This is a genomic window from Streptomyces sp. NPDC003036 (genome assembly GCF_040611175.1).
Classification (GTDB): domain Bacteria; phylum Actinomycetota; class Actinomycetes; order Streptomycetales; family Streptomycetaceae; genus Streptomyces.
Window position 1 is genome coordinate 1 of record NZ_JBEXNO010000051.1, and the last position, 49,284, is coordinate 49,284.

45 protein-coding genes, 2 pseudogenes and 1 riboswitch are annotated in these 49,284 nt (G+C 72.8%); of the genes and pseudogenes, 21 read left to right on the top strand and 26 right to left on the bottom strand.

All coding sequences use genetic code 11. From position 1 onward, the window contains the following. Positions 1-6 precede the first annotated feature (6 nt). The 8 genes from ABZX67_RS29125 (at position 7) to ABZX67_RS29160 (ending at position 7,637) form a co-directional block, all read left to right on the top strand. A complete protein-coding gene (locus tag ABZX67_RS29125) occupies positions 7-126 on the top strand; it encodes an RICIN domain-containing protein (protein ID WP_355366366.1) in 120 nt (39 codons plus the stop codon). Between the two features lie 29 nt (positions 127-155). Further along, positions 156-1,925 (top strand): ThuA domain-containing protein, encoded by a 1,770-nt coding sequence (locus ABZX67_RS29130; RefSeq protein ID WP_355366249.1) that lies wholly within the window; start codon positions 156-158, stop codon positions 1,923-1,925. 131 nt (positions 1,926-2,056) lie between these two features. Continuing rightward, positions 2,057-2,221: a hypothetical protein gene (locus tag ABZX67_RS29135; protein WP_355366252.1), complete on the top strand. Its 165-nt coding sequence runs from the start codon at positions 2,057-2,059 to the stop codon at positions 2,219-2,221. A 148-nt stretch (positions 2,222-2,369) separates the two neighbouring features. Continuing rightward, complete coding sequence (locus ABZX67_RS29140; protein ID WP_355366255.1) at positions 2,370-3,881, top strand: Y4yA family PLP-dependent enzyme; 1,512 nt, start codon at positions 2,370-2,372, stop codon at positions 3,879-3,881. After that, complete coding sequence (locus ABZX67_RS29145) at positions 3,878-5,200, top strand: pyridoxal-phosphate dependent enzyme (RefSeq protein ID WP_355366258.1); 1,323 nt, start codon at positions 3,878-3,880, stop codon at positions 5,198-5,200. The genes ABZX67_RS29140 and ABZX67_RS29145 overlap by 4 nt, the downstream gene beginning before the upstream one ends. Before the next feature lie 13 nt (positions 5,201-5,213). Further along, positions 5,214-6,416: an aminotransferase class V-fold PLP-dependent enzyme gene (locus ABZX67_RS29150; protein ID WP_355366261.1), complete on the top strand. Its 1,203-nt coding sequence runs from the start codon at positions 5,214-5,216 to the stop codon at positions 6,414-6,416. Positions 6,417-6,467: 51 nt separating this feature from the next. Further along, positions 6,468-7,223, top strand: a complete 756-nt coding sequence (locus ABZX67_RS29155; RefSeq protein WP_355366264.1) for a class I SAM-dependent methyltransferase — start codon at positions 6,468-6,470, stop codon at positions 7,221-7,223. Between the two features lie 138 nt (positions 7,224-7,361). Continuing rightward, on the top strand, positions 7,362-7,637 hold the full coding sequence (locus ABZX67_RS29160; RefSeq protein ID WP_355366268.1) for a hypothetical protein: 276 nt from the start codon (positions 7,362-7,364) through the stop codon (positions 7,635-7,637). A 10-nt stretch (positions 7,638-7,647) separates the two neighbouring features. Here the strand turns inward: ABZX67_RS29160 and ABZX67_RS29165 are convergent, their stop codons facing one another. Then, the gene (locus ABZX67_RS29165) at positions 7,648-8,409 is read right to left on the bottom strand and encodes a LysM peptidoglycan-binding domain-containing protein (RefSeq protein WP_355366271.1); all 762 of its coding nucleotides are present in this window, start codon (positions 8,407-8,409) and stop codon (positions 7,648-7,650) included. Between the two features lie 4 nt (positions 8,410-8,413). After that, positions 8,414-8,583, bottom strand: a riboswitch (cyclic di-AMP (ydaO/yuaA leader). Between the two features lie 612 nt (positions 8,584-9,195). Here ABZX67_RS29165 and ABZX67_RS29170 point away from each other — a divergent pair. Continuing rightward, a complete protein-coding gene (locus ABZX67_RS29170; protein WP_355366274.1) occupies positions 9,196-10,668 on the top strand; it encodes a nucleobase:cation symporter-2 family protein in 1,473 nt (490 codons plus the stop codon). 82 nt (positions 10,669-10,750) lie between these two features. On the opposite strand, the gene ABZX67_RS29175 is transcribed toward ABZX67_RS29170, so the two are convergent. After that, positions 10,751-11,467 (bottom strand): transcriptional regulator, encoded by a 717-nt coding sequence (locus ABZX67_RS29175; RefSeq protein ID WP_355366277.1) that lies wholly within the window; start codon positions 11,465-11,467, stop codon positions 10,751-10,753. A 207-nt stretch (positions 11,468-11,674) separates the two neighbouring features. Between ABZX67_RS29175 and ABZX67_RS29180 the strand changes: the two genes are divergently transcribed. Further along, a complete protein-coding gene (locus ABZX67_RS29180) occupies positions 11,675-12,931 on the top strand; it encodes a Tm-1-like ATP-binding domain-containing protein (RefSeq protein WP_355366280.1) in 1,257 nt (418 codons plus the stop codon). Here ABZX67_RS29180 and ABZX67_RS29185 read toward each other — a convergent pair. From ABZX67_RS29185 to ABZX67_RS29200, 4 genes are read right to left on the bottom strand one after another with little or no spacing between them, the layout of a single operon-like run. Further along, a complete protein-coding gene (locus ABZX67_RS29185; RefSeq protein WP_355366283.1) occupies positions 12,903-13,508 on the bottom strand; it encodes an ATP/GTP-binding protein in 606 nt (201 codons plus the stop codon). The two genes, ABZX67_RS29180 and ABZX67_RS29185, sit on opposite strands and share 29 nt — an antisense overlap. Continuing rightward, entirely contained in the window at positions 13,495-13,860 is a 366-nt protein-coding gene (locus ABZX67_RS29190) for a DUF742 domain-containing protein (RefSeq protein WP_355366286.1), read from the bottom strand. Before ABZX67_RS29190 ends, ABZX67_RS29185 begins: the two co-directional genes overlap by 14 nt. Beyond that, a complete protein-coding gene (locus ABZX67_RS29195) occupies positions 13,860-14,264 on the bottom strand; it encodes a roadblock/LC7 domain-containing protein (RefSeq protein ID WP_355366289.1) in 405 nt (134 codons plus the stop codon). The genes ABZX67_RS29190 and ABZX67_RS29195 overlap by 1 nt, the downstream gene beginning before the upstream one ends. After that, positions 14,261-16,585 (bottom strand): sensor histidine kinase, encoded by a 2,325-nt coding sequence (locus tag ABZX67_RS29200; RefSeq protein WP_355366292.1) that lies wholly within the window; start codon positions 16,583-16,585, stop codon positions 14,261-14,263. The genes ABZX67_RS29195 and ABZX67_RS29200 overlap by 4 nt, the downstream gene beginning before the upstream one ends. 347 nt (positions 16,586-16,932) lie before the next feature. On the opposite strand from ABZX67_RS29200, the gene ABZX67_RS29205 reads away from it, so the two are divergent. Beyond that, positions 16,933-19,152, top strand: a complete 2,220-nt coding sequence (locus tag ABZX67_RS29205; protein WP_355366295.1) for an NADP-dependent isocitrate dehydrogenase — start codon at positions 16,933-16,935, stop codon at positions 19,150-19,152. Between the two features lie 74 nt (positions 19,153-19,226). On the opposite strand, the gene grpE is transcribed toward ABZX67_RS29205, so the two are convergent. Both grpE and dnaK read right to left on the bottom strand, forming a co-directional pair. Further along, positions 19,227-19,817, bottom strand: a complete 591-nt coding sequence (gene grpE / locus ABZX67_RS29210; RefSeq protein ID WP_355366298.1) for a nucleotide exchange factor GrpE — start codon at positions 19,815-19,817, stop codon at positions 19,227-19,229. Further along, the gene (gene dnaK, locus ABZX67_RS29215) at positions 19,814-21,685 is read right to left on the bottom strand and encodes a molecular chaperone DnaK (protein ID WP_355366301.1); all 1,872 of its coding nucleotides are present in this window, start codon (positions 21,683-21,685) and stop codon (positions 19,814-19,816) included. The genes grpE and dnaK overlap by 4 nt, the downstream gene beginning before the upstream one ends. A gap of 155 nt (positions 21,686-21,840) precedes the next feature. Here dnaK and ABZX67_RS29220 point away from each other — a divergent pair, with 155 nt between their 5' ends. From ABZX67_RS29220 to ABZX67_RS29245, 6 genes and pseudogenes are all read left to right on the top strand, one after another. After that, the gene (locus ABZX67_RS29220) at positions 21,841-22,443 is read left to right on the top strand and encodes a Type-2Aa cytolytic delta-endotoxin (RefSeq protein WP_355366304.1); all 603 of its coding nucleotides are present in this window, start codon (positions 21,841-21,843) and stop codon (positions 22,441-22,443) included. A 119-nt stretch (positions 22,444-22,562) separates the two neighbouring features. Then, a pseudogene (locus tag ABZX67_RS29225) lies at positions 22,563-22,638 on the top strand. A 113-nt stretch (positions 22,639-22,751) separates the two neighbouring features. Next, the gene (locus ABZX67_RS29230; RefSeq protein ID WP_355366307.1) at positions 22,752-23,891 is read left to right on the top strand and encodes a gala protein; all 1,140 of its coding nucleotides are present in this window, start codon (positions 22,752-22,754) and stop codon (positions 23,889-23,891) included. Further along, a complete protein-coding gene (locus ABZX67_RS29235) occupies positions 23,888-25,600 on the top strand; it encodes an ankyrin repeat domain-containing protein (RefSeq protein WP_355366310.1) in 1,713 nt (570 codons plus the stop codon). Before ABZX67_RS29230 ends, ABZX67_RS29235 begins: the two co-directional genes overlap by 4 nt. A 98-nt stretch (positions 25,601-25,698) precedes the next feature. Further along, positions 25,699-26,835: an AAA family ATPase gene (locus ABZX67_RS29240; RefSeq protein ID WP_355366369.1), complete on the top strand. Its 1,137-nt coding sequence runs from the start codon at positions 25,699-25,701 to the stop codon at positions 26,833-26,835. A gap of 34 nt (positions 26,836-26,869) precedes the next feature. Further along, complete coding sequence (locus ABZX67_RS29245; RefSeq protein ID WP_355366372.1) at positions 26,870-28,030, top strand: VWA-like domain-containing protein; 1,161 nt, start codon at positions 26,870-26,872, stop codon at positions 28,028-28,030. 18 nt (positions 28,031-28,048) lie between these two features. On the opposite strand, the gene ABZX67_RS29250 is transcribed toward ABZX67_RS29245, so the two are convergent. Together ABZX67_RS29250 and ABZX67_RS29255 are read right to left on the bottom strand one after the other, a co-directional pair. Continuing rightward, positions 28,049-29,530 carry an MFS transporter gene (locus tag ABZX67_RS29250; RefSeq protein ID WP_355366375.1) on the bottom strand — a complete coding sequence of 494 codons (1,482 nt, stop codon included), beginning with the start codon at positions 29,528-29,530 and terminating at the stop codon, positions 28,049-28,051. 136 nt (positions 29,531-29,666) lie between these two features. Beyond that, positions 29,667-30,857, bottom strand: a complete 1,191-nt coding sequence (locus tag ABZX67_RS29255; protein ID WP_355366378.1) for a PHB depolymerase family esterase — start codon at positions 30,855-30,857, stop codon at positions 29,667-29,669. A gap of 553 nt (positions 30,858-31,410) precedes the next feature. On the opposite strand from ABZX67_RS29255, the gene ABZX67_RS29260 reads away from it, so the two are divergent. Next, complete coding sequence (locus ABZX67_RS29260; RefSeq protein ID WP_355366313.1) at positions 31,411-31,548, top strand: hypothetical protein; 138 nt, start codon at positions 31,411-31,413, stop codon at positions 31,546-31,548. Between the two features lie 64 nt (positions 31,549-31,612). On the opposite strand, the gene ABZX67_RS29265 is transcribed toward ABZX67_RS29260, so the two are convergent. The 3 genes from ABZX67_RS29265 to ABZX67_RS29275 form a co-directional block, all read right to left on the bottom strand. After that, positions 31,613-32,284: a lysophospholipid acyltransferase family protein gene (locus ABZX67_RS29265; RefSeq protein WP_355366381.1), complete on the bottom strand. Its 672-nt coding sequence runs from the start codon at positions 32,282-32,284 to the stop codon at positions 31,613-31,615. 113 nt (positions 32,285-32,397) lie between these two features. Continuing rightward, positions 32,398-33,735, bottom strand: coding sequence for a cytochrome P450 (locus ABZX67_RS29270; protein WP_355366316.1), 1,338 nt, complete (start codon positions 33,733-33,735; stop codon positions 32,398-32,400). A gap of 92 nt (positions 33,736-33,827) precedes the next feature. Beyond that, on the bottom strand, positions 33,828-34,325 hold the full coding sequence (locus ABZX67_RS29275; protein WP_355366319.1) for a MarR family transcriptional regulator: 498 nt from the start codon (positions 34,323-34,325) through the stop codon (positions 33,828-33,830). 86 nt (positions 34,326-34,411) lie between these two features. On the opposite strand from ABZX67_RS29275, the gene ABZX67_RS29280 reads away from it, so the two are divergent. After that, complete coding sequence (locus ABZX67_RS29280) at positions 34,412-36,490, top strand: MMPL family transporter (protein WP_355366322.1); 2,079 nt, start codon at positions 34,412-34,414, stop codon at positions 36,488-36,490. A gap of 17 nt (positions 36,491-36,507) precedes the next feature. Here ABZX67_RS29280 and ABZX67_RS29285 read toward each other — a convergent pair whose 3' ends face one another. The 12 genes from ABZX67_RS29285 to ABZX67_RS29340 all read right to left on the bottom strand — a co-directional run bounded on the left by ABZX67_RS29285 (position 36,508) and on the right by ABZX67_RS29340 (position 46,798). Then, positions 36,508-36,984: an NUDIX domain-containing protein gene (locus tag ABZX67_RS29285; RefSeq protein WP_355366325.1), complete on the bottom strand. Its 477-nt coding sequence runs from the start codon at positions 36,982-36,984 to the stop codon at positions 36,508-36,510. 33 nt (positions 36,985-37,017) lie between these two features. Then, positions 37,018-37,446 (bottom strand): lasso peptide biosynthesis B2 protein, encoded by a 429-nt coding sequence (locus tag ABZX67_RS29290; protein ID WP_355366328.1) that lies wholly within the window; start codon positions 37,444-37,446, stop codon positions 37,018-37,020. Further along, entirely contained in the window at positions 37,443-37,712 is a 270-nt protein-coding gene (locus tag ABZX67_RS29295; RefSeq protein ID WP_355366331.1) for a lasso peptide biosynthesis PqqD family chaperone, read from the bottom strand. The genes ABZX67_RS29290 and ABZX67_RS29295 overlap by 4 nt, the downstream gene beginning before the upstream one ends. Next, the gene (locus tag ABZX67_RS29300; protein ID WP_355366334.1) at positions 37,690-39,546 is read right to left on the bottom strand and encodes an asparagine synthase-related protein; all 1,857 of its coding nucleotides are present in this window, start codon (positions 39,544-39,546) and stop codon (positions 37,690-37,692) included. The genes ABZX67_RS29295 and ABZX67_RS29300 overlap by 23 nt, the downstream gene beginning before the upstream one ends. Then, on the bottom strand, positions 39,543-39,683 hold the full coding sequence (locus ABZX67_RS29305) for a lasso RiPP family leader peptide-containing protein (protein ID WP_355366337.1): 141 nt from the start codon (positions 39,681-39,683) through the stop codon (positions 39,543-39,545). The genes ABZX67_RS29300 and ABZX67_RS29305 overlap by 4 nt, the downstream gene beginning before the upstream one ends. 107 nt (positions 39,684-39,790) lie before the next feature. Further along, on the bottom strand, positions 39,791-41,128 hold the full coding sequence (locus ABZX67_RS29310; RefSeq protein ID WP_355366340.1) for a cytochrome P450: 1,338 nt from the start codon (positions 41,126-41,128) through the stop codon (positions 39,791-39,793). Next, the gene (locus ABZX67_RS29315; RefSeq protein WP_355366343.1) at positions 41,125-42,207 is read right to left on the bottom strand and encodes a selina-4(15),7(11)-diene synthase; all 1,083 of its coding nucleotides are present in this window, start codon (positions 42,205-42,207) and stop codon (positions 41,125-41,127) included. Before ABZX67_RS29315 ends, ABZX67_RS29310 begins: the two co-directional genes overlap by 4 nt. A gap of 201 nt (positions 42,208-42,408) precedes the next feature. Continuing rightward, entirely contained in the window at positions 42,409-43,854 is a 1,446-nt protein-coding gene (locus ABZX67_RS29320) for a cytochrome P450 (protein ID WP_355366346.1), read from the bottom strand. Beyond that, complete coding sequence (locus ABZX67_RS29325; protein WP_355366349.1) at positions 43,851-44,513, bottom strand: ATP/GTP-binding protein; 663 nt, start codon at positions 44,511-44,513, stop codon at positions 43,851-43,853. Before ABZX67_RS29325 ends, ABZX67_RS29320 begins: the two co-directional genes overlap by 4 nt. Further along, a complete protein-coding gene (locus ABZX67_RS29330; protein WP_355366352.1) occupies positions 44,494-44,886 on the bottom strand; it encodes a DUF742 domain-containing protein in 393 nt (130 codons plus the stop codon). Before ABZX67_RS29330 ends, ABZX67_RS29325 begins: the two co-directional genes overlap by 20 nt. Then, complete coding sequence (locus tag ABZX67_RS29335) at positions 44,883-45,284, bottom strand: roadblock/LC7 domain-containing protein (protein ID WP_355366355.1); 402 nt, start codon at positions 45,282-45,284, stop codon at positions 44,883-44,885. The genes ABZX67_RS29330 and ABZX67_RS29335 overlap by 4 nt, the downstream gene beginning before the upstream one ends. Continuing rightward, positions 45,281-46,798 carry an ATP-binding protein gene (locus tag ABZX67_RS29340; protein WP_355366358.1) on the bottom strand — a complete coding sequence of 506 codons (1,518 nt, stop codon included), beginning with the start codon at positions 46,796-46,798 and terminating at the stop codon, positions 45,281-45,283. Before ABZX67_RS29340 ends, ABZX67_RS29335 begins: the two co-directional genes overlap by 4 nt. A 194-nt stretch (positions 46,799-46,992) precedes the next feature. Here ABZX67_RS29340 and ABZX67_RS29345 point away from each other — a divergent pair. Then, positions 46,993-47,115 (top strand): annotated as a pseudogene (locus ABZX67_RS29345) (cation transporter); the annotation flags it as partial. Here ABZX67_RS29345 and ABZX67_RS29350 read toward each other — a convergent pair. Next, positions 47,103-47,807: an ester cyclase gene (locus tag ABZX67_RS29350; RefSeq protein ID WP_355366361.1), complete on the bottom strand. Its 705-nt coding sequence runs from the start codon at positions 47,805-47,807 to the stop codon at positions 47,103-47,105. The pseudogene ABZX67_RS29345 and the gene ABZX67_RS29350 overlap by 13 nt on opposite strands. A 207-nt stretch (positions 47,808-48,014) precedes the next feature. Between ABZX67_RS29350 and ABZX67_RS29355 the strand changes: the two genes are divergently transcribed. Further along, positions 48,015-49,124, top strand: a complete 1,110-nt coding sequence (locus ABZX67_RS29355; protein ID WP_355366363.1) for a S1 family peptidase — start codon at positions 48,015-48,017, stop codon at positions 49,122-49,124. The last annotated feature ends 160 nt before the right edge of the window (positions 49,125-49,284 follow it).

Below are 49,284 nucleotides of genomic sequence, written 5' to 3' on the forward strand. Positions count from 1 at the left end.
GGGACGGTGCTGAACACGCAGTCCGGCAAGTGCCTGGACGCCGAGGGCGCGACCTGGAACGACGGCACCAAGGTCCACCTGTGGACCTGCCACACCGGAGCCAACCAGAAGTGGACGCTGCCGTAACCCCGTCACAGAGAAGGAGGTGTCACACCATGCGACGTAACACGTTCCTCAAGGCAGGCTCCTGGCTCGCCGGAGCACTGCTGTGCACGGCGGGCGCGCTCGCGGCCCCGGTGGCTTCCGCCGCCCCCGCGGCGGTTCCTCACGCGGCGGCTCCCCGGGAAGCCGCCGCCGACCCCGCGTACAAGGTCCTCGTCTTCTCGAAGACGGCGGGCTTCCGCCACTCCTCCATCGACGAGGGGATCGGCGCGCTGCGCGAGCTCGGCGGCGCCCACAACTTCACCGTGGACGCGACCGAGGACGCCCAGGCCTTCACCACCGGCAACCTCGCCCAGTACAAGGCCGTGGTCTTCCTCTCCACCACCGGCGACGTGCTGAACGCCACGCAGCAGACGGCGTTCGAGGGGTACGTCCAGGGCGGAGGCGGCTACGTCGGCGTCCACGCGGCCGCCGACACCGAGTACGACTGGCCCTTCTACGCGGGCCTCGCCGGGGCGCTGTTCCACTCCCACCCGCACAACCAGACCGCGACCCTCAAGGTCGAGGACCGCGCGCACGACGCCACCGCCCACCTGGGCGCGAGCTGGCAGCGGTTCGACGAGTGGTACAACTACCGCACCAACCCGCGCACCACCGCCCACGTCCTCGCCTCGCTCGACGAGACGAGCTACACCGGCGGCACCATGGCCGGCGACCATCCGATCTCCTGGTGCAAGGACTACCAAGGCGGCCGCGCCTTCTACACCGGCGGCGGCCACACCGAGGCGTCCTACACCGAGCCGGCCTTCCGCCGGCACCTGCTGGGCGGCATCCGCTGGGCCGCGGGCATGACCGAGGCCGACTGCCGTCCCGAGTCCGGCTACACGGCGCTCTTCGACGGCTCCGGCACGGCGGGCTGGCAACAGGCCGGCCCGGGCTCCTTCACCCTCGCCGACGGGACGCTCACCTCGCAGGGCGGCCTCGGCATGCTGTGGTACTCCGCGAAGGAGTTCACCGGCGACTACTCCCTCAAGCTCGACTGGCGCATGACCGACGACGACAACTCCGGCGTCTTCGTCGGGTTCCCGGCGTCCGGCGACCCCTGGTCGGCGGTGAACAACGGCTACGAGATCCAGATCGACGCCACCGACACCCCCGACCGCACCACCGGATCCGTCTACGGCTTCAAGTCGGCCGACACCGCCGCCCGCGACGCCGCGCTGAACCCGCCGGGGGAGTGGAACACGTACGAGATCCGCGTCACGGGCGAACGCCTGGAGGTCTTCCTCAACGGCCGCAAGATCAACGACTTCACCAACACCGACCCGGCCCGCAGCCTCCGCCAAGGCCACATCGGCCTCCAGAACCACGGCGACGGCGACCAGGTCTCGTTCCGCAACGTCCGGATCAAACCGGCGGCCACCACACCTCCGCCCACCACCCGGACGGGTGAGGTGAAGGGCGTCAACGGCAAGTGCCTGGACGTGGCGGGCGGTTCGTCGGCCGACGGTACGCAGGCGCAGCTGTGGTCCTGCAACGGTGCGGCGGGCCAGAAGTGGACGCTGCCCGGCGACGGCACGGTGCGGGCGCTGTCCAAGTGCCTGGACGTGAGCGGCGGCGGCTCGGCGGACGGTACGAAGATCCAGCTGTGGACGTGCAACGGCACCGGCGCCCAGAAGTGGCAGGCGCGCGCCGACGGGACGGTGCTGAACACGCAGTCCGGCAAGTGCCTGGACGCCGAGGGCGCGACCTGGAACGACGGCACCAAGGTCCACCTGTGGACCTGCCACACGGGCCCCAACCAGAAGTGGACCCTGCCCTAGGAGCGGGACCGGCCTCGGGAGCCGTTCGACTCCCGGGGCCGCCTCCGGGCCGCTGCTTACGTGTTCGAACCCGCTGGTACAGTCCTGGGGCTTCCTCCACCCCCGAGCGCCCACAGGAAGAACAGGACAACGTGAGCCAGGTCAGCACTCCCACGCAGCCGATCCCATGGGAGGCGCAGCCGCCGAGCGTCACCCCGGCCAAGGCCGCGGCAGTGCTCCTCCACTGGTGTGCCGAGAAGCCCCTCGCCCGCCGGGTCCGTCGTGCCGTGGACCGCGTGGGCACGCGCCACGGCTGACGCGGCGGCCCCCGGCGGCCGCTTCCGGCAACAGCGCCGCCGAGCTCCATCCCCGACCCCGCCGCGCGGCATAACCGGCGCCGACGTGGATAGGACCATATGGCCGACGTGACGGCCGTCGGCTTTCCTCGTCGGGAGGACTGCTGCCATGGGGGACGCCCCCTTGTTGTCGGACGTGTTGCCGGACGGCCCGCCCCTGTACCTGGAGCCGCGGCTGGCGCCGCTCGCCGCGGCGTTGCTGGAGGGCGGGGCGTTCCTCCACGCGCTCGTGGACGCGCTCGGGTCACCGCTCAACGTGGTGCTGCCCGACCAGATCGCCGAGAACGCCGAGCGCTTCCGCGCCGTCTACCGGCGGCACAGCCTGGGCGGGCGGATCTTCTTCGCGCACAAGACGAACCGTTCCAGCGCGCTGCTCCGGCGGCTCGCCGCGACCGGCCCCGGTGTGGGGGTCGACGTCGCCTCGCTCGGCGAGCTGCAGCACGCCCTCGGCGCCGGGTTCGGGCCGGACAGGATCGTGGCGACCGGGCCCAAGGATCCGGACTTCCTCTGGCTCGCCGTCCTCACGGGGGTCACCGTCAACGCCGACGGCGCCGAGGAGCTCGACCGGGCCGCCGCCCTGGTCCGCGACCACGGATTACCCCGCGTCCGCGTGCTGCTGCGCCTGTCGGACTTCGACACCGGCACCGGCGTCAGGCGCCTGTCCCGCCGCAGCCGCTTCGGCACGCCTACCGCCGCGCTGGCCCGGCTGCTGGACACGGCCGAGCGCCACCGGGACCAGCTGGAGCCCGTGGGCGTCGCGTACCACCTCGACACCACCAGCCCCGACGAGAAGGCAACCGCCCTCGCCGGCTGCCTGCGCGCGATGGAGGAGTTGCAGAAGCGGGGGTTCGGCCCGCGCGTCATCGACATCGGCGGCGGCTTCGGCGTCGGCTACCTCGCGCACGCCGACCAGTGGGAGCGGTACACCTCGGCGCTCACCGACGCCGTCATGGGCCGCCGCCCGCCCCTCACCTGGGGCGGCCACGGCTACGGCCTCCACGCCGAGAACGGCACCCTGCGCGGCTCGCTCGGCCTCTACCCCGCCCATCGCGAGGTCACCGGCGCCGCCTACCTCGACGAGCTGCTCTCCCGCCCGGCCCCCGGCCTCGACCGCCCGCTCGGCACGCTGCTCCTGGAGAGCCTCCACGACCTGTACACCGAGCCCGGCAGAGCACTGGCCGACCAGTGCGGGCTGTCGCTCGCCCGCGTGCTCGAGGTGCGGCGTACGGACGCGGGGGAGACGTTCGTACGCCTCGCGATGAACGCGGGCGACGTCAGCCTGGAGGACCACGGCGTCCTCATGGACCCGGTCCTGCTGCCCAGGGACCCCACGCCTGCGGACACGCGAGGGCCCGTGGGCGTCCACCTCATGGGCAACCTGTGCCTGGAGGCGGACCTGATCACCCGCAGGACCGTCTTCCTGCCCCGGCTGCCGCGCCCCGGCGACCTGCTCGCCTTCGCCAACACCGCCGGCTACTGCATGGACTTCGGCGCCACCCGGGCGCAACAGCAGCCCGTGGCCCGCAAGGTCGCCGTCCACCGCGCCGACGACGGCTCCTGGCACTGGTGCCTCGACGAACAGTACTGGCCGCACACACCCCCTGGGGGACCACAGGCATGAGGTACGAGAGCATCACCGACGCCATCGGCGACACCCCGCTGGTCCGCATCGACCCGGCCGTGCACGGTCTGCGCAGCATCGACCTCTACGCGAAGCTGGAGATGATGAACCCCTTCGGGTCGGTCAAGGACCGGGCCGCCTGGAACATGGTCCGCGACGGCCTGCCCGGCGCCCGCGAGCGCGGCGAGACCATCGTCGAACTGTCCAGCGGCAACACCGCCAAGGCGCTCGCCCTCATCGCGGGCATGCACGGCATCGCGTTCAAGAGCGTCACCAACCGGATGCGCATACCCGAGATCAAGGACCTGCTCCTGCTGCTGGGCGCCGAGATCGAGGAGCTGCCCGGCCAGAGCGAGTGCCTCGACCCGACCGCCACCGACGACCCGCTCACCCTCTTCCACCAGCGGCTGGGCGCGCCCGGCAGCGCCCACCTCCACACCGACCAGTACTTCAACGCCCGCAACACCGAGGCGCACGCCCAGGGCACCGGCCCGGAGATCGTGGCCGACCTCGACGGCCGCGCCCCCGACTGGTTCGTCGCCTGCGTGGGCACCGCCGGTTCCTCCACGGGCGTCGCCCGGGCGCTGCGCGCCCACGCCCCGGGGGTCGGGGTCGTCGGGCTCGTCGCGGAGAAGTCCGACTTCATCCCCGGCATCCGCACCATCGACGAGGTGCAGGAGGTCGGCCTGTTCGACCCGGCGACGTACGACACCATCGACACGGTGAGCGCGGACGACGCCATCGACGGCATGCTGACGCTGGTCCGGCGCTGCGGCATCCTCGCCGGGCCCACCGGAGGGGCCGCGTATCACGGCGCGGTGCGCCACCTGCGGGCGCTCGACGCCGAGGCATCGGACCACCGCCGCACGGCCGTCTTCATCGTCTGCGACCGTGTCGAGAGCTACCTCGGCTACGTCCGCAAGCGCAGGCCCGAGCTGTTCGGCCTGCCGCCCGCGAAGAACTCCGTGGCGACGCTCTCGGACGGCGAGGTGCGCTCGGCCACCGTCATCGACGTCGCCGACGCCCGCAAGTGGATCGCGGCGGAGGACCCCCTCGTGGTCGACCTGCGCGGCCCCTTCGCGTACGGCGCCCTCCACATCGACGGCTCCGTCAACATCGTCGACGAGCTCTTCGACGAACTCCTCCGCGGCGGCCTGCCGTTCAGCAAGAGCCGGCCCGTGCTGCTCGCCTGCCCCGTCGGCGAGAAGTCCGCCCGCTACGCGGCGCTGCTGACGCGCATGGGGCATCCCGACGTACGGAGCCTGGCGGGCGGCATCATCGCGTGGCGCGACGCGGGCGCGCCCCTGGTGCGTGACTGACATGGCGTCCGGCATGCGGCACGACACCGAGAACGATCTGAAGGAGCTGGCGGACTGGCAGCGCCCGCTGCGCGCCCAGTTCCCCCAGATCGCGGCGCATCCCGCGCCGGCGTACCTGGACAGCGCGGCCACGGCCCAGAAGCCGCAGGCCGTGCTCGACGCCGTCCACACCTACCTGACCACGACGAACGCGAACGCCGGCCGCGGCTCCTACCCGTGGGCCAACCACACCACCGCGCTGGTCGAGGGCGCCCGGGACCGGGTCAAGGAGTTCCTGGGCGACCCGGAGCCGGACCGCTCGGCGGTGCACTTCACCAGCGGGGCCTCGGAGGGCCTGCGCACCGTGGCCCGCGACTGGCTGCCGGAGCTGCTCCGCGACGGCGACGAGATCGTGGTGCCGTTCGCCGACCACCAGGCCAACCTGGAGCCCTGGCGGGAGGCGGAGCGGCTGCTGGCCCGCCAGGGCGTGCGGATACGGCTGCGGGATCTGCCGTATCAGGCGAGCTCGGGGGACTACGACCCCGAGGCCCTCGCCCGCGTGGTCGGCCCGCGCACCCGCTTCGTCGCGGCCACCCACGTGCACCACGTCTACGGCGCCGACATGAACGTCCACCGCGTCCGCGCGGTGGTCGGCCCGGACGTGCCGATCTGCCTGGACGCCGCCCAGAGCGTCGGCCATCTGCCCGTCTCGGTGGCCGACCTCGACGTGGACTTCGTCGTCTTCTCCGGCCACAAGGCGCTGGCCCTGCCCGGTACGGGCGCGGTCTGGGCGCGTGGGCGGCGCGGTCCGGAGTTCCGGCCGGGCGGCTGGCAGGGCACCCCGAACACGGCCGGTGTCGTCAGCCTCACGGCGGCCCTCGACTGGCTGGACGCGGCGGGCACGGACCGTATCGAGCGGTGGACCGTGGCCCTGGCGGCCCGGCTGACCGACGGACTGGCCCGGCTGGACGCCTACGAGGTGCTGGGCTGCCGCTCCAGCCTGGACGCCGCCTCCACGGTGCAGCGCCGCAGGCACGTCGTGGCCTTCCGGCACCGCGAGATCGGCTCCCAGGACCTCGGCTTCATCCTCTACAGCCACGGCTTCATGGTGCGCTCCGACAGCCACTGCCAGGCGGGAGCGGACCCGGGGGACGGCTCGGTGCGGGTCAGCCTGCACGTGTACAACGCACCCGAGGAGATCGACGGGCTGCTCGCCGCACTCGCTAGTCTGCAATGATTTCCATGACCGATTAGATGGTGTGGTGAGAAGGCAGGGGCGCGAGAGGACATGAGTGTCAACACGGTGGCGGCCGCGCGATGGGTGGACCGCTGGGAGAGGCAGCAGCAGCGGTACGCGATCGACCGCGAGGAGGCGTTCACCGTCATCGCCGACATTGTCGAGGGCGTGACGGCGGACCGCCGGGCGCCCCTCGTCCTCGACCTGGGCAGCGGCCCGGGCTCCCTGGCCGCGCGGCTGGCCCGCCGGATGCCCCGCGCCCGGGTCGTGGCGGTCGACGCCGACCCGCGCCTCCTGGAGCTCGGCCGGGCCTACTACGGCCCGGCCGTGCGGTACGTGGAGGCCGTCATCGGCGAGCCCGGCTGGCTGGACACCGCCGGGACGGCCGGGCCGGTGGACGCGGCCGTCTCCACGACGGCGCTGCACTACCTCAGCGAGCGCACCCTGCGCCGGGTCTACCGCGACCTCGCCGGGCGCCTGCGCCCCGGCGGGGTGCTCGTCAACTGCGACCACATCTGCCCCGACTCCGCCAAGCTCGGCGAGCTGGCCCTGCACATCGGGCGCCGACGGGCCGAGCGGGAACCGGCCGTCGCCGACGACGACTGGGAGACGTGGTGGTCCGGGGTCGCCGCCGACCCGGAGCTGGCGCCGCTGTTCTCCGCCCACCGCCACCACCGGCACCCGCGCTGCGAGGGCAACGACCTGACCCTCTCCGGGCACCTCGCCCTGCTGCGCGAGGCCGGCTTCGAGGAGGCGGGAGCGGTCTGGCAGTTCGGCAACAGCCATGTCCTCGTGGCCGTGCGCTGACCACGCTCGCCGACCGCGTTCCTCAACCGGGTTCGCCGGCCGGGTCCGCCGACCACGTCCCGTGGCGTCACGGCTCCTTCACGCAACCGCCCCTCCCCGCCGGTCGCGCGACCGGCGGAGCGGGGTCAGCATGGGAACGTGACGTGGGCATCGTGGACGACGGTCCGGGTCTTCGCCGGACGCGGTGGCGTGAGCACCGACACGGTCGGTGTCATCACCGGTGAACTCGACGTGCACACCACCTGGGTCGACGGCGAGGCACGGGTGGCCGTGCAGCACAGCGGGGCCTCCGACTGGTTCCCGATGAGCGGCAGCCCCGTGCCGTGCTCGTCGGAGGAGGCCAGCCGCGTGCTGCACGACGCCGTGGTGGAAGCCGTGCGGTCCGGCGGCGGGGCCACCGTCCCCCGCCCGTGAGGTCGGCGGCTCAGTACGCGCCGAAGACGTTGTCGATCGACCCGTAGCGGTCGGCGGCGTAGTTGCAGGCGGCGGTGATGTTGGCGACCGGGTCGTACGGGTCCGTCGACGTGCCGGGCACGTGGTACGCGCGGAACGTGGGGTCGATGACCTGGAGGAGACCCTTGGACGGGGTGCCCGCGGCGGCGTTGGAGTCCCAGTTGTTGATGGCCAGCGGGTTGCCGGAGGACTCGCGCAGGATGTTGCGGTGGATGCCCTCGTACGAGCCGGGAATGCCGCGCTCGGCCATGATGGCCAGCGCTTCCTTGATCCAGCCGTCGAGGTTGTTCGCGTACGTCGCGGGCTTGGCGGGCTTCGCCGTCTTCGCGAGCGCCGGCCGGGCCGTCGAGCGGCTGGCCCGCTCGGTCGACGCGGGCGCGGCGGTGGACTTCGCGCCGATGGTGAGCTTCATGCCGGGGCGGATGAGCGACGGGTTGTCGCCGACGACGGACTTGTTGTCCTCGTACAGCTTCTGCCAGCCGCCGCTGACGCCGTGGTCCTGCGCGATCTCGGAAAGGGTGTCGCCCGCGGTCACGGAATACGTGACGGGCGACGCCGGGGCCTTTTTCGCGGCGGCGGCAGGCGCCGCATTCGGCGTCGCGTTCGGTGCAGCCTCGGCCGCGGTGGCACCGAACAGGGGAAGGGCGAGTGCGGCGCCGCCCGTGCCCGCGGCGACGAAACGGCGGGCGAGCGGATTGTTCTTGGGACGGCGGTGCTTACCCTGTGCGGGCATGGCGCATTCCTCTCCGTCGCCTGCGAGGTGAGCTGTCGGGTTCGGGCTGGAGATGCCCGGCCGCGACGCGCACACGAGGGCGTGCGCACGCGACTTCACCCCGAGCCTTTCCGTTTCCGGATCGGCGGCTTACCTGGTTCCCCCGCTCCTGCCGTACGTCGGTGGGTGAGTGGGTGCGGATTCCGGGCGGCGGCAGGATTCGGCGGTCCGACCGGATTGCCGTGACGGTAAGCGAGAGCCGTGGGCGGGAACAAGCCGCGAAACGCGCACGCGTGGTTACGGAAACGCCATGAAGTGGCTGCTGTCGGAAACTCAATTCTCTTTCCCAGCAGGGGAAATAGGCCGGGGAGGGTGTTTTCCCGGGCGGCGCGAGGTGAGCCATGTCACGGCGCGCGCAAATGGCCCTCGGGGTGGCGTTGTTGAAGAAATCGCTCAAGTAAGCCCGATATCTCTGAAACCAGAGATATGCGGGCGAAAGGTGCGCCTGGTGGGACGGGGGAGCGGTGAGTGCCGTTCCGGTTACTCGCGAGGAACGTCCGACGTCAACTAGGGTGAGCGCCCCGATCGGCTCCACCTGCGGATCTCATGCGCAGGGCGGTTTCGTCATGCCGATCGAAGGAAAGGTCCTCAAACCAGGACGCACATCCAAGTGCAGGGCGACGTGGTGTCGGCAACTCCGCCAGACGTCGACTCCGTACGGGCCGACGAGGCCTCGTCCTGATACATCCGGGCTCCGAGGCGTCGGCTCCTCTCTCATTCACCTACCTCTTGTAAGGCAAGGCAGAGATGGCACGAGTCTCCCGACGGCACTCCGGGACGCAGACGCATCCCGTCGACGAACTGCTCCCCCTCCCGCAGCTCACGCTCTACGGCTTCCAGCACATCCTCGCGTTCTACGCGGCGGCCGTCATCGTCCCCGTACTCCTCGGAAACGCCCTCGGGCTCTCCGACGAGCAGTTGGTCCACCTGATCAATGCGGACCTGCTGACCTGCGGCATCGCCACGATCATCCAGGCGCTGGGCGTCTGGAAGATCGGCGCGCGGCTGCCCCTGGTGCAGGGCGTCACCTTCACCGCCGTCTCCCCCATGGTCGCGATCGGCATAGGCGCGGGCGGCGGCACCGCCGGTCTGCTGGTCGTCTACGGCGCGGTCATCACGGCCGGCATCGCCACGTTCCTCTGCGCGCCGTTCTTCGGCAGGCTGGTGAAGTACTTCCCGCCCGTCGTCATCGGCACGATCCTCACCATCATCGGCATCACGCTCATCCCGGTGGGCCTCCAGAACGCCGCCGGCGGCTCCCACCTCATCGGCGACCCCGCGTACGGCTCCGGCGAGAACCTCGCCTACGCGCTCGGCACCCTGCTCCTGATCCTGGTCGTGGTCCGGCTCGGCAAGCCGATCCTCAGCAGCCTCGCCGTGCTCATCGGGCTCATCGTGGGCACGGCCGTCGCCTGGATGCTCGGTGACGCGCACTTCGACGAGGTGGCGGACGCCGCCTGGTTCGGCGTCACCACGCCCTTCCACTACGGCATGCCGCAGTTCGAGCTGCTGCCCATCGTCGCCATGGTCGTCGTCATGCTGATCACGATGGTCGAGACGACCGGCGACGTGTACGCCATCGGCGAGATCGCCCGGAAGAAGGTCGACAGCGACACCGTCACGCGCGCGCTGCGGGCCGACGGCATGTCCACGATGCTCGGCGGTATCTTCAACTCCTTCCCCTATGTGGCATTCGCCGAGAACATCGGACTTGTCCGCATGTCCCGGGTGGTGAGCCGCTTCGTGGTGGTGGCCGCCGGTGTCTTCATGATCCTGCTGGGGCTGCTGCCCAAGGCCGGCAGTCTGGTCGCCGCGATCCCGCACCCCGTGCTCGGCGGCGCGGCGATCTCGATGTTCGGCATGGTCGCGGCGGTCGGCATCCAGATCCTCGCGAAGGTGGACCTGCGCGAGGAGCGCAACGCCATCATCCTGGCGGTGAGCCTCGGTGCGGCGATGCTGCCCACGACGGTCAAGCCGTTCTTCGAGCGCATGCCGGACGACGTGCGCGCGGTGCTGGACAGCGGCATCACGCTGGGCGGGCTCACCGCCATCGTGCTGAACCTGTTCTTCAACGCGTTCACGCGGCGCAAGGCGATGGAGATCGACTGGGAGGACTACGAGGACGAGGTCCCGCCCGCTCCGGGCGCCCCGTCCGCCTACCCCGCCCAGCCGGCCCCGGGCACCCACCCCGCCCCCGGCGCCGGCGCCACCTGGCGCTGAAAGCCCTTCTCGCGGCAGGACGGCCGACGGCCCCCGGACGATCCGGGGGCCGTCGGCCGTCCGCGCCTCGCCGGGCCTCCGGTCAGAAGCCGTCGAACGGCGGCTCGTCGCCCGCCTCGCCGACCAGCTCCCAGAAGTGGTCCACGAGCCGGTGCAGGAACGCCGAGCGCTCCGCCGCGACCTCCTTCAGCCGGGCGTCGCCGTTGCGGGCCATCAGATGGCCCATGTACCGCTCGGAGAACTCCGCGAACTCCGTGTGCATCGTGCGCAGGGCGTCCCCCACCGAGGTCTCGTCGACGACCACGATCTCCGCGACCGGCGCCACATGGACCTTCCAGCGGCCCTCGATGGCGGTGCGGAGGTGCCGGGCCAGCTCCTCGTCACGGCCCATGAGGCCCACCAGCTGGCGCAGGGTCAGCCCCAGGGCGTCCACCAGCGCCCTGGTCTGCCGGATGTCGCCGTCCCAGCGGTGCGCCGCCTCCGCGGCCCGGTAGGCGGCGGGGTCCATGCCGATCCGGTGCGCCAGCCGCTCCACGCTGAGCTTCCGGGCCAGCCGGTGTTCGGCGAGGGTGCGCGGCTCGATGCCCATGAGGGTGGTGGCGGAGCACCACAGCACGTCGGCGAGTGCGAAGAGGTGGGGTTCGGAGGGGAGGTGGGATCCCTGTTCCCAGGCGGCGATCAGGTCGGGGTGGACGGGAACACCGCACGCCGCCATGGAGTGGGCGACCTGTGAGGTCGTCAGGCCCATCCGGGCTCGCGCCGCTCTGGCCTCTCGGGGGGAGAAGGGAGTGCTGTACACGAAAGACCCCTAAACGCACTGAAGGGAGTGGATGAACATCCAGGAGCGGGCAGGCTAACAGATGGTCCAGTGGTAGGAACCGTCAAAATCCCTTCGATAGCAAGGCGATATGCCTTTGTAGGCTTTCGTTCGTTGGTCGGATGTTTCCGGTCGGTAGTCGGACGGGCGGTCTTGCCACCACGGGGTCCGCGCCGGGAAAGTACGGCCATGACGATGGTCGTACTGGTGGGGACCCTGGACACCAAAGGGCTGGAGTACGGGTGGCTGCGCGAGCGGCTGCTGCGGCGGGGCGTCGACGTCGTGGTCGTCGACACGGGCGTGGCCGGCTCTCCGCGGATACCCGCCGACGTGGAGCGCGCCGAGGTGGCCCGGGCCGCCGGTGTGGACCTGGAGGCGTTGCGCGCCCGGGGGGACCGCGGCGCGGCGGTGACGGCGATGGCGCGCGGCGCCGAGGCGACCGTCCTGCGGCTCCACCGGGAGGGGCGGCTGCACGGCGTGCTGGCCATCGGCGGCAGCGGCGGCACGTCCATCGCCACCCGCGCCATGCGCGCCCTGCCGCTCGGGGTGCCGAAGGTGATGGTCTCCTCGATGGCGGCGGGCGACGTCTCGCCGTACGTCGGTTCCGCCGACATCACCATGATGTACAGCGTGGTCGACATCGCCGGGGTGAACCGGGTGTCGGAGCCGATCCTGGCGAACGCCGCCGACGCCGTCGCCGGCATGGCCGAGGGCTTCGCCGCCGCCTCCCGGGCGCTGGTCCCGGGGGAGTGGGGCGCGGACGGCGCGCCGCTGGTCGCGGCGAGCATGGCGGGCGTGACCACCCCCGGCGTCGACGCGGCCCGCGAGCGGATGACGGAGCTCGGCTACGAGGTCCTGGTGTTCCACGCCAGCGGCGCCGGGGGCCGCACCCTCGAATCACTGGCCGGGCAGCGGCTGTTCGCCGGCGTGCTGGACCTGACGGTCTGCGAGCTCGCCGACGACCTGTGCGGGGGCCTCCTCACCGCCGGGCCCGACCGGCTCACCGCCGCCGGGCGCGCGGGGGTGCCGCAGGTGGTGAGCCCGGGCGCGCTGGACATGGTGAAGTTCGGTCCGGTCGACACCGTCCCGGAGCGGATGCGCGACCGGCACGTCCACGTACACAACCCGTCCATCACGGTGGTGCGTACGACGGAGGAGGAGTGCGCCGAACTGGGCCGCCTCCTGGCGGCGAAGCTGCGCGGTGCCACGGGGCCGACCGCCGTGTGCCTGCCGCTGCGCGGGCTGTCCACGCTGGGGCAGCCGGGCGGGCCGTACCACGACCCGGCCGCCGACAAGGCGCTGTTCGACACTCTGCGGGACGGGCTGCGGGGCAGCGCGGTCGAGGTCGTCGAGGTGGACACGCACATCAACGACCCGTCGTTCGGCCGCGCCGCCGCGAAGCTGCTGCACCGCATGATCACACGGGTATCGACGACTTCTCGATGAGCAGGTCCAGCAGGGAGAGCAGCGTCTCGCGGACGTCGCCCCGGCGCCGCGCGTCCAGCAGGAGGACGGGCGTGTCCGGGTCGCGCAGCCGCAGCGCCGCCTTGATCTCCTCGGCGGTGTACGGCTGTTCGCCGTGGAAGCAGTTGGCGCCGACCACGAACGGCAGCCCGCGGTTCTCGAAGAAGTCGACCGCCCCGAAACTGCGGTCCAGGCGCCGGGTGTCCACGAGGACGACGGCGCCGAGCGCGCCGTTCAGCAGGTCGTCCCACATGAACCAGAAGCGCTCCTGGCCCGGCGTACCGAAGAGGTAGAGGACGACCCCGGCGTCGGTGAGGGTGATCCGGCCGAAGTCCATCGCCACGGTCGTCACGGCCTTCGACTCGACGCCCGCGAGGTCGTCGACGCCGACCCCCGCGGCCGTCAGCCGCTCCTCCGTGCGCAGCGGCTCGATCTCGGAGACCGTCTCGACCAGGGTCGTCTTGCCCACGCCGAAGCCTCCGGCGATGAGGATCTTGACGGGAGCCGCTTCCTCGAAGGAGTCCTGGGAGGGGTCCTGGGACGGGTCAGATACGGGCAAGGTTGTCCCTGATTCTCATGAGCAGGCGGGTGTTGGTGATCTCGGACTCCTCCAGGGGCGGCCGGTGGTGGATCAGCCCGCGGTCCGCGAGTTCCCCGAGGAGCAGCGTCGTCGGAGTCAGGCGCATGCGCATCCGGGCGGCGATCTCCGCGACCGCCAGACCGTTCGGCGGCGGGCACATGGCCAGGACGGCCTGCCACTCCGTGGGCAGCCCGCCCTGCGCGTCCGCGGCGACCGCCGCCGTGACGGTGGTGTCCATGGTCAGGGCGGTGTGCGGAGCGGCCGTACGGCCGTCGGTGAGGGCGTACAGCCGCGTCCGCCGACGGCCCGCGCCTTGCGGCTCGTCCGTCATCAGGATGTGGGCGCCTGGGTGCGTTCGGGTGTGCCCAGCCACTCGCCGAGCGCCTGCGCGGTGCGCACCGCCTCGCCGCCCAGCTCGCCCAGGCGCGCCTTGCGGGAGGTCACGACGATGAGGGTGCTGCCCTCGCCGCACCCGACGATGCACAGGTACCGGTCGTCCATCTCGACCAGCTGGCGGATCACCCGGCCGCCGTCGATCTCCCGGGATATCGCCTTCATCGTGGCCGCGATGCCCGAGGACGCCGCGGCGACGCGCTCGGCCTGGGGCCTGTCCAGCAGGTAGGCGCTGAGTTTGATGCCGTCGTTGGAGAGGAGCACGGCGCCCTGGATGCCGGCGATCCGGCTCAGGTTGTTGTCCAGGACGCTGTAGATCATGTCGTTCGATGCCGTCGTCATGGCTGATCCCGTCGGAGCTCTTGTTCGACTTGCTGGGTTCCGTGTTCGTAGTCCGACCAGGCGTCGGCCACTTCCTCGGGTGTCGCCGTGTCGGGGGCGACCGTTGCTTCCGGAGCGCGCGGTTCGCGCAGCTGCTGGACCATGTGGGTCTGGGGTACGCGCTCGGGCAGCGGCGGCCGCCCGCCGCCCGGCCGCGGCGCCGGCACGCTGTCCTTGGGCGCGTCCTGCGCCGGGTCCTGGGTCGCGCCCTGCGCCCGTACCGGGAGCCGGTCCTGTCTGCGGCGCACCGGCAGGCCCGCCGCGCCGACGTGCAGCACCAGCTCGGGCTTGCGCTCCTCGGAGCGCTCCTCCACGCGGCGCGGCGCGGGCAGCGGCGATGCGGGCAGCGGCGTCGGCCGCCGTACGGGGAGGGGATCGGGCTCGGACTCGGGCCCGGTCGGGACCAGGTGCTCGGCCGGGATGATCACCACGGCCGAGGTCCCGCCGTACACGGACCTGCGCAGCGTGACCCTGGCCCCGAGCTGGTCGGCGAGGTGCCCGACCACGAACAGACCCAGCCGGTGCGCGTTCTCGGCGAGGACGGCGTACGGCGGCGCCGAGTGCAGGCGCCCGTTCATCTCCTCGTACGCCGCCGGCGTGACGCGCGGCCCCCGGTCCTCGATCTCGACCGACAGGCCGTCGGCGACCAGTTCGGCCCGGATGACGACCTTCGAACGCGGCGGGGAGAACCGGGTGGCGTTGTCCAGCAGCTCCGCCAGCAGGTGGCTGATCTGGCTGATCACCCGCGGCTCCACGCTGATCTCGTCCAGCGCCTGCCGCTCGATCCGGCGGAAGTCCTCGACCTCGGCGGCCGCCTCGCGCAGCAGGTCGGCCACGCGCATGGGCTCGGTGTGCGGGTCGGGGATCTCGCCGCCCGCCAGGATGAGTAGGTTCTCGATCTGCCGCCGCATGCCGACCGTCAGCTGGTCGGACCGCATCAGCTGGGCCAGCAGCGTCTCGTCGTGGCCGAAGGAGTCCTGGAGCTCCTCCGTCAGGCTCAGCTGACGGCTGACCAGGTTCCCGGTACGCGAGGCGATGCCCGAGGCGAACATGCCGAAGCCGTGGCGCTCCGCCGCGAGCTGCCGGTGCCCGTCCACGGACACCTCGACGACCCGCGCGAACGCGTCGCTGATCCGCCCCACTTCGTCGCCGTCCCCGGTGACCTGCGGCAACGCGTCGGCGTCGACCGGGCGGCCGCGCTGGAGCCGGGCCACGACGTCCGGCAGCGTCCGCTCGGCGACGGTCACCGTGCTCTCGTGCAGCCGCCTCAGGCGCCGCAGCACCGACCGCGTGGTGAACGCGACGCCGGTCGCGACGAGCAGCAGCGCACCCGAGCTGCCCGCGATCAGCCAGGTGACCTCGGTCTCCAGGGCGTCCGCCTTGGCGTTGGCGCGGGCGAGCAGCGACCGCGAGCGCTCGGCGTTCAGCGCGTTCAGCTCCGGGGCCCACTTCGCGTGGGCTTCCCGCCAGCCGCTCACCTCGCGGGGCAGTTTCACGCCGAAGTCGAGGTCCTTGTGGTCGGACATGACCGCGTTCTCGATGCGGCCCTTGGCCTGCCAGGCGTCCGAACCGACGAGCTGCGAGTACAGCTCGCTCTCGTCGGGGGCCAGGTACGGCACGACCCAGGTGTCGTACAGATAGCGGTGGGCGCCGACGGCGTTGACGAAGTCGGAGAAGCGGGTCGCGCTCAACTCCCGGGAGGGGCCCGCCAGCGCGAGGATCGTGTCCTGCCGCGCCACCATCTCCGACGCCGAGAACATGGTGACGACCACCCGGCTCTCCAGCGTGAGCTCGGCGTCCTCGGTGTGGCTGAACTCGTCCTGGTAGAAGCGGATCATCTGGCCGATGACGCCGTTGTAGTACGCCATCACGCTGTCGGCGCTGCTGCTGCGGACGTCGGTGCGCTCCCGGTAGGCGGGCAGGTCGTCCAGACCCTCCGTCACCTCCTGGAGGCGGCGGTCGGCCTGCGCGGAGCGCGCGCCCCCGCCCGCGCCGGCGGCCCGGCGGAACTCCGCCGCAGCCCGGTCGGTGGCCGCCCGCTGCCTGCGCAGCTCGTCCTCCGCCGTGGCCGTACCCGACCACCGCTCGGCGGTCAGCGCCCGCTCGGCCTGCATCTCGACCATGAGCGCGAACAGCGGCGACCCGATCCGCTCACCGGCCGCCACGTCGGCGCGCAGGTGGTGCGACTGCGCCAGCAGGCGGTCCGCGGTCACGGCGGTCTGCGTGCCCATCGCCACGGTGGGTACCACCGCGAGTCCGATGAGCAGGGTGCGCAGGCGCACTGTGCGCTGCCGACGCGGCTTCGGCTGGGGGAGGGGACCTTCGGGTTCTATGGGAGACATCCGTCCTCGGAGCGGAGAAGGCGGGGACCGGCCGGCAACCGGGTGCGGCACAGCCCTGGGGAGGGGCTCGGGGACGGCCGGTCCGGCTGCGGTGGGGGACGAGCGAGAAGGATGCCGATCATAACCAGCCAGGGGAAGAAATGGAGCCGTTGCCTCCATGGATGGTTTCTGGTATGCGCCCCCGGCGGCGCGCCGCCACACACCGGTCCCGGGCCCTTGTCGAGAACAGGTCGATCAGGAGATATCTTGATGTCGAGCAATGTTGCAGACGTGGAGCGGAGCACCCGGTGACTGACTCGACCATCATCTATACGCACACTGACGAGGCCCCGGCCCTGGCGACGTACTCGTTCCTGCCCGTGGTGCAGGCGTATGCCTCGACGGCCGGTGTCACCGTGGAGACGCGTGACATCTCCCTGGCGGGCCGGATCATCGCGGTCTTCCCGGAGTACCTGCAGGAGGGGCAGCGCATCGACGACGCCCTCGCCGAGCTGGGTGACCTGGCCAAGACCCCCCAGGCCAACATCATCAAGCTGCCGAACATCTCGGCGTCGATCCCGCAGCTGAAGGCCGCCATCGCCGAGCTGCGCGAGCAGGGCTACGCACTCCCGGACTACCCGGACGACCCCAAGACCGACGAGGAGCGCGAGATCCGCGCCCGCTACGACAAGGTCAAGGGCAGCGCGGTCAACCCCGTCCTGCGCGAGGGCAACTCCGACCGCCGCGCCCCCGCGTCGGTCAAGAACTACGCCAAGACCCACCCGCACCGCATGGGCGCGTGGAGCCCCGAGTCGAAGACGAACGTCGCGACCATGGGCGAGAACGACTTCCGCTCCACCGAGAAGTCCGCGGTCGTCTCCCAGGACGACACGCTGCGCATCGAGTTCGTCGGCGAGGACGGCGCCACCACCGTCCTGCGCGAGTCGGTCCCGGTCCTCGCGGGCGAGGTCGTCGACGCGTCCGTCATGCGCGCCGCCGCGCTGCGCGAGTTCCTCTCGGCCCAGGTCGAGCGCGCCAAGGCCGAGGGTGTGCTCTTCTCGGTGCACCTGAAGGCCACGATGATGAAGGTCTCCGACCCCATCGTCTTCGGCCACGTCGTACGCGCCTTCTTCCCGAAGACGTTCGCGAAGTACGGCGAGGCGCTGACCACCGCCGGCCTGTCCCCGAACGACGGCCTCGGCGGCATCCTCAAGGGCCTGGAGGCCCTCCCGAACGGTGCCGAGATCAAGGCCTCCTTCGACGCCGAGCTCGCCGAGGGCCCCGAGCTGGCGATGGTCGACTCCGACAAGGGCATCACCAACCTCCACGTGCCGTCCGACGTCATCGTCGACGCCTCCATGCCGGCCATGATTCGCACCTCCGGCCACATGTGGGGCCCGGACGGCCAGGAGCACGACACCCTCGCGGTCCTGCCCGACAGCAGCTACTCCGGCGTCTACCAGGCCGTGATCGACGACTGCCGCGCCCACGGCGCCTTCGACCCGGCCACCATGGGCTCCGTGCCGAACGTCGGCCTCATGGCGCAGAAGGCCGAGGAGTACGGCAGCCACGACAAGACCTTCGAGATCGCCGCCAACGGCACGGTCCGCCTCGTCGACCAGGCCGGCAACGTCGTCCTGGAGCAGCCCGTCTCCACCGGCGACATCTTCCGCGCCTGCCAGACCAAGGACGCGCCGATCAAGGACTGGGTCAAGCTCGCCGTCACCCGCGCCCGCGCCACCGGCGACCCGGCGGTGTTCTGGCTCGACGAGACCCGCGCGCACGACGCCCAGCTGATCGCCAAGGTCAAGCAGTACCTGCCGGAGCACGACACCGAGGGCCTGCAGATCGAGATCATGTCCCCGGTGGAGGCCACGAAGTTCTCCCTGGAGCGCATCCGCCGCGGCGAGAACACCATCTCCGTCACCGGCAACGTGCTCCGTGACTACCTCACGGACCTCTTCCCGATCCTGGAGCTCGGCACGAGCGCCAAGATGCTCTCGGTCGTCCCGCTGATGAACGGCGGCGGCCTGTTCGAGACGGGCGCCGGCGGCTCCGCGCCCAAGCACGTCCAGCAGCTGGTCAAGGAGAACTACCTGCGCTGGGACAGCCTGGGCGAGTTCCTGGCCCTCGCGGTCAGCTTCGAGCACCTCGCCACCACCACGGGCAACGCCCGCGCCAAGGTGCTCGCGGACACGCTCGACCGCGCGACCGGCACCTTCCTCAACGAGGACAAGTCGCCGTCCCGCCGCCTCGGCGGCATCGACAACCGCGGCAGCCACTTCTACCTGGCCCTGTACTGGGCGCAGGAGCTGGCGAAGCAGACCGACGACGCCGAGCTGGCGAAGGCGTTCGCCCCGCTCGCCCAGACGCTCACCGACAACGAGCAGAAGATCGTCGACGAGCTGATCGCGGTGCAGGGCAAGCCGGTCGAGATCGGCGGCTACTACCACCCGGACCCGGCCAAGTGCGCCGCCGTCATGCGCCCGTCGGAGACGTTCAACCAGGCGATCGCGACCCTGGGCTGACGCCCCCGCGTACCGCGTGTCCCGCCCCGGTCAGGCACTCCGCCCGGCCGGGGCGGACCCGTGTGTACGGGGCCTCAGAGCCCCTGGCGGACGGTGACGCGCGGGCCCGGCGGCGGCCCCGCCACGACCACCATGGCCGGGCGCAGCAGGTGGTCCCCGACCGCGTACCCCGGCCGCAGGACGACCGTGCAGGTGGGGAGGTCGAACCAGCCGCACGGGTGGTACGAGACGGCCTCGTGGACCACGGGGTCGAACGCGTCGCCCACCGCGCCGACGGGCCGCAGGCCCAGCGCGGACAGCTCGGCCTCCAGCGCCCGCGCGACCCGCTGGAAACCGCCGGTCACCTCGCCCTGGTCGGTGGCCGCGTCCAGGGCGTCGAGCACCGGCAGGAACCGGGTGAGGACGTTGGCCACGGCGATCTCGTGGACGGCGGCCCGGTCGCGGTGCACCCGCTTGCGGTAGTTGTCGTACTCGGCCTTCAACCGCTGGAGGTCCGCCGTGCGTTCGCGCAGGGCCGCCTGGAGTTCGGCGTCCCGGAGCGCCCGGGGGCCCTCGGCGGGCCGGCCCGCGGGGCCGCCGTCCCGCGGCGCGTCGGGCCGCCGCCCCGCGCCGGTGATCATCAGCGGCGGGCCGGGGCCCCGGGAGACGTCGGTCAGGCGGTTCACCCGGTGTCCCCCTTCGGCTTCTCGTCGTCGACGATCTCGGCGTCGACCACGTCGTCGTCCGGCTTGGCGCCCGGCGCCTCACCGGTACCGCCGCCGGCGGCTCCGCCCGCGGCCTGCGCGGCCTGGGCGTCGGCGTACATGGCCTGGCCGAGCTTCTGGGAGACGGCCGCGACCTTCTCGGTGGCGGTGCGGATCTCCGCGGTGTCCTCGCCCTTGAGCTTCTCCTTCAGCTCCTCGAGCGCGGACTCGACCTCGGTCCTCACCTCGCCCGGGACCTTGTCCTCGTTGTCCTTGAGGAACTTCTCGGTCTGGTAGACGAGCTGCTCGCCCTGGTTGCGGGTCTCGGCGGCCTCGCGGCGGCGGTGGTCCTCCTCCGCGTACTGCTCCGCCTCGCGCATCATGCGGTCGATGTCGTCCTTCGGCAGCGAGGAGCCGCCGGTGACGGTCATCTTCTGCTCCTTGCCCGTGCCCAGGTCCTTCGCGGTCACGTGCATGATGCCGTTGGCGTCGATGTCGAAGGAGACCTCGATCTGCGGGACGCCGCGCGGGGCCGGCGGAAGGCCCGTCAGCTCGAACATGCCGAGCTTCTTGTTGTACGCCGCGATCTCGCGCTCGCCCTGGTAGACCTGGATCTGCACCGACGGCTGGTTGTCCTCGGCCGTCGTGAAGATCTCCGAGCGCTTGGTCGGGATCGTGGTGTTGCGCTCGATCAGCTTGGTCATGATGCCGCCCTTGGTCTCGATACCGAGGGACAGCGGGGTGACGTCGAGCAGCAGGACGTCCTTGACCTCGCCCCTGAGGACACCGGCCTGGAGCGAGGCGCCGATCGCGACGACCTCGTCCGGGTTCACACCCTTGTGCGGATCCTTCCCGGTCAGCTCCCTGACCAGGTCGGTCACCGCGGGCATGCGCGTCGAACCACCCACCATGATCACATGGTGGATGTCGGAGAGCTTGATGCCCGCGTCCTTGATCGCGTTGTGGAAGGGCGTCTTGCAGCGCTCCAGCAGGTCCGCGGTCAGCTGCTGGAACTGGGCGCGGGTGAGCTTCTCGTCCAGGTGCAGCGGGCCCTCGGCGGACGCGGTGATGTAGGGCAGGTTGATCGTCGTCTCCGTCGCGGCCGACAGCTCGATCTTGGCCTTCTCGGCGGCCTCGCGCAGGCGCTGCAGGGCCATCTTGTCCTTGGACAGGTCGATGCCGTGCCCGTTCTTGAACTGCTTGACCAGGTGGTCGACGACGCGCTGGTCCCAGTCGTCACCACCGAGGTGCGTGTCGCCGTTGGTCGCCTTCACCTCGACGACGCCGTCGCCGATCTCCAGCAGCGAGACGTCGAAGGTGCCGCCACCGAGGTCGAAGACCAGGATCGTCTGGTCCTCCTTGTCCAGGCCGTACGCGAGGGCGGCGGCCGTCGGCTCGTTGATGATGCGCAGGACGTTGAGGCCCGCGATCGCGCCGGCCTCCTTGGTCGCGGTCCGCTGCGCGTCGTTGAAGTACGCCGGGACCGTGACGACCGCGTCCGACACGTCCTCGCCCAGGTACGCCTCCGCGTCGCGCTTCAGCTTCTGCAGGACGCGCGCGGAGATCTCCTGCGCGGTGTAGCGCTTGCCGTCGACGTCGCCGTGCTCCGGGAACCGCCAGTTCGTGTCGCCCATGTGGCGCTTGACCGAACGCGCGGTCCGGTCGACGTTGGTCACGGCCTGACGCTTGGCGACCTCGCCGACGAGCACCTCGCCGTTCTTCGCGAAGGCGACGACCGACGGCGTGGTCCTGGCGCCCTCGGTGTTGGTGATGACGGTCGGCTCACCGGCTTCCAGAACGCTGACCACGGAGTTCGTCGTACCAAGGTCGATACCCACTGCACGTGCCATGGGAGCGCACCTCCTCACGATCTGGATAAAACACCGCAAATGTCATGTCAAGGCCGGTCCGGTCCGATGGGGCGCCGGGCCCCTGATCATGGACCGCCGGCGGGGGTGCATACTTCGGCTGCGGCGCGACCCCTTACGACACACGAGGAGCAGCCATGGCCGAACAGCCCGCTGCGGAGAAGACGACCTTCAAGCCGGTCTTCGAGGTGGGGCCGTCCCACCTGGAGCAGGCGCGGGGCATCGAGGGCGCTTTCCAGCACGCCATCGCCCCGGCGACCGTGAACTTCGACTTCGGTGAGATCAGCAGGGCGGCGAGCGCCATCCCGAACGGCTCCACCGTCAAGATCATCCGCGGCTGGGGCCTCCAGGAGACCGCGCCCGTCAGCGTCATGGTGCTTTCCCTCACCGAAGCCGTGCGCCAGGCGCTGGGGCAGCCGTTCGCCAACGAACGCTTCTGGCTGAAGGTCGAGGAGGCGTTCACCGGCGCCTTCGTCGGGCTGGGGGAGCAGGAGGGCACGCACCTCTCCTTCTACGAGGAGGGCGAGGACCGCACGAGCTACTACTACAACGTGCTGTTCGCGCTCCAGGACGAGGAGACCGGCGACCAGCTGTACGCCGTCGCCCTCTGCCTCAACGCGACGCTGGGCCTGGGCGGGGAGAAGCTGCGGGCGCTGAGCGTGGGTGACACCGCGCAGTGCCATCTGCGCGTCAACGCCATCGCCGTACGGCAGCCCCTGGAGACCGCCGCCTCGGCCTGACGCACGGTGTCGCATCGGCCCGCCCCCGGCACCCCGGGGGCGGCCCGACGGGGGCCGGTGCGGAGCGGGGCCGCCCCGTGATCGCGTACGCGTCAACACGCGCTATGATCACGCCCGGCAAGGCTGTAGCGCAGAGGTCGTCGCGCCCACGCATCGAGCTGGAGGACGTCGGTTCGAATCCGACCGGTCTTGCCACCCTTTTGTCGTGGAAGAACGTCGATGGCGTCGGTTCGTCCGGAGCGGCGGGCGGACGGCGATGCCGGTACCGCCGGCCCCCGGGCGCCCGGCGCGGGACCGGTGGAGTGGTGATGACGCAGCCAACGCCCGTACGCTGCCCCGCGATCGAGCACCCGGACATTCCCCTCGCCGACCCGGCGGACCTGGAACCCCTGCTCGACCGGCTCCGCTCGGCGCGCCCCGTCGAGACCGACGAGACCTTCCCGCTCGGCACCGTACGCGCGGACGGCCGTGTCGACCTGTGCAAGCAGGGACTCGGACCGGCGGGCGCCGCCCGCCTGATGCCCGTCGCGGCCTCGTCCCCGCACGCCGCGCACGTCCTGCTCGGCACCAACTCCATCGGGGACGACGGCGCCCGCACGGTCGCCGACGCCCTCGCCGCCGGGCCCCACGGCCTGCACACCCTCTACCTCGGCTGCAACCGCATCGGCCCCCAGGGCGCCGCCGCGCTCGCCGCCCGCCTGGCCACGGACACCACCGTTCGTGCCCTCTGGCTCAAGCGCAACCCGGTCGGAGACGACGGCGTCCGCGCGCTCGCCGCCATGCTCCGCCGCAACACCGCGCTGCGCACCCTCGACCTGGTCAACACCGGCCTCACCACCGACGGCCTGCACGCCCTGCTCGACGCCCTCACCGGGCGGCCCGGGCCCGTGGAGCGCCTCTTCCTCGGCGGCAACGGCCTGACCGCCGACGCCGCCCCGCTGCTCGGCGCGCTCCTGCGCGACGCGGGTGTACGGGAGCTGTACCTGCCCGCCAACCACCTCGGCGACGAGGGCGCCGCCGTCCTCGCGGCGGCCGCCGCCGACGCCGCCGGCCCCGTCCACCTCGGCCTCGGCGGCAACGGCATCGGCCCCGCCGGGGCCCGCGCCCTCGCCGACGCGCTCGGCTCCATCGAGTCCCTCGACCTCGGCCGCCCCCGCTCCGAGCGCAGCCTCGGCGCCCCCGCCAACGCCACCGGCGACGACGGCGTCCGCGCCCTCGCCGACGCCCTGCCCGGCAGCCCGCTGCGCCGCCTGGAGCTGGGCCACACCGGCCTCACCGGCCGGGGCGCCAAGACCCTGCTTGCCGCCGTACCCGACCACTCCCCGCTGGAGTACGTCGGCCTGGGCCCCGGCCTGCCGCGCAAGGTGAAGCGTTCCTTCGCCGCGCGCCTGCGACCGGCCGCCCGCACCCACCCCGACCTGCGCGCGATAGGGAGCGTCTACCGGTGATCGACCTCGCACCCGACGAGGCGGCCTCCTGGCGGCGCATCCGCCGCTACGCCGTACCCCGGTGGATGATCGAGCGTGCCACCGAGCGCCGCCTGGCCGGCGACTGGGCCGGCGCCTGCGCGGCGGCCAACGTCCGCATCGCCTTCGACCTCACCGAGGCCGCCGCCGAGTACGGCGCCGACGTCGCCGCCGCCGTCGAGGAGGACCTGCGCCACCTCGCGCCGGACCTGCTGCGCTGGCACCTGCCCCGGCTGCTGGGCGGGCGGACGACCCTCGAAGCGGGCCTGACCGTCCTCCTCTCCCGCCACGGCGCGCCCGAACTCCCCGACGTACCGCACCTGCAGGTCACCACGCCCGCCATGGCCTACGGGCCGCAGCGGCTCACCCTGCGGCTGAGGCCGGTGCCCGACGGCGCCACCCTCGTGGACTGGACGACCGCACGGCACCTGTGGGACGCGCGGTACGCCGCCGACCTGCGCGAGCGGTGCGGCGGCGGCCCCGACCGGGCGCCGTTCCTTCACCCCGACGGCACGCCCCGCACCACCGCCGAACTGCCCGCGACCGACCCGGGCCCCGACGACCCGGCGGCCCGCACCGAGTGGCTCACCCTGCTGCACGCGGCGGGCGACGTGGAGGGCGCGTTCGCCGCCGCCGGTATCGAACTGGACCTGACCCCGCCGCCCACGATGCACTACCGGTCCGCCATCGATCCCGTAGGGGTTCTGGCCGGCCTGCCGCTCAACCTCGCGCGGCTGAAGCCCGAGGCCCGAGGGCTCGCCGACGCGCTCGGCACCGACCGCCTCCAGATCCTCCACGGCTGGCGCAGCGCGGTGCATCTGGAGCTCACGCCCGACGGCGGCCTGCGCGTGAGCGTCGCCGAGCGCCCCCGGTACCGTCCCGGGGACATCCCGAAGATGCCCGAGGCCCTGTGGCGGTTGCCCGCCGACCTCGCCCTGCTGCGGACCGGCGGCGTCGCGCCCCGGCACCTGCACCCGCTCGTCGCCGGGTCTCTGCTGCCCGGCCTGCCGCCGGCGGACGGACCCGTGGGCCCGCCCGGCCCGGCCGCCCCCGAGCCCGTACGGGTCCGGTGCCGTGGCGAGTGGCACCAAGTGGTCTCCCGCGACGGGGAGCTGAGCATGCCGCACACCGAGGAGGAGCGGCAGCGCGAACGCGCCCTGCGCGCCTTCGGCGGCGCCGTCGCCGGCTGCTTCGCCACGCACCAGGTGTGGACGTCCGGCGCCGGCCGCCTGCCCCGGGCACTGCGCGACCAGCGGCAGGAGCTGTTCCTGCGCGCCCAGCACGGCGACACCCCGGGCGTCCTGGAGCTGCTCGACGCGGGCGTCGACCCGAAGGTGCGCGACGGCGGCCGCCGCACGCTGCTGCACATGCTGCCCCTGCTCGACCACGAGCCGCTGCTGCCCCGGCTGCTGGCGGCGGGCGTCGACCTGGAGGCACGGGAGCTGCTGGACCGCACGCCCCTGCTCACGGCGGTGGCGGAGCGCGGGTCGCCCGCCCTGGTGGAGGCGCTCGTCGACGCCGGGGCCCGGCTCGACGTCGTCGACAGCATGGACCTGTCGGTGGAGCAGTTCATCATGCAGTACCAGCGGGCCGACCTGGCGTTCCTCAGGGAGCGGCTGGAGAAGGAGCACCCCGGCCTCGGCGCCGACTGGTGGGAGGACTTCGACGGCGAGGAGATCGAGGACTGGTGAGCACCACCGACCACGCGGCCACGGACCACCCCGTCACGGACCGGGTCCCGGGCCGCGCCGCAGACCCCCTCGCCGCCGCCGACGCGCTCAACCGCAGGCTGCGCGCCACCCGTACCGAGCCCTCCGCCAACCCCCAGCTGGAGGCCCTCGCCCTCGCGGTGACGGCCAACCAGCCCGTCCTGCTGTGGGGCGAGCCCGGTATCGGCAAGTCGGCCGGCCTGGAGCAGCTCGCCGCGGGCCTCGGGCTCCCGCTGGAGACCGTCATCGCCAGCGTCCACGAGCCGTCCGACTTCGCCGGCCTCCCCATCGTCGGCGACGACCCCGCCACCACCGGCGTCCCCATGGCCCCGCCCGACTGGGCCGTGCGGCTCGCGAAGGCCGGGCGCGGGCTGCTCTTCTTCGACGAGCTGTCCTCCGCGCCGCCCGCCGTGCAGGCCGCGCTTCTGCGCGTCGTGCTCGAACGCCGTGTCGGCAGCCTGGTGCTGCCCGAGTCGGTACGCATCGTGGCCGCCGCCAACCCGCCCTCCAGCGCCGCCGACGGCTGGCACCTCAGCCCGCCGCTCGCCAACCGCTTCGTCCACCTCCACTGGACGCACAACCCACGCACCGTGGCCCGTGGCATGGCCGGTACGTGGCCGGCGATGACCGTCCCCGTCGTCGACGCCGCCAAGGCGCCCGGCGCGGTCGCGCGCGCCCGCGGCGCGATATCCGGCTTCCTCACCGCCCGGCCGGGCCTCGCCCACCACATCCCCGGCGACGCCGAGGCCCGGGGCCGGGCCTGGCCGTCGCCCCGCACCTGGGAGATGGCGCTGCGGCTGCTCGCCGCCGGCTACGCCACCGGCGCCGGGCGCGAGGCGGTGGCGGCGGCGCTCACCGGCGCGGTCGGCGACGGCGCGGGCATCGAGCTCCTGTCGTACCTGGAACACCTCGACCTGCCCGACCCCGACCGGGTCCTCGCCGACCCGGACGCCTTCGGCCTGCCGGAGCGGGGCGACCGGCAGCTCGCCTTCCTCATCGCGATCGTCTCCGCCATCCAGAGCGACCTCACCCGCGAGCGCTGGGAAGCCGGCTGGGCCGTGCTGGCCAAGGCGGTCGACGCGGGCGTGCCCGACGTGGCCGCCCGCGCCGCCGTGGACCTCGCGGCGCTGCGGGACACCCGCTGGCCCGTACCGCCCGGCATCGACGGCTTCCTGGACCTGCTCCAGATGTCCGGCGCCCTGCCCGGCAGCGGCTGAGGGTCCGTACGTGGCCGCGCCGCCGTCCCTGGACATGACGAAGCTGCTCGCCGCCCGCTACCGGGCCGCGAGCGACCGCCCCTACCTCGCCTCCGCGCTCTACGCGCTGACGGTGGTGCCCAGCCGCGACGTGCCCACCATGGGCGTGGACCGGCACTGGCGGTGTTACGTCTCGCCCGCCTTCGTCGACGCGACCTCCGTCCCGGAACTCGCCGCCGTCTGGATCCACGAGGCCGCCCACCTGCTGCGCGACCACCACGGCCGGGCGGACCGGCTCCCCGCCGCCGACCAGCGCGACCACCACCGCGTCAACGTCGCCCAGGACTGCGAGATCAACGACGACCTCCTTGCCGACGGACTCCCGCTCCCGGCGGGCCGCATGGAGCCCCGGCTCTTCAACCTGCCGACGGGCAGGCTCTTCGAGGAGTACGTGTCCAGGCTGCCACCCGAGGTCCGCACGCACGACTGCGGCTCCGGCGCCCACGGCAAGCCCCTGCCCTGGGAGCTGCCTGCCACCGGGGGCCCCGCCCGGCTCGGCGAGGCCGAGGCGCAGGCGCTGCGCCGGCACACGGCCGAGGCCATGCGCGCCCACCGGCGCAGCCGCGGCACCCTGCCCGCCGGCTGGCAGCGCTGGGCCGACGAGGTCCTGGAGCCCACCGTCGACTGGCGCCAGGCCCTGCGGGGAGCGGTCCGGGAGGCGGCCGCCTGGGCGGGCGGCGCCGTCGACTACACCTACCGCAGGCCCTCGCGCCGCACCCCCGCCCTGCGCGGGGTCGTGCTGCCGAGCCTGCGCCGTCCGCTGCCGCGCGTCGCCGTCGTCATCGACACCTCGGGCTCGATGGGCGACGACGACCTCGCCGCCGCGCTCGCGGAGATCACCGGCGTCCTGCGGGAGGTCGGCGTACGCGGCAACCGCGTCACCGTGCTCGCCTGCGACGCCGACGTACACGCCGTCTCCCGGGTGACGTCGGCCGACCAGATCGCCCTCGGCGGCGGCGGGGGCACCGACATGCGCGTCGGCATCGCGTCCGCGCTCGCCACGCCCGACCGGCCGAACATCGTCATCGTCCTCACCGACGGATACACCCCCTGGCCGGACGAGACGCCCTCCTGCCGCCTGATCGCCGCGCTCATCGGTGCGAACGCGCCCGCGCCGCCCGGCTGGGTGGAGACCGTACGCGTCCCCGCGCGCTGAGGGCTCCCGGCGCGACGGCTACAGCTGTCCCGGGCCCACCCCGCCCTGGAGGCGCTCGAGGTCCGACGGGCGCACCTGGACGACCACGACCGCGATCAGCGCGGCGATCACCGTGAACACCGCCGCCAGGATGAACGCCGCTGATACGCCGGACGTCAGCACCTGGTCGGCCCACGGCGGCGGCAGCTCGCGCGTCTGCTGGAAGCGCAGCCGCTCCGCCGGCGTCGCCTGAGCCAGGAACGCCGGTATCCGCCGGTCCGCCTCGTTGGCGCTGGCCGTGCCGAACATCGTGACCAGGATGGACAGCCCGAGGGAACCGCCCACCTGCTGGGTGGCGTTGAGCAGTCCGGACGCCGCCCCCGACTCGTGGACGGGCACGTTCGACAGCGCCATCAGCGTCAGTGACACGAACTGCATCCCCATGCCCATGCCGAAGAGGAGCATCGGCCCCAGGATGCTGCCCAGGTAAGTGGAGTGCACGTCGGTCAGCGTCAGCCACGCCAGCCCCGCCGCGCACAGCAGCGCCCCGACCACCATGAAGGGCTTCGGCCCGTACTTCGGCAGCAGCTGCGAGGCGGCGCCCGCGCCGACCGCGATGATCGCGCTGATCGGCAGGAACGCCAGCCCGGCCGCCAGCGGGCTGAAGTCGAGCACGTTCTGTACGAAGAGCGTCAGGAAGAAGAACATGCCGAAGATGGCGGCGGCGAGGCTCAGCATGATCCCGTACGTGCCCGCCCGGTTGCGGTCGGCGAACATGTGCAGCGGCGTGATCGGCTGCCGCGACCGCCGCTCCACGAGGACGAAGACCACCAGGGCCACCACCGCGGCGGCGAACGACGCCATGGTCAGCCCGTCGCGCCAGCCGTCCTGAGCGGCCCGGATGAACCCGTACACCAGCAGCACCATGCCGAGCGTCGAGCTCAGCGCGCCCGCGACGTCGAAGTTGCCCGGGTGGCGCTCGGACTCCCTGATCCAGCGCGGGGTGGCCAGCACGATGAGCAGCCCGATCGGCACGTTGACGAAGAACACCCAGCGCCAGTCGAGCCACGAGACGAGCATGCCGCCCGCCAGCAGGCCGATGGCACCGCCGCCCGCCGACACCGCGGCGAAGACGCCGAAGGCCCGGTTGCGCTCGCGGCCCTCCTCGAACGTCGTACTGATCAGGGCGAGCGAGGTCGGCGAGGCGATCGCGCCGCCGACGCCCTGGAGCGCCCGCGCGGCCAGCAACTGGCCGCCGTTCTGGGCGAGGCCGCCCAGCAGCGAGGCGACCACGAAGAGCAGCACGCCGAAGACGAACACCCGCCGCCGCCCGAGGATGTCGCCCGCCCGGCCGCCGAGCAGCAGCAGGCCGCCGAACGTGAGCGTGTAGGCGTTGACCACCCACGACAGGTTCGTCGTCGAGAACTCCAGCGAACGCTGGATGTGCGGCAGCGCGATGTTCACGATCGTGATGTCGAGCACCACCATCAGCTGGCACGACGCGATCACGAAGAGCGCCATGCCCTTGCCGCCGCCACGTGCGGGGGCGGCGGCGACCTTACCGGAGGTCAGTGGCTTGCCGTTCACCCATTCGACGGTACGGCGGGGCCCTGGGCGCCACCACTCGATCAAGGAGCCTCCGAGCGCCTCGGAGGCGTCAGGGACAGGCGGCGTCGGCGAGGGTGTACCAGCCGGCCGGCGACTCCCTGAGGGTGTGCGTGACGAAGGTGTTGTACAGGCCCATGTTCTGCTGCGAACCGTTCGCGAACGTGTAGCCGCCGCTGGTCGTGGCCCGGCCGGCCTGGACGTGGTGGTAGTTGCTGCTCGTCCAGCAGGAGACGGGCACGGGGTCCGGTCCGGGGCCGGGGCCCGGGCCGGGGTCCGGCGGGGGCGTCCCGCCGCCCGCGTCCGTCAGGCCGAAGAACGCCGCGATCCAGTGGCTGGAGCAGATCGAGTCGAGGAAGTACGCGGCCGACGTCGAACCGCACTGCTGCGGCCCGGTGCCCGGGTCGACGGGCGTGCCGTGGCCGATGCCCGGAACCCGGTTCACCTCGACGGCGACGGACCCGTCGGTGGCCGCGTACTCCTCGTGGCGCGTCGCGTTGGGCCCGATCAGGGACGTACGGGTGGGGCTCTGCGCCAGCCCGTGCACGGCGGTCCACTGGTCGCGCAGCTCGTCCGCGTTGCGCGGCACCACCGTCGTGTCCCGGTCGCCGTGCCAGACCGCCACCCGCGGCCACGGCCCGGTCCACCCGGGATGGGCGTCCCGTACGCGCTGCGCCCACTGGGCGGGCGTCAGGTCCACGCCGGGGTTCATGCAGGAGTACGCCGACGCGACGTCACGGGCGCAGTCGTAGGGCAGCCCCGCGACGACGGCCCCGGCGGCGAAGACGTCCGGGTAGGCGGCGAGCATGACGGACGTCATCGCGCCGCCGGCGGACAGGCCCGTGACGTACACCCGCTTCGGGTCGGCGCCGTACGACGCGACGGCGTGCGCGACCATCTGACGGATCGACGCGGCCTCGCCCTGACCGCGCCGGCTGTCCGACGTCTGGAACCAGTTGAAGCACTTGTTGGCGTTGTTGGCCGACGACTGCTCCGCGAGGACGAGCAGGAACCCGGCGCGGGCGGCGAGTTCGGGAAGGCCGGAGTGGTCGGCGTACGCCCGCGCGCTCTGCGTGCAGCCGTGCAGTGCCACCACCAGCGGCGGGGCGGCGGGCAGGGTCGCGGGGCGGTGGACGTACATGGACAGCTGCCCGGGGTTGCTCCCGAAGCCGGTGACCGGGGTGAGCGTGACGGCGGCGCGGGCGGCGGGGACCGGCCCGGCCAGCACCGCGGCGACCGCCATGACCAGGACGGTCAGGGCGGCCCACAGGCGGTGCGCCGCGCGCAGGGGCGCGTGGGGGAGGGGGGTGTGCATGGCGGCTCCTCATGGCATGCGATGCCCCGGGCGGCCCGGCACCGCGATCGGCCGCGGGCAGCCCGGGTGAGCGGAACCGTAAGTCCCCGCCGTACGACAGGTGTATGGCACGGTCCCCCACAGTCCGGCCGCCGCAAGGCGTCCACCGGGGGATTGCGCCGGGTGCGGCTCGGCTGCTACAGCCGGCCGCCGCGGCGGCCCTCGGCGGATCGTCTCGGGGCCCTTTCGGTTCGCCTTCTTTACGCGTCCGCCGCGGCGGAGTTCCAGAGGGGCAGGAAGATCGACTGCGGCCCGACCTGTCGTCTACGTCCTGGGCGGCAAGGGGAGGATCGGCACGGCGGGGCCCTATCTGAAGTAGCCCCCTCAGATTGATGGCGGCCCGGCCTCGAGGGGAACCCGTGTCCGGGCCGCCGCCGTTCCGGTCTTCCTTTCCGCGGGTGCCGACGGCGACCACCGCTACCGCGCCCACGACGTCAACAGCGTGCTCGGCAATGCCGGCCTCCCCACCTCCATCACCGTGAGCGAGGACATCACCGTCGGGTTCTGCTCCGACGCGATCGTGGAGGTGGCCCCCGGCCGCTACAACCCGGACCGGAAGCCGGGCCGGCTCTCCGGGTGAGGAGGTCCGCCGGCCCGGGCACCGTGACCCCGCACAGCGGCCGCCCGGCGGACCCGCCGGGCCGTTACGCCGCGAGCACGGTGAGCGCGGCCGGCTCGCCGAGACGGGCGGCCGCCGTCCGCCAGGCCTCCGTGACCGCGCCGTGCGCCTGTGCCGTGCGCGCGGCGCGGTCGCCCGCCGGCGTGAGCGGTGCCCCCACGTGGACGTGCAGGCGCGGGCGGCGGGCCGGCGCCGTGAGCAGGCCCGCGAGCTGCTGGGCGCCGCCGCCCGACATGACCCGGCGCGCCCCGGCCTGGCCGACCGGCACGACGGGCGCGCCGGTGCGCTCGGCGAGCCGGACCAGTCCGCTGCGGAAGGCGACCGGCGCGGCTTCCGCGGCGTCCGCGCGCGGCGGGATGCCCCCCTCGGGATAGATGAGGACCACCCGCCCCGCGTCCAGAGCTGCGGCGGCGAGATCCAGCGCCCGCGCGGCGCGCCGGTCCCCGCGGTGCACGGGGATGTGGCCCTCGCGGGCGAGCGCGCCGCCGAGGAGCGGTACGCGCCACAGGCCGGCGGCCGCCATGACCACCGGCTGGACACCGAGCCGGCGCAGCGCGGCGAGCACGACGGCGGGGTCGGCGAGCGAGGTGTGGTTCGCCGCGACGATGCTCCCCGGCGCGATGGCGGCCTCGCGGTCGCAGGAGACGGTCAGGCGTCCGGCGGCGGGCACCAGGACGTGGGCGAGGCGGCTGAGCATGTGGTTCCCCCCGGTCTCGACGACGTGATCTTCCCTGCTGCTCATCGTCGGTGACCGGGGAGGGACCGACCTGAGCACGCGTACTCAGATCTCGCCCGGATGACCGAGGCCTTTCACGTGTGTGCCGGGCGCAGGGTCGCGGTCGTGGGGCCGTCGGGCTGCACGGTGATGCCGTACGCCGCCTTGGCCGGGACGGCGTCGAAGGCCACGGTGTGGGCCGGCAGGAGCTGCTCGAGCAGCACGGTCGACTCGCGGAGCGCGAACTGCGCGCCGAGGCAGGCGCGGGGCCCGAGCCCGAAGGGGAAGTAGGAGCCCGGCCGGGTGGGGCGGCCGTCCGGGGTGGTGAAGCGCCGGGGGTCGAACCGCTCCGGGTCCGGCCACAGCCCGGGGTCGCGGTGCGTGAGGTAGGGGCAGACCAGGAGGTCGCTGCCCGCCTCGACGGCGTATCCGGCGAGGGTGCCGGCCTCGGCCGCGTGGCGCGGCAGGATCCAGGCGGACGGGTACAGCCGGAGCGTCTCGTGGACCAGGGCCTGGACGGCCTGCCGGCGCGGCGCCGAACCGTCCCCGCCCGCGGCGAGGGCCTGCTCCCGGCAGGCGGGGTACCGGTCGAGCAGCAGGTAGAGCCAGGTGAGGGTGGTCGCGGTGGTCTCGTGCCCGGCAACGAGCAGCGTGACCAGCTCGTCGCGGATCAGCTGTTCGGTGTACTCGGGGTGCGCGCCGGCGGCGTCGAGGAGGACGTGGAGCAGGCCCGGGCCGTCGGGGCCCGGCGCCCCGCCGCGGGCGGCCTCGATGGCGTACCGGGCGACCGCGTCGATCCGGGCGAGGTCGGCGGCGACGGCTTCCCGCGCGTCGGTGGCGTCGGACGGCAGCGTCGGAAGGGCGGCGACCACGGCCGTCACCGAGGCCAGTTGCCCCTCGGTTCCGTCGTCGAGGGCGTACCCGGTGAGTGAGCGCCAGATGGAGTCGAGGGCGAAGCGGTGCATCTCCCGCCGGACGTCGAAACTCCGGCCGGTACGGGCGTACTCCGCCCAGCGCGCGGCCGTGGTCCGGGCCGCACCGGCGATGCGCTCCTCATAGCGGCGCATCCCGGTGCCGGTGAACTGTGCCTGGAGTACGCGGCGTTGGCGTTTCCACGCTTCGCCGGTGGCGGAGAGCACGCCGTCGCCGACCAGCAGGCGAGCACGGTGCGAGCGCTTGACGTACCGGTCGGGGTGGCGGGCGAGGGCCTGCTGGACCGCCTCCGGGTCGGTGACGAGGACCGTGGGGGCCGGCGCCGGCCCGATGCGGAACGCCGCGACGCCACCGAGCCGCTCGCGCACCTCGGACAGGAGCTCGACCAGCTCGCCCCCTCGGGAGCGCCACCGCTCCACCAGGGCCGGATCGGCCTCGGGGACCGGCTGCCCGGCTCCGGAGGCGTCCGGGAGGGAGCCGGTACCGGCTTCGGTGGTCACAGTCGTCTCCTGTTCGCCCGTCCGCACCCGGCCGTGGGCGCGCCACGGACCGCACGGGACAGACGTATCCGGCGCGGGCCCGCCCCACACTTCTAGCGGCGTAGTTGGGCGAGTTCGTGGTTCAGCTCGGCGAGGAACCGCACGACCACTCCCAGTTCCTCGGGGGTGAAGCGGCCGCGTGCCGCGTCCGTTCCCCGGGCGAGGGGCTGGAAGTAGTCGCGGGCGAGGCGCTTGCCCGCCTCGGCGTAGTGCAGGTGCACCACCCTGCGGTCGTCGGCGGCCCGGACGCGCCGGAGGTGGCCCGTCCTCTCCAGCCGGTCCAGGCAGGCGGTCATGGCGCCGGAGGTGAGGTTGAGCTGCTTGCGCAGCCTGCCGGGCGTCATCGGCTCGCCCTCGCCGCCCTGGTCGCCGTCGAGGACCGCGATCAGCGCCTGGACGTCCGTCAGGTGCAGCCCCTGTGCCTGCGCGAACTCCTGCGCGATGCGGTTGAACTCGCCGTTCATGCGGCGCAGCAGCACGGCGAACGCCTGCAGGCCGGTCGGATCGTCGCCGGGAGGCGGAGGGTGCGGGGTGGTGTCAGGGCTGCGCATGCCCTCAGCATATGATCTCTCAATCATCAAGATAATCGACGGTTGAGATATCTGCTCACCCGTCTGTTCAGGCTGGGGTTCTTCCGATGAGAAACGCACCGCGCTGGGCCCGGTGGCTGGTCCCGCTCGTCCTCCTGGTCGCCTGGCTGGGCGTGGGCGGGACGCTCGGCCCGTACGCGGGGAAGCTGGGCGAGGTCTCCACCAACGACCAGGCCGCGTTCCTGCCGCGCAGCGCCGAGTCCACCCGGGTGCTGGAGGCCGGGAAGGCGTTCGACCGGGCCGGGACGATTCCGGCGATCGTCGTGTGGACGGCGGAGGGCGAGCGGGTCACCGCGGCGCAGCGGCAGGCCGCCGCCCGGGCGGTGGACGCACTGGCCGGCCGGCCGGGCGTCGGCGCGCGGCCGTCACCCGCGCTGGTCTCCGAGGACGGCGAGGCGATGCAGGCGGTCGTGCCGCTGGAGCGGAACCTCGGGGACGAGCTGCCCGCCGTCCTGGACGAGGTCCGCGCGGCGGCGGGCGCCGTCCCCGGCACCTCGGTGGAGGTCGCCGGGCCGGCCGCGAGCCAGGCCGACCTCTCCGACGCGTTCGCCGGCATCGACGGGCTGCTGCTCGGCGTGGCGCTCGTCGCCGTGCTGCTGATCCTGCTGCTCGTCTACCGGAGCGTGCTGCTGCCCCTCGTGATCATCCTGGGGGCGGTCTTCGCGCTCGGTCTCGCGTGCGCGGTGGTCTACGCGCTGGCGCGGCGCGACATCCTGCGGGTGGACGGGCAGGTGCAGGGCATCCTGTCGATCCTGGTGATCGGAGCCGCCACCGACTACGCCCTGCTGGTCACCGCGCGCTTCCGCGAGGGGCTCGCCGCACGCAAGGACCCCGTGGCGTCCGTACGGGCCGCCGTACGCCGCTCGTTCGGCGCCGTGGTCGCGAGCGCCGCCACCGTGGCGATGGGCCTGCTGGCCCTCCTGGCGAGCGACCTCACCAACAACCGCGCCCTGGGCCCGGTCGGCGCCATCGGCATCGTCTGCGCCGTCCTGTCCGCGCTGACGTTCCTCCCGGCGGTGCTCGCCCTGCTGGGCCGGGCGGCCTTCTGGCCCTCCCGGCCCAAGCCGTCGGACGCCACGGTGGAGGGGCACGGCGTGTGGCGGCGCGTGGCCGCGCTGGTGGACCGCGCGCCGCGGCGGGTCTGGGTCTCCACCGCCGTCGTCCTCACCTTCTTCGCCGCGCTGTCACCCGGGCTGTCCTCCAAGGGCGTTCCGCTCGACGAGATCTTCGTCAACGACGCCCCGTCCGTCGCCGCACAGCGGACCCTCGGAGAGCACTTCCCCGGCGGTTCCGGCAACCCCGCGGTGATCATCGCGCGTGCCGACCGGGCCGCGCAGGTCGTCGCCGCCGCGCGCGGCACCGACGGCGTGGCCTTCGCGGCCCCTGTCACCGCGTCCGGCCGACCGGGCACGGGAACACCACTCGTGGTCGACGGACGCGTACGGGTCGACGCCACGCTGACGGACGCGGCGGACAGCGACGCGGCCAAGGAGACCGTCCACCGCCTGCGCGAGCGCGTGCACGCCGTGCCGGACGCCGACGCGCTGGTCGGGGGCTACACGGCGCAGCAGTACGACACCCAGCGGACGGCCGCCCGGGACCGGTCGGTCATCGTGCCCGTCGTCCTGGGCATCATCCTGCTGATCCTCGTGGCGCTCCTGCGCTCGCTGCTCGTGCCGGTGCTCCTGGTCGCGACGGTCGCGCTCAACTTCCTCGCGACCCTCGGAGTGTCGGCGCTGGTCTTCGAGGACCTCCTCGGCTTCGGCGGAACGGACGCCTCCGTGCCGCTCTACGGGTTCGTGTTCCTGGTCGCGCTGGGCGTCGACTACAACATCTTCCTGATGTCACGGGTACGGGAGGAGGCGCTCGCCCACGGCACCCGGAGGGGCGTGCTGCGGGGTCTGACGACCACCGGCGGCGTCATCACCTCGGCGGGCGTGGTCCTCGCGGCCACCTTCGCGGCGCTGATGGTGATCCCCCTGGCGTTCCTGGTCCAGATCGCGTTCATCGTCGCCTTCGGTGTCCTGCTGGACACCCTGGTGGTCAGGTCCCTCCTGGTCCCGGCGCTGGTGATCGACATCGGCCCGAGGGCGTGGTGGCCGAGCGCTCTCGCCCGGCGGCGCTGAGGACCGGCGACGGCTGCTCACCGGCCGCCGGCGGAGCACCACGGACCGTCGGGCGCCAGGACGCGGAGCAGGGCCGGCAGCTGCGGAGGCTCGACGGGATCCGGCAGCGCGTCCAACTCCCCCCAGGGAACCCAGCCATGCGCGTCCAGACTGGCCTGCTCGCGGGGGAGCAGACCGGTCCGCGACAACGACGGCCGTTCTTCCGCGAAACGCGCCAGGAAGAAGAGCTCCGTGCCGGTGTGGTGCCTGCCGTTCCACCACACATCGCGGTCGACCGGCACCGACCGGTCGAGGACAGCCGCCGGGTCGAGCCCGGTCTCCTCGGCCAGTTCGCGCCGCGCCGCCGCGAGCGGCGTCTCGCCGGGCTCGATACCGCCGCCGGGCGGCTCCCACAGCCAGGCCCCCGAGTGTGGATCACGCCAGCGCAGCAGAAGCAGGCGGTGGGCGGCGTCCAGGCATATGACCCGGGCGGCGGGCCGGTGCGTTTTCTCCACCGTCCTGACGCTACCAACGCGAACTACGCGGGCTTAAGGGGCCCGTTCGTACGCTGCCGGAGGGACGGTGAGCAGGGGACGGTACGACGCGGTGTCGGCCGGCTCGCCCACGCGTTGCCCCTCGGCCTCGATCCAGGCATGGGCGGCGAAGGGAGGCGTGCGTACGCCGCTGCACCACGTGGGCCAGGTGCCGCGCATACGGCACAGCAGGGCCGTGGCGAGAGAGCGCTGCAGGCAGTACCTGCCGGCGCACAGGGTGCTGGAGCCGGTGACGTCCCTGCGCGCCCGGAGGGCCTGTCGGCGGGTCGCGGGCGCCGCGCCCCGGCGTACCACTCGCAGAACGGCGACGATGCGCCGGGGAGGGAGGCGTGCGAGGACGCGTGCCGCGCCCACCGCCAAGTGAGCGGCGATACGGCTCAGGAGAGGGGGGCGATCACCTGGTGTGTCGAGGATCTGGCTCATGGGGCTCCTTGATGCTCGATCAGGCGGGCGCCGGTGAGCCGGGCGATCAGATCCTCGATGTCGGCGGCCGCTTGCTCGGGCGCCACCGGCTGTTTGCGGGCCAGCTGCTCGGCGACCTGCTCCGGCCGCGCGCCGCCCAGCAGCGCGCGCAGGATGGCCGCGCCGGTGGTGTTGAGCTGCCAGTAGCGGCCGCGGCGGCCGTCCAGCAGGACCAGTCCGTCGTCGGTGTCGCAGGCCGTGACGTCACCGCACAGGCGCAGACTCATGCGGGTGCTCCTCCAGGTAGACGGGGACCGGGTGCCGGGCGAGGTCCCGCAGCCACGCCTCGACGGCGACGGTGGACTCCACGGCGGGACCCTCGCGGGCCGGCAGCGTCCCGGGGCTGAGCCAGGCCCGGCGCAGGGCGTTCCGGTCGGCCAGACCGGCGGTGACCAGATGCGCGTCCTCCAGCCAGGAGTGGAGGTGGCGCTGGTGTGCCTTCATCCCGGCGTGCCATTCCGCGGTGAAGTCGCCCTTGGTGGTCCGGCCCAGAAGCGCGTCGGGCACAATGCCGCGCATAGCGGTCGACAGCAGAGGCTTGTACGACCACGGCGTGGCCGCCTCGTGCGCGCGCACCCGGAGGCACGCCTCGATGACCGCGTCGTCGCAGAAAGGCATGTCCACGGTCATGCCGTACTGGCCGTAGGCGCACGCCACCCTGCCCGCCTGCCGCACCTGGTACACCCAGGCGTGCTGCCCCCGGGTGGCCGCCAGCGGGGGAGTGCTCGCGGCGGCCGCCTGCAGCAGGTGCGCGGTCAACGCCCGGGCCTCGGCCGTCGCCCAAGGCGGCATCGTCACGGGCAGTCCCCACCCCAGGGGAGCGTCGGCGGCCGGCCCAGACCGATCCAGCACCGCCTTCGCCTGGGCGGCGAGCCAGGAACCGTAGGAGCGCCGGTCGAGGAGCGCGCGTGCCGTCGCGGTATATGACCAGCGGTCCTTCGCCGCGTACCCCGCGAGGTGACGGAGCGTCAGGCGCGGCCGTTGGTGCAACAAAGCGTGAAGGTGGCCCGGTGGCGGCAGGACGACATGGTCTCCGCCCTGCCCGCACAGCCGCCGGTCGGCACCGTGCGCGCGCAGCACGCGGATGAGCTGATTCTGCTGCGCCAGATCCCGGATCATCAGGGACGGCTCGTCCTGCGGCTCTGCCCGCTCGTCAAGCCCGGTGAGGTAGGGCGGTAGTTGCGTGACGGGAAACACCAGATGGGTGGTGTCGCACGGCAGCAGCGCCGCCGCCTGCCGGGCGTAGCCCAAGTCCTCGTCGCCCTCGGCGCTCGGCGCGAGGGTGAGCGCGACCAGCCGCGCACCCGCCTCGGCCGCCAGGAAGCACAGCGAGGTGGAGTCCATACCCCCGGACAGATCCGACGCCCACACCCCACCGGGCCTCACCCGTGCGGCCACCGCACCCCGCAAGGCGTCCCGCAGCCCGACAGCGCCCTCGACCAGCGGCAACTCGGCCATCGGGGGACGCCACCAGGCCGCCACGGTGCAGCGCCCTTCGCGGTCCACTCGCAGTGCGTGGCCGGGAGCGACGGCACGCACGCCCTGGAACATCGACGCCTGGTCGAGCGGGTACACCGGAGAGCCCACCGAACCCATCCGAGCGGCCACCTGCCCCCGGTCCACCGAGGTATCGGTCAGCCACGCCAAGGTCCGAGCGCGGTCGGCTCCTACCGCGATCCCGTCCACGTCCGCGACGAACAGCCGCCGGTCCCCGGCCGCGGTGCCCCGCGCGTACGACTCGCCCGCCACGGAGGCCAGCAGGTGGAAGCTGCCTCGCGCCCCGGCGACCGCGCTCTCCACGCCGCCCACCGTGCGCAGCTCCCGCACCCGCCGCTCCAGCCGTGCCGGATCCAGCCCGCACACCCCGAGCACCACCAGCCGCCCACCGCCGGCCTCGACGACACGCGCGTCCCGCTCCGCCCAGCAGCCGACGAGCCACGGCCGGCCCGAGGCGTGCCGGACGACCCGGCACGCCGAGCGCCGCAGCCTCCCGAAGACGGTGGACGCCGCCTCACGGTCCGGAAGGACCACGAACCAGCGCCCGCCGCACGACCGGCTCACCCCCACCAGCGGAAGCCGCCGAAGCCGTCCCAGCGGTGCCCGAAGGCCCCCTCGGTCAGCTCGGCGTACTCCCCGACCTCCACCAGCACCGGGGCCTCGTACACCTCGGTCTCGTCGATGACCAGCTCTTCCCGCATGGTGGTGCTCTCCTTTCCGCAGCGGACGCTTTCCACGTGCGCCACGGGGATACCCCTGGCCGGGGCGGCGGAGACGCGGCTGGCGTCAGGACGCCACCGCGGGAGGCTCAGCGGGGGTGGACCGTCATGGGGACGCGGTCGGGGTGGGCCACCGCGGAGGCCACCTCGCGAGGGGTGTGGCCCGGAACGGGCCGCAGCTGCCAGCGGGCGAGGATCGTGGCCAGCGCGATCGTCGCCTCCGTCCAGACGAAGGCGTCGCCGATGCACTTGCGGTTGCCCGCGCCGAACGGGATGTACGCCTGGCGCGGGATCTCCGCCCGGCGCTCCGGCAGCCAGCGGTCCGGATCGAACCGCTCGGGCTCCGCGTACAGGTCCGGGCTCCGGTGCATGGCGTAGAGGCTGAACGCCACCTCGGTGCCCACGGGCAGGCTGTGCCCGCCCAGTTCGACGGGGGCGGTGGTGCGGCGCATCAGCATGGTGACGCCGTGCAGCCGGATCACCTCGTCGAGCACCCGCCGGACCGCCACCAGCCGGGGGACGTCCTCGATGGCCACCGGACGGTCACCGACGACCTCCTCGATCTCGGCCACCAGCTGCTTCTCGACGTCCGGATGGCGGGCCAGCTCGTGGAAGGTCCAGGCGAGCGTCGACGCCGTGGTCTCCGCCCCGGCGAAGAGGATCGTGCTGAGCTCGTCCCTGACCTCCGTGTCGGTCAGCGACTCGCCGGTCTCGGTGTCGCGCGCGGCGAGCAGCACGGTCAGCAGGTCGTTGCGGTCGGTGGGCCCCTTCTCCCGCGTGGTGGCGACGACTTCGTCGATCACCTTCCGCAGTGTCGCGGCCGCCGTGTCGAAGTCGCGGTTGGCGCGGATGGGCAGCCGGTCCAGGAACTTCGGGGAGGCCGCCCGTATCAGCATGTTCTTCAGGACGACGGGCAGGTTCTCGCGCACCGCCTCCACCGCGGGCAACCCGATGTCCAGGGAGAACAGCGTCGAGGCGAGCGTCTCGATGGCGTACGAGGCCATCGCCTGCTCCAGCTCGATCTCCTGGCCGGCCGTCCAGGAGTCCGCCAGAGCGCGGGCGTTGCCGCTCATGATCTCGGCGTACGCGGTGATGCGCTGCGGGTGGAACATGGGCTGGATCAGCCGGCGGTGCCTGCGGTGCACCTCGCCGTCGGCCGTGGCCAGGCCGTTGCCCGCGAGCGGGCGCAGCCGGTCGAAGAGCCTGCCCTTCTCGAAGCTGCGCGCCTGTCGGACCGTCACCTCGTGGACGAGCTCGGCGGACGTGGCGACGTAGACGGGCATGGTGCCGAGGCTGACCTGGACCAGGTCGCCGGTCTCCCGCAGCGACGTGAGGAAACCGAGGGGGTCGCGCCACAGCTTCAGGGCGTGCCCGAGGAGGGGGACGGCGCCGGGGGCGCGGGGGACGGAGGCCACTGCGGCTGTCACCGGAGAATCCTTTGCTGGGGGAGGGCCGCGGCGGCCGGGAGGCTCCACCACCAGGCGACCACGGGGATGTCGAGCGGTTCGGTGCTGTCGTCGGTGGGCCGGTCGCTGAAGAACGACGGCATGTGCGCCGGGTCGTCCGGGGTGGTGTAGCGCACGGAGCTGATGCCCCAGTCCTGGGCGCCACGGATGAAGTCGGCGAGGCTCGCCAGGTACCGGCGCAGCTGCGGGCTCCCGCTGCACGAGAGGTGCTCGGTGAGCCGCAGGAACAGGCACATCACCCGGTCGCGCTGCGCGATGGCGGTGGTCAGGGCGTCCTGCGGGGCGAGTCTCCCGTGGTGCTCCAGGACGCGCAGGACGTTGAGGTAGTAGCCCGTCCCGCTCTTCTCCTTGTGGTACGAGAAGATGTCGTTGTCCCAGGTGATGATGAACGACGCCATCTCGGCGGCGGCGCGGACGGCCGTGTGATCCCGCTCGTGCGGCTGGAGTTCGTAGCCGTACCCCATCTCCAGCATCGGCAGCACCACGGAGGTCGCTCCGTCGTAGAGCCGCATGAGGGTGTAGTCGTTGAGGTCGGGCACGGTGCCCGCGCGGCGGTGGGACGCCTCCCAGACGACCGAGAAGAAGTACTCGCGCAGGGCGTCCACCCAGCGGGCCGCCTGCCCCGGGGTGCCGTACCGGTCGACGCGCATCCGCAGGTCGCGCAGGCCGTCGGCGAGGGGGTCCTCCTGGAGGAGGGGCGCCTCGGGGTTCTGGGCGACGCGGAGCAGTCGGTGCAGGAGTCCGGCGAGGTCGCCCGGCCGGTGGCCGAGTTCGCCCTCTTCGCAGTGTCCGTCGTCCACGCCGAAGAGCCAGAGCACGAAGTCCGCGAGGAGGGAGACGACCTCCTCGCGGCCCTCGGGGAGGATGCGGGCGCAGAACGTGCCGATGTCCTGGCGTACGAGGCGCCCGCGCAGCTCGTGGGACCCGATGCGAAACGTTTCTGCCCAGGCGGCCGTCTGTACGTCTATCTCCGCGTGGCGCGGATGGATCGCCGGGGGGATGGGGGAGTAGATCGGCGGAACGATGAGCCCGGGGCCCACTGCGGCCTCCCTTGTAACACGGGGCGGGGGATGGTGACGTGTGCTCCGTCGGCACTGGCGTCGCACACGTCTCCCGCACCTCAGAGTGATCAACTCTGACGCATCGTAGTGATCACCTTGCATTGATCCAATAGGACAATCACCCAGCTAAGCGGCGACTTTGACGTGTTCATCGCCGGTTATCGCCGGGTTGTCGCGGGGTTATCGCCGTGATCGGAAGAGCGGCCTCCACCACGGCGTACGGCCGGGACGGCCGCCGCCCTCCGCCGGGGCACCGGCGGGCGGCACCTCCACGGGAACCGCGTCCGGCAGCGGGCCGGGCCCCGTGGAGGCGAAGTCCGCGGCGGGCCTGCCCCCGGCCGGCCCCGCCGACGCGGGCGGCGTGAACCGCACGGGCAGCGCCTCCAGCCGCTTCGACAACCAGGACGCCCGCGACCGCAACTCGCCCTCGTCCACCGCCAGCCGGAGGTCCGGCAGCCTCGACAGCAGGGTGTCGATCCCGGTGTCCGCGATGGCCCGGCCGATGTCCTGCCCCGGGCACTCGTGCGGACCGCTGCTGAACGCCAGATGGGCCCGGTTGCCCTGGAGAGGGGCCGTCGGATCCGGCCGGATCGCCGGGTCGACGTTCCCGGCCGCGAGCCCCAGCAGCAGCATGTCTCCCGCCTGGATCCGCTGACCGCCGAGCACGGTGTCACCCGTCGCCCACCGGCCCGTGATCGCGGACAGGGGTGGATCGTCCCACAGCACCTGCTCCAGCGCGTCGGGCAGCGTCATGTGGCCGCCGGCCAGACTCGCGCGGAAGCGGCGGTCGGTGAGGACCAGGCGCAGGGTGTTGCCGATGAGGTTGACCGTCGTCTCGTTGGCGGCGACGAGCACCAGCCGCAGGTGCTCCATGACCTCGTCGTCGGAGAGCCCGGCGGGGTGGTCGAGGAGGCGGCTCGCGAAATCGTGCCCGGGGCTGGTCTTCTTGCGCTCGGCGAGGGTGCGCAGCGTCGTTACCACGAACTCGTTGCTGGCGAGGGCCGTTTCCGTGCCCTTCATCAGATCCAGCGCGGCGTCCACCAGGCGGGGACCGTACTCCTCCGGCATGCCCAGGAGCTGCGTCATCACCAGCATGGGCAGCTTCTCGGCGAAGTCGCCGATCAGATCGGCCTGCCCGGCCCCGGCGAAGGAGTCGACCAGCTGGTTCGTGTACCGGATGACGTAGCGGCGGATGCCCCGGCGGTCGAACTGGTCCAGGCCGTCCCGTACGGCCGAGCGCAGCCGGTCGTGTTCCTCGCCGTCGGCGAAGACGCAGATCGGCTGCCACTCCACCATGGGTCGCAGCGGGGAGTCGGCGGGAACGCGGTTCTCCCGGAACATGCGCCACAGCCGCGAGTCGTTCGAGAACCGCGACGGCGAGCGCATCACCTCGAGGTTCTCCCGGTGCCCCAGCACCAGCCAGGCCGGCAGGTCGCCGTGGAGCAGCACCGGCGCCACCGGGCCGTGCTCCTTGCGGAGCGCCTCGTACAGGGCTCCCGGGTCGGCTTCGGCGACCGGGCCGTACAGCCTGCGCAGCTGGTCGGGCGCCATGCCGTGCGCCGGGCAGCCCGGCGGCGGGGCCGGGAAGGAGCCGGTGGTGTCGGTGGCGGTGTGGGGCGTGGTCATGACGCCTCCTGTGTCGTGGCGAGGGTCTGGAGGTAGCGCATCAGCGTCACCAGGACGTCCTTGGCGGAGCCGCGCTCGCGCGCGTCGCACGGCAGGATCGGCACCGAGTACGGCAGGTCCAGCGCGGTGCGCAGCTCCTCCACCGGGTACGTCGGCGCGTCCGGGAAGGAGTTGACGGCCACCACGAACGGCACCCCGCGCTCCTCCAGCCGCCCGATCACGTCGAAGCTGACCTCCAGGCGGCGCGTGTCCACCAGCACCACCGCGCCCAGCGCGCCTTCGAACAGTCCGCGCCACAGGAACCAGAAGCGCTCCTGGCCCGGCGTGCCGAACAGGTAGAGCACCAGCTGGTCGTTGATGCTGATCCGGCCGAAGTCCATGGCGACCGTCGTCGACGTCTTGCCGCCGATCCCGGCGGTGTCGTCCACGCCCACCCCGGCCTGCGTCATCGTCTCCTCGGTCGTCAGCGGCCGGATCTCGCTGACCGAGCCGACCAGCGTCGTCTTGCCGACGCCGAAGCCGCCCACGATCACCACCTTCACGGCGGTGGTGGCCGTCGCGGGCAGCACGTCCTCGCTCCGCGGCCCGCGCGCGGGCGCGCCTGCCCGCTCGGGGCCGTACTGCTCAGAGCCGTACTGCTCAGAGCTTTTGAAGTCCATCGATCACTGCCTCAATCAACGCGCGGTCGGGGAGTCGGGCGGGTGGGACGGGGGCGCGGGCGACGACCCGGTTGTCGGCGACGAGGTCGCCGAGCAGGACGGTGACGACACTGACCGGGAGGCCCAGGTACGCGGAGATCTCGGCGACCGACAGCGGCGCCTGGCACAGCTGGACGATCGCCGCGTGCTCCGGCTGCATCCCGGGCCGCACGCCGGACCTGGCCACGATCAGGGTGACCAGGTCGAGGGAGGCGGCGGCCGCCGAGGCTCCGCTGCGGCCGCCCGTGATGACGTACAGCCGCTCGGGGCTCGTCTCCTCCCAGTCCGCGCCGGTGGTGCCGCCCTCGCCGCCTCCGCCGGCCGCGTCGCTCACTCGGCGTCCCGGCGCGGCGGACTGCTCAGGTGCTCTCCGATCCGCAGTACGAGGTCGCGCATGCGCTGACCCATCAGCCCGGCGTCGACGCCCTCGTCGGCGAGCACGGCGAGGTACGCGCCGGTGCCCGCCGCCATCAGGTAGAAGAAGCCGCCGTTCATCTCGATGACGACCAGCCGCATCCGGCCGTCGCTGCCCGGCAGTTCGGTGGCGACCGCGCCGGCCAGTGACTGGAGCCCGGCGCAGGCGGCGGCCAGCCGGTCCGCCGTGTCGTCGTCCGTGCCGTACTGGGCCATGCGCAGACCGTCGGCGGAGAGCACGACCACGTGCCTGGTCTGCGGCACGCCTTCCGCGAGGTCCTTGAGCATCCAGTCCATATTGGCCTGCTGCTTGATCATGGCTGAGTGTTCCCCTTGCTTGCGTCGGTGGGCTCCCCGGTCAGGCCGCTCTGGAACGCGGCCAGCCACATTCCGGGCTGCACCTGAGGTGAGGGCTCCTGGTCGGGAGCGGCGGTGGGCGTCGGCGTCGCCGACGCGGCGGGCGTGCCGGACGCGGCCGGTGCGGCGGGCGCGGCGGATGTGGCGGGCTTCTTGCGGCGTCGCTGCGGCAGCCCGTTCGCGGTGCGCGCGGTCACAACCGGCGTGTGGTCGTCCGCGACCGGGCCGGTGGCGGCGGCGCGCGCGGCGGAACCGGAGCCGGTGGCGGGATCGGCGGCCGGGCCCGGGAGGGCGGGCGCCTCCGGCACCGTCGTCCGCGGGACGGACGCGGCGCCGATGCCGTGGGCGAGGCCACTCGCCGAGGCCACGGTGGTGATCAGCTCCTGCGGCACCACCACGACGGCCCGGACACCGCCGTACGCGGACGGGCGCAGCGAGACCTGGAAGCCGTACGCCTGCGCCAGCCGGCCGACCACGGCGAGGCCGAGGCGCGGCGTCTCGCCGAGGTCGTTGACGTCGATGCCCTGCTGGGCCTGGCGCAGCATGCGCTCGGCGCGCTTGCGGGCCTCCTCGCTCATGGAGACGCCGCCGTCCTCGATCTCCACGGCGATGCCCGACTGCACCTCCACGGCGGTCAGGTGGACCTTGGTCTGCGGCGGCGAGTAGCGCGTGGCGTTGTCGAGGAGCTCGGCGAGCGCGTGGATCAGCGGCTCGACGGCCGGGCCGGTGACGGCGACCTCGGTGACGGAGTGCAGCTCGACGCGCTGGTAGTCCAGGATCCGGGACATGGCGCCGCGCAGCACGCTGTACAGCGGCACGGCCCGGCTCCACTGGCGGCCGGGGCGGGCGCCGCCGAGCACGGCGATGGAGTCGGCGAGCCGGCCGATCAGCGCGGTGCCGTGGTCGATGCGCAGCAGATCGCCGAAGACCTGGGGGTTGTTGCCGTGGCGGTCCTCCATCTGCCGGAGTTCCTGGGCCTGCTGGTGCACGATGGCCTGAACCCGGCGGGCGATGTTCACGAAGGCGCGCTGCGCGGACTCGCGCAGGTCCTCCTCGGCGACGACGGCGTCGACGACGACGCGTACGACCGCCTGGTGCTCCTCGGGCGCGGTGAGCGCGGCCAGCACGTCCTCGGGGAACTCGCCCCGGCGCAGCCGCTCGACGGCGTCCGGCAGCAGGGTTCCGGCCAGGTGCGCGGTCTCGGCGTTGCGCCGCGCCAGGGCGGTGTCGCGGGCGGCGACGGTGCGCTCCAGCTGTTCGATCACCCGCCCGCGGCGGGCCGCCTCCGCGCCCATGGCGGCGAGCGCGAGGGCGGCGACGGCGCCGATGACACCGACCGGTACGCGCGCCGGGGCGGACACCAGAGCCACCGTGACACCTGCGGCGACGGCGGTCAGAGCGGCGGGCAGAAGCCACACGAAAGAGGCCGCGGACCGCGGGCTTCCACTTCCGGGCGACGATTCCTCACGGACCATCAGCACCCTCAAACCCATCGAACGAGAAAGATCATATGACGACGGGCGGGAGCATAACCCCTGGAAGTCAAGGGGATTGACGGCGGGTCAGGCCTTTGGCGCGATCTGTACGCGGCGGCTCGCCTCGGTGTGCAGCTGCGGCCATAACCGGAGGAAGCGACTCCGCCCCAATCGTCCGGACATGGGCTGGGCGCGGCCGGACCTGGGCGGACCCCGTCGCCGCGCTCGTCGTCACCGCCGTCGCGGCGAAGGAGGGCCGGGACGCCTGGCGCGGCGACGGATGCCGCACCCCCGTTCGGGACCCCTACCTCTCGTAGGGCTCGAAGACGCCGAGCTGCTGCATCAGTCCGAGGTCGTCGATGTTCCACCAGCTCTCGGCGATCTTGCCGTCCTTGCAGCGGAACGTCGCGTGGCCGGTGCCCGAGACGTCCCGGTTGGTGGCCTCCAGGCCCCGGTACTCGCCGATGTGGCGGCCCGTGTAGGACATCCGCATGCAGACCAGGTCACCCTCGGCGACCAGGCTGTCGATGGTGCAGGTCGGCGAGAACGCCTCCATGATCTCCCGGTTCTCCGCCTTCGCCTGCTCCAGGTCGACGTCGTACGACGACAGCGACGGATCGTGCTCCCGGTAGTCGGGGGAGCACAGCTCGTCCGCCGCTTCGGTGTTCCCGCGGTTGATGACCTCCTCGACGAACCGCTGCACCACGATCTTGTTGAGCTGCTGGTCCCCGAGCACATCGAGGTCCGTGAACGACGGCTCGCCGTCGCAGAGCTCCATCAGCTGCTGGTAGATCCGGTTGGTCTCCGGCAGGTTCGAGTTCTTCATCGCCTCCTCGTACGAGGGGAATTCCACGATCTCGACGACGTGCGTGCCGTCGGAGCGGTCCCGTCCGACGATCGAATGGGTGGCCGTCCGCTTACCCTCCGTCGCCTGGATCCACTGGTCCATCAAGCCGCGTAGTTCATCGACCCTGTCCGTCTTGAGGTCGATGACCTGGACGAATGACATGGTCCCTCCTGCCGCTCGGAACACTCGGGCACTTTCAGAATATGTCTGATATGCGGCAGATGTTCGGTCGAGTCGGCGGTCCGCCGGGAATCGGATCCTCCGCTCCCGCTGAACGCGACGGCTCCGCCGTCCGTACCCAGGGGCGGACGCGTCCCCCCGGTAGCCGGCCGGCATCCGGAGTCCGAACGATCCGCAGGAGCCACTGAGTTGACCCACAGGCGCATCACCAAGAGAAAAGCCGTCGTCGCAGGAGCCGCCGCCACCGGCGTCATCGCCGCGGCGATCCTGCTGCCCAACGCCAATGCCTCCCAGTCCGGACCCGGCTCCGAGACGGTCGTCCCGCAGAAGATGACCGCCGCCTCCGCCGCACGCCTCGCGAAGAAGCTGGGCGACCAGCTCGGGAACGCCTACGGTGGGGCGTACTACGACGCCGGGAAGCAGCAGCTCATCATCAACGTCGTCGGCGACGACAACGACATCGACGTCCAGGTGGCCCGGGCGGGCGCGGTCCCCCGTGAGGTGCGCAACAGCACCGCCGCGCTGAAGTCCGCCGCGCGCACCCTCACCAGCCGGGCCACCATCCCCGGCACCGCCTGGGCCGTCGACCCCCGTACCAACCAGGTCCTCGTCACGGCCGACCGCACCGTCACCGGCGACCGGTGGGAACGGCTGGAGACGACCGTGAAGTCGCTCGGCGACGGCGTCGCCCGCATCCAGAAGTCCAAGGGCGAGTTCAAGCCCTTCGCCGACGGCGGCGACGCCATCTTCGGCGGCGGCGCCCGCTGTTCGCTCGGCTTCAACGTCACCACGCAGCAGGGGCAGCGCGGCTTCCTGACGGCAGGGCACTGCGGGGTCGCGGCCGAGCGGTGGACGGACGAGAACGGCGCGCAGCTCGGCACCGTCCAGGCCGCCACCTTCCCCGGCGAGGGCGACTTCGCCCTGGTCACGTACGACGACCCCGGCGCGGACGCCGCGGACGTCGTCGACGTGGGCGGCGGGCAGAAGGTGCCGATCCGGGGCGCGGCCGAGGCGGCCGTCGGCCAGCAGGTGTTCCGCATGGGCAGCACCACCGGCCTGCGCGACGGACAGGTCACGGGCCTGAACGCGACGGTGAACTATCCGGAGGGAACGGTCACCGGCCTCATCCAGACCACCGTCTGCGCCGAACCGGGCGACAGCGGCGGCGCGCTGTTCACCCGCGACGGCGCCGCCATCGGCCTCACCTCGGGCGGCAGCGGAAACTGCGACGTCGGCGGGGAGACGTTCTTCCAGCCCGTCACGACCGCGCTGGCCGCGGTCGGCGCCCGCCTTCCGTGAGACGCGGCGCCCGTGCCCGTACGGTCAGGGCGGTGACAGCCGCAGCCGTACGGGCACGGAGGCCGCGGCGGCCGCGGCTCGTACGGGTCGTCAACGCGGAGCCGCCGGCCGGGCCGACGCCTCACGACGCGGTGGGCGGCACCCACGGTCTGGCGGGGCT

Bases quoted from the DNA above. Each gene is read 5' to 3' on its own strand.
- ABZX67_RS29130 (WP_355366249.1), top strand. From the start codon at position 156: ATGCGACGTAACACGTTCCTCAAGGCAGGCTCCTGGCTCGCCGGAGCA.
- ABZX67_RS29140 (WP_355366255.1), top strand. From the start codon at position 2,370: ATGGGGGACGCCCCCTTGTTGTCGGACGTGTTGCCGGACGGCCCGCCC.
- ABZX67_RS29145 (WP_355366258.1), top strand. From the start codon at position 3,878: ATGAGGTACGAGAGCATCACCGACGCCATCGGCGACACCCCGCTGGTC.
- ABZX67_RS29150 (WP_355366261.1), top strand. From the start codon at position 5,214: ATGCGGCACGACACCGAGAACGATCTGAAGGAGCTGGCGGACTGGCAG.
- ABZX67_RS29155 (WP_355366264.1), top strand. From the start codon at position 6,468: ATGAGTGTCAACACGGTGGCGGCCGCGCGATGGGTGGACCGCTGGGAG.
- ABZX67_RS29165 (WP_355366271.1), bottom strand. From the start codon at position 8,409: ATGCCCGCACAGGGTAAGCACCGCCGTCCCAAGAACAATCCGCTCGCC.
- ABZX67_RS29170 (WP_355366274.1), top strand. From the start codon at position 9,196: ATGGCACGAGTCTCCCGACGGCACTCCGGGACGCAGACGCATCCCGTC.
- ABZX67_RS29180 (WP_355366280.1), top strand. From the start codon at position 11,675: ATGACGATGGTCGTACTGGTGGGGACCCTGGACACCAAAGGGCTGGAG.
- ABZX67_RS29190 (WP_355366286.1), bottom strand. From the start codon at position 13,860: ATGACGGACGAGCCGCAAGGCGCGGGCCGTCGGCGGACGCGGCTGTAC.
- ABZX67_RS29195 (WP_355366289.1), bottom strand. From the start codon at position 14,264: ATGACGACGGCATCGAACGACATGATCTACAGCGTCCTGGACAACAAC.
- dnaK (WP_355366301.1), bottom strand. From the start codon at position 21,685: ATGGCACGTGCAGTGGGTATCGACCTTGGTACGACGAACTCCGTGGTC.
- ABZX67_RS29220 (WP_355366304.1), top strand. From the start codon at position 21,841: ATGGCCGAACAGCCCGCTGCGGAGAAGACGACCTTCAAGCCGGTCTTC.
- ABZX67_RS29230 (WP_355366307.1), top strand. From the start codon at position 22,752: ATGACGCAGCCAACGCCCGTACGCTGCCCCGCGATCGAGCACCCGGAC.
- ABZX67_RS29245 (WP_355366372.1), top strand. From the start codon at position 26,870: ATGACGAAGCTGCTCGCCGCCCGCTACCGGGCCGCGAGCGACCGCCCC.
- ABZX67_RS29250 (WP_355366375.1), bottom strand. From the start codon at position 29,530: ATGGCGCTCTTCGTGATCGCGTCGTGCCAGCTGATGGTGGTGCTCGAC.
- ABZX67_RS29255 (WP_355366378.1), bottom strand. From the start codon at position 30,857: ATGGCGGTCGCCGCGGTGCTGGCCGGGCCGGTCCCCGCCGCCCGCGCC.
- ABZX67_RS29265 (WP_355366381.1), bottom strand. From the start codon at position 32,284: ATGCTCAGCCGCCTCGCCCACGTCCTGGTGCCCGCCGCCGGACGCCTG.
- ABZX67_RS29275 (WP_355366319.1), bottom strand. From the start codon at position 34,325: ATGCGCAGCCCTGACACCACCCCGCACCCTCCGCCTCCCGGCGACGAT.
- ABZX67_RS29280 (WP_355366322.1), top strand. From the start codon at position 34,412: ATGAGAAACGCACCGCGCTGGGCCCGGTGGCTGGTCCCGCTCGTCCTC.
- ABZX67_RS29290 (WP_355366328.1), bottom strand. From the start codon at position 37,446: ATGAGCCAGATCCTCGACACACCAGGTGATCGCCCCCCTCTCCTGAGC.
- ABZX67_RS29295 (WP_355366331.1), bottom strand. From the start codon at position 37,712: ATGAGTCTGCGCCTGTGCGGTGACGTCACGGCCTGCGACACCGACGAC.
- ABZX67_RS29305 (WP_355366337.1), bottom strand. From the start codon at position 39,683: ATGCGGGAAGAGCTGGTCATCGACGAGACCGAGGTGTACGAGGCCCCG.
- ABZX67_RS29320 (WP_355366346.1), bottom strand. From the start codon at position 43,854: ATGACCACGCCCCACACCGCCACCGACACCACCGGCTCCTTCCCGGCC.
- ABZX67_RS29325 (WP_355366349.1), bottom strand. From the start codon at position 44,513: ATGGACTTCAAAAGCTCTGAGCAGTACGGCTCTGAGCAGTACGGCCCC.
- ABZX67_RS29335 (WP_355366355.1), bottom strand. From the start codon at position 45,284: ATGATCAAGCAGCAGGCCAATATGGACTGGATGCTCAAGGACCTCGCG.
- ABZX67_RS29340 (WP_355366358.1), bottom strand. From the start codon at position 46,798: ATGGTCCGTGAGGAATCGTCGCCCGGAAGTGGAAGCCCGCGGTCCGCG.
- ABZX67_RS29350 (WP_355366361.1), bottom strand. From the start codon at position 47,807: ATGTCATTCGTCCAGGTCATCGACCTCAAGACGGACAGGGTCGATGAA.